General features: G+C 70.8%; 52 protein-coding genes and 1 tRNA gene (2 of these 53 running past the window's edge). 19 read left to right on the top strand and 34 right to left on the bottom strand.

Features of this window, described 5'->3' with window-relative positions; translation table 11 throughout:
• Positions 1 to 1,095, top strand: the 3' portion of a protein-coding gene (locus ON759_RS01110; RefSeq protein WP_271679002.1) for a phospholipase D-like domain-containing protein. Its footprint begins 171 nt before the window's first position; 1,095 of the gene's 1,266 nt are visible here — the last part of the coding sequence; its start codon lies beyond the left edge, outside the window; the stop codon is at positions 1,093 to 1,095.
• 22 nt (positions 1,096 to 1,117) lie between these two features.
• Here the strand turns inward: ON759_RS01110 and ON759_RS01105 are convergent, their stop codons facing one another.
• Together ON759_RS01105 and ON759_RS01100 are read right to left on the bottom strand one after the other, a co-directional pair.
• On the bottom strand, positions 1,118 to 1,513 hold the full coding sequence (locus ON759_RS01105; protein WP_271678512.1) for a hypothetical protein: 396 nt from the start codon (positions 1,511 to 1,513) through the stop codon (positions 1,118 to 1,120).
• The gene (locus tag ON759_RS01100; protein ID WP_271678511.1) at positions 1,510 to 3,048 is read right to left on the bottom strand and encodes a fumarate hydratase; all 1,539 of its coding nucleotides are present in this window, start codon (positions 3,046 to 3,048) and stop codon (positions 1,510 to 1,512) included. The genes ON759_RS01105 and ON759_RS01100 overlap by 4 nt, the downstream gene beginning before the upstream one ends.
• 89 nt (positions 3,049 to 3,137) lie before the next feature.
• Here ON759_RS01100 and ON759_RS01095 point away from each other — a divergent pair, with 89 nt between their 5' ends.
• The 4 genes from ON759_RS01095 (at position 3,138) to ON759_RS01080 (ending at position 7,508) form a co-directional block, all read left to right on the top strand.
• Entirely contained in the window at positions 3,138 to 4,991 is a 1,854-nt protein-coding gene (locus tag ON759_RS01095; protein WP_271678510.1) for an ABC transporter ATP-binding protein, read from the top strand.
• A 31-nt stretch (positions 4,992 to 5,022) separates the two neighbouring features.
• Positions 5,023 to 5,445, top strand: coding sequence for a hypothetical protein (locus tag ON759_RS01090; protein ID WP_271678509.1), 423 nt, complete (start codon positions 5,023 to 5,025; stop codon positions 5,443 to 5,445).
• Positions 5,445 to 6,629, top strand: coding sequence for a PQQ-dependent sugar dehydrogenase (locus ON759_RS01085; RefSeq protein ID WP_271678508.1), 1,185 nt, complete (start codon positions 5,445 to 5,447; stop codon positions 6,627 to 6,629). Before ON759_RS01090 ends, ON759_RS01085 begins: the two co-directional genes overlap by 1 nt.
• 84 nt (positions 6,630 to 6,713) lie before the next feature.
• The gene (locus ON759_RS01080) at positions 6,714 to 7,508 is read left to right on the top strand and encodes a ferredoxin--NADP reductase (RefSeq protein WP_271678507.1); all 795 of its coding nucleotides are present in this window, start codon (positions 6,714 to 6,716) and stop codon (positions 7,506 to 7,508) included.
• Between the two features lie 16 nt (positions 7,509 to 7,524).
• Here ON759_RS01080 and ON759_RS01075 read toward each other — a convergent pair whose 3' ends face one another.
• Both ON759_RS01075 and ON759_RS01070 read right to left on the bottom strand, forming a co-directional pair.
• Positions 7,525 to 7,917 (bottom strand): hypothetical protein, encoded by a 393-nt coding sequence (locus ON759_RS01075; protein WP_271678506.1) that lies wholly within the window; start codon positions 7,915 to 7,917, stop codon positions 7,525 to 7,527.
• Position 7,918: 1 nt separating this feature from the next.
• On the bottom strand, positions 7,919 to 8,407 hold the full coding sequence (locus ON759_RS01070) for a glutathione peroxidase (protein ID WP_271678505.1): 489 nt from the start codon (positions 8,405 to 8,407) through the stop codon (positions 7,919 to 7,921).
• Positions 8,408 to 8,588: 181 nt separating this feature from the next.
• Between ON759_RS01070 and ON759_RS01065 the strand changes: the two genes are divergently transcribed.
• Positions 8,589 to 10,748, top strand: coding sequence for a M3 family metallopeptidase (locus tag ON759_RS01065; protein WP_425608436.1), 2,160 nt, complete (start codon positions 8,589 to 8,591; stop codon positions 10,746 to 10,748).
• A 57-nt stretch (positions 10,749 to 10,805) separates the two neighbouring features.
• Here ON759_RS01065 and ON759_RS01060 read toward each other — a convergent pair whose 3' ends face one another.
• The 3 genes from ON759_RS01060 to ON759_RS01050 all read right to left on the bottom strand — a co-directional run bounded on the left by ON759_RS01060 (position 10,806) and on the right by ON759_RS01050 (position 14,648).
• Entirely contained in the window at positions 10,806 to 11,846 is a 1,041-nt protein-coding gene (locus tag ON759_RS01060; protein ID WP_271678503.1) for an amidohydrolase family protein, read from the bottom strand.
• 86 nt (positions 11,847 to 11,932) lie between these two features.
• Complete coding sequence (locus ON759_RS01055) at positions 11,933 to 13,375, bottom strand: UdgX family uracil-DNA binding protein (RefSeq protein WP_271678502.1); 1,443 nt, start codon at positions 13,373 to 13,375, stop codon at positions 11,933 to 11,935.
• Positions 13,376 to 13,385: 10 nt separating this feature from the next.
• A complete protein-coding gene (locus ON759_RS01050; RefSeq protein ID WP_271678501.1) occupies positions 13,386 to 14,648 on the bottom strand; it encodes a putative DNA modification/repair radical SAM protein in 1,263 nt (420 codons plus the stop codon).
• Between the two features lie 143 nt (positions 14,649 to 14,791).
• On the opposite strand from ON759_RS01050, the gene ON759_RS01045 reads away from it, so the two are divergent.
• The 4 genes from ON759_RS01045 to pdeM are packed head-to-tail and all read left to right on the top strand — an operon-like array spanning position 14,792 to position 20,505.
• Positions 14,792 to 15,793 carry a ligase-associated DNA damage response exonuclease gene (locus ON759_RS01045; protein ID WP_271678500.1) on the top strand — a complete coding sequence of 334 codons (1,002 nt, stop codon included), beginning with the start codon at positions 14,792 to 14,794 and terminating at the stop codon, positions 15,791 to 15,793.
• Positions 15,793 to 17,394, top strand: coding sequence for an ATP-dependent DNA ligase (locus ON759_RS01040; RefSeq protein ID WP_271678499.1), 1,602 nt, complete (start codon positions 15,793 to 15,795; stop codon positions 17,392 to 17,394). Before ON759_RS01045 ends, ON759_RS01040 begins: the two co-directional genes overlap by 1 nt.
• Positions 17,391 to 19,859 carry a ligase-associated DNA damage response DEXH box helicase gene (locus ON759_RS01035; protein WP_271678498.1) on the top strand — a complete coding sequence of 823 codons (2,469 nt, stop codon included), beginning with the start codon at positions 17,391 to 17,393 and terminating at the stop codon, positions 19,857 to 19,859. The genes ON759_RS01040 and ON759_RS01035 overlap by 4 nt, the downstream gene beginning before the upstream one ends.
• Complete coding sequence (pdeM, locus tag ON759_RS01030) at positions 19,852 to 20,505, top strand: ligase-associated DNA damage response endonuclease PdeM (protein WP_271678497.1); 654 nt, start codon at positions 19,852 to 19,854, stop codon at positions 20,503 to 20,505. The genes ON759_RS01035 and pdeM overlap by 8 nt, the downstream gene beginning before the upstream one ends.
• Here the strand turns inward: pdeM and ON759_RS01025 are convergent.
• From ON759_RS01025 to ON759_RS00990, 8 genes are all read right to left on the bottom strand, one after another.
• Positions 20,480 to 24,838: an Lhr family helicase gene (locus ON759_RS01025; protein ID WP_271679001.1), complete on the bottom strand. Its 4,359-nt coding sequence runs from the start codon at positions 24,836 to 24,838 to the stop codon at positions 20,480 to 20,482. The genes pdeM and ON759_RS01025 overlap by 26 nt on opposite strands.
• A gap of 130 nt (positions 24,839 to 24,968) precedes the next feature.
• Positions 24,969 to 25,775: a DUF3298 and DUF4163 domain-containing protein gene (locus ON759_RS01020; protein ID WP_271678496.1), complete on the bottom strand. Its 807-nt coding sequence runs from the start codon at positions 25,773 to 25,775 to the stop codon at positions 24,969 to 24,971.
• 129 nt (positions 25,776 to 25,904) lie between these two features.
• A complete protein-coding gene (locus ON759_RS01015) occupies positions 25,905 to 26,114 on the bottom strand; it encodes a cold-shock protein (RefSeq protein ID WP_139717747.1) in 210 nt (69 codons plus the stop codon).
• 231 nt (positions 26,115 to 26,345) lie between these two features.
• Positions 26,346 to 27,059 carry a pseudouridine synthase gene (locus ON759_RS01010; protein WP_271678495.1) on the bottom strand — a complete coding sequence of 238 codons (714 nt, stop codon included), beginning with the start codon at positions 27,057 to 27,059 and terminating at the stop codon, positions 26,346 to 26,348.
• Between the two features lie 28 nt (positions 27,060 to 27,087).
• Positions 27,088 to 27,360 (bottom strand): GNAT family N-acetyltransferase, encoded by a 273-nt coding sequence (locus ON759_RS01005; protein ID WP_271678494.1) that lies wholly within the window; start codon positions 27,358 to 27,360, stop codon positions 27,088 to 27,090.
• A 26-nt stretch (positions 27,361 to 27,386) separates the two neighbouring features.
• Positions 27,387 to 27,995 carry a rhomboid family intramembrane serine protease gene (locus ON759_RS01000; protein WP_271678493.1) on the bottom strand — a complete coding sequence of 203 codons (609 nt, stop codon included), beginning with the start codon at positions 27,993 to 27,995 and terminating at the stop codon, positions 27,387 to 27,389.
• 3 nt (positions 27,996 to 27,998) lie between these two features.
• Positions 27,999 to 29,612, bottom strand: a complete 1,614-nt coding sequence (locus ON759_RS00995) for a POT-type proton-dependent oligopeptide transporter (RefSeq protein ID WP_271678492.1) — start codon at positions 29,610 to 29,612, stop codon at positions 27,999 to 28,001.
• A gap of 46 nt (positions 29,613 to 29,658) precedes the next feature.
• Entirely contained in the window at positions 29,659 to 30,294 is a 636-nt protein-coding gene (locus ON759_RS00990) for a glutathione S-transferase family protein (protein WP_271678491.1), read from the bottom strand.
• Between the two features lie 128 nt (positions 30,295 to 30,422).
• Here ON759_RS00990 and ON759_RS00985 point away from each other — a divergent pair, with 128 nt between their 5' ends.
• On the top strand, positions 30,423 to 32,186 hold the full coding sequence (locus tag ON759_RS00985) for a M14 family metallopeptidase (protein ID WP_271678490.1): 1,764 nt from the start codon (positions 30,423 to 30,425) through the stop codon (positions 32,184 to 32,186).
• 4 nt (positions 32,187 to 32,190) lie between these two features.
• On the opposite strand, the gene ON759_RS00980 is transcribed toward ON759_RS00985, so the two are convergent.
• Entirely contained in the window at positions 32,191 to 32,787 is a 597-nt protein-coding gene (locus tag ON759_RS00980) for a YdeI/OmpD-associated family protein (RefSeq protein ID WP_271678489.1), read from the bottom strand.
• Positions 32,788 to 32,854: 67 nt separating this feature from the next.
• On the opposite strand from ON759_RS00980, the gene ON759_RS00975 reads away from it, so the two are divergent.
• From ON759_RS00975 to ON759_RS00965, 3 genes are read left to right on the top strand one after another with little or no spacing between them, the layout of a single operon-like run.
• Positions 32,855 to 33,103, top strand: a complete 249-nt coding sequence (locus ON759_RS00975; RefSeq protein WP_271678488.1) for a hypothetical protein — start codon at positions 32,855 to 32,857, stop codon at positions 33,101 to 33,103.
• A 2-nt stretch (positions 33,104 to 33,105) separates the two neighbouring features.
• Entirely contained in the window at positions 33,106 to 33,594 is a 489-nt protein-coding gene (locus tag ON759_RS00970; RefSeq protein ID WP_271678487.1) for a guanyl-specific ribonuclease, read from the top strand.
• A complete protein-coding gene (locus ON759_RS00965) occupies positions 33,591 to 34,025 on the top strand; it encodes a barstar family protein (protein ID WP_271678486.1) in 435 nt (144 codons plus the stop codon). Before ON759_RS00970 ends, ON759_RS00965 begins: the two co-directional genes overlap by 4 nt.
• 53 nt (positions 34,026 to 34,078) lie before the next feature.
• Here the strand turns inward: ON759_RS00965 and ON759_RS00960 are convergent.
• From ON759_RS00960 to tpiA, 3 genes are all read right to left on the bottom strand, one after another.
• Positions 34,079 to 34,163: transfer RNA gene (locus tag ON759_RS00960), tRNA-Leu, on the bottom strand.
• A 42-nt stretch (positions 34,164 to 34,205) separates the two neighbouring features.
• Positions 34,206 to 34,628, bottom strand: a complete 423-nt coding sequence (secG, locus tag ON759_RS00955; protein ID WP_271678485.1) for a preprotein translocase subunit SecG — start codon at positions 34,626 to 34,628, stop codon at positions 34,206 to 34,208.
• 37 nt (positions 34,629 to 34,665) lie between these two features.
• A complete protein-coding gene (gene tpiA, locus ON759_RS00950) occupies positions 34,666 to 35,418 on the bottom strand; it encodes a triose-phosphate isomerase (protein WP_271678484.1) in 753 nt (250 codons plus the stop codon).
• Between the two features lie 69 nt (positions 35,419 to 35,487).
• Here tpiA and ON759_RS00945 point away from each other — a divergent pair, with 69 nt between their 5' ends.
• Entirely contained in the window at positions 35,488 to 36,156 is a 669-nt protein-coding gene (locus ON759_RS00945; protein ID WP_271678483.1) for a DUF6445 family protein, read from the top strand.
• Between the two features lie 73 nt (positions 36,157 to 36,229).
• Here the strand turns inward: ON759_RS00945 and ON759_RS00940 are convergent, their stop codons facing one another.
• The 12 genes from ON759_RS00940 to prmB all read right to left on the bottom strand — a co-directional run bounded on the left by ON759_RS00940 (position 36,230) and on the right by prmB (position 49,092).
• A complete protein-coding gene (locus tag ON759_RS00940) occupies positions 36,230 to 37,168 on the bottom strand; it encodes an isopenicillin N synthase family dioxygenase (protein WP_271678482.1) in 939 nt (312 codons plus the stop codon).
• A 65-nt stretch (positions 37,169 to 37,233) separates the two neighbouring features.
• The gene (gene glmM, locus ON759_RS00935; protein ID WP_271678481.1) at positions 37,234 to 38,592 is read right to left on the bottom strand and encodes a phosphoglucosamine mutase; all 1,359 of its coding nucleotides are present in this window, start codon (positions 38,590 to 38,592) and stop codon (positions 37,234 to 37,236) included.
• The gene (accD, locus tag ON759_RS00930; RefSeq protein ID WP_271678480.1) at positions 38,589 to 39,476 is read right to left on the bottom strand and encodes an acetyl-CoA carboxylase, carboxyltransferase subunit beta; all 888 of its coding nucleotides are present in this window, start codon (positions 39,474 to 39,476) and stop codon (positions 38,589 to 38,591) included. Before accD ends, glmM begins: the two co-directional genes overlap by 4 nt.
• Positions 39,477 to 39,535: 59 nt before the next feature.
• A complete protein-coding gene (trpA, locus tag ON759_RS00925; protein WP_271678479.1) occupies positions 39,536 to 40,351 on the bottom strand; it encodes a tryptophan synthase subunit alpha in 816 nt (271 codons plus the stop codon).
• Positions 40,348 to 40,797 carry a DUF3144 domain-containing protein gene (locus ON759_RS00920; protein WP_271678478.1) on the bottom strand — a complete coding sequence of 150 codons (450 nt, stop codon included), beginning with the start codon at positions 40,795 to 40,797 and terminating at the stop codon, positions 40,348 to 40,350. Before ON759_RS00920 ends, trpA begins: the two co-directional genes overlap by 4 nt.
• Positions 40,798 to 40,870: 73 nt before the next feature.
• Positions 40,871 to 42,109 (bottom strand): tryptophan synthase subunit beta, encoded by a 1,239-nt coding sequence (gene trpB, locus ON759_RS00915; RefSeq protein ID WP_271678477.1) that lies wholly within the window; start codon positions 42,107 to 42,109, stop codon positions 40,871 to 40,873.
• A 185-nt stretch (positions 42,110 to 42,294) separates the two neighbouring features.
• Positions 42,295 to 42,993: a phosphoribosylanthranilate isomerase gene (locus ON759_RS00910; RefSeq protein WP_271678476.1), complete on the bottom strand. Its 699-nt coding sequence runs from the start codon at positions 42,991 to 42,993 to the stop codon at positions 42,295 to 42,297.
• A 3-nt stretch (positions 42,994 to 42,996) separates the two neighbouring features.
• Complete coding sequence (truA, locus tag ON759_RS00905; RefSeq protein ID WP_271678475.1) at positions 42,997 to 43,788, bottom strand: tRNA pseudouridine(38-40) synthase TruA; 792 nt, start codon at positions 43,786 to 43,788, stop codon at positions 42,997 to 42,999.
• An 18-nt stretch (positions 43,789 to 43,806) separates the two neighbouring features.
• On the bottom strand, positions 43,807 to 45,819 hold the full coding sequence (locus ON759_RS00900; protein ID WP_271678474.1) for a type IV pilus assembly protein FimV: 2,013 nt from the start codon (positions 45,817 to 45,819) through the stop codon (positions 43,807 to 43,809).
• Positions 45,820 to 45,848: 29 nt separating this feature from the next.
• Complete coding sequence (locus ON759_RS00895) at positions 45,849 to 46,904, bottom strand: aspartate-semialdehyde dehydrogenase (protein ID WP_271678473.1); 1,056 nt, start codon at positions 46,902 to 46,904, stop codon at positions 45,849 to 45,851.
• Between the two features lie 109 nt (positions 46,905 to 47,013).
• Positions 47,014 to 48,126: a chorismate synthase gene (gene aroC, locus ON759_RS00890; RefSeq protein ID WP_271678472.1), complete on the bottom strand. Its 1,113-nt coding sequence runs from the start codon at positions 48,124 to 48,126 to the stop codon at positions 47,014 to 47,016.
• 18 nt (positions 48,127 to 48,144) lie between these two features.
• On the bottom strand, positions 48,145 to 49,092 hold the full coding sequence (gene prmB, locus ON759_RS00885) for a 50S ribosomal protein L3 N(5)-glutamine methyltransferase (protein ID WP_271678471.1): 948 nt from the start codon (positions 49,090 to 49,092) through the stop codon (positions 48,145 to 48,147).
• A 92-nt stretch (positions 49,093 to 49,184) separates the two neighbouring features.
• Between prmB and ON759_RS00880 the strand changes: the two genes are divergently transcribed.
• Together ON759_RS00880 and asd are read left to right on the top strand one after the other, a co-directional pair.
• On the top strand, positions 49,185 to 49,838 hold the full coding sequence (locus ON759_RS00880; protein WP_271678470.1) for an SCO family protein: 654 nt from the start codon (positions 49,185 to 49,187) through the stop codon (positions 49,836 to 49,838).
• Positions 49,835 to 50,677 (top strand): archaetidylserine decarboxylase, encoded by an 843-nt coding sequence (gene asd, locus ON759_RS00875; protein ID WP_271678469.1) that lies wholly within the window; start codon positions 49,835 to 49,837, stop codon positions 50,675 to 50,677. Before ON759_RS00880 ends, asd begins: the two co-directional genes overlap by 4 nt.
• A 12-nt stretch (positions 50,678 to 50,689) precedes the next feature.
• Here the strand turns inward: asd and ON759_RS00870 are convergent, their stop codons facing one another.
• Complete coding sequence (locus tag ON759_RS00870) at positions 50,690 to 52,204, bottom strand: transglycosylase SLT domain-containing protein (protein ID WP_271678468.1); 1,515 nt, start codon at positions 52,202 to 52,204, stop codon at positions 50,690 to 50,692.
• A 134-nt stretch (positions 52,205 to 52,338) separates the two neighbouring features.
• Here ON759_RS00870 and ON759_RS00865 point away from each other — a divergent pair, with 134 nt between their 5' ends.
• Together ON759_RS00865 and greB are read left to right on the top strand one after the other, a co-directional pair.
• Positions 52,339 to 53,850, top strand: a complete 1,512-nt coding sequence (locus tag ON759_RS00865) for a helicase HerA-like domain-containing protein (RefSeq protein ID WP_271678467.1) — start codon at positions 52,339 to 52,341, stop codon at positions 53,848 to 53,850.
• Positions 53,851 to 53,860: 10 nt separating this feature from the next.
• Positions 53,861 to 54,367, top strand: a complete 507-nt coding sequence (gene greB / locus ON759_RS00860; protein ID WP_271678466.1) for a transcription elongation factor GreB — start codon at positions 53,861 to 53,863, stop codon at positions 54,365 to 54,367.
• Positions 54,368 to 54,382: 15 nt separating this feature from the next.
• On the opposite strand, the gene ON759_RS00855 is transcribed toward greB, so the two are convergent.
• Entirely contained in the window at positions 54,383 to 54,808 is a 426-nt protein-coding gene (locus ON759_RS00855; protein ID WP_271678465.1) for a low affinity iron permease family protein, read from the bottom strand.
• Between the two features lie 41 nt (positions 54,809 to 54,849).
• Positions 54,850 to 56,023 carry the 3' portion of a 30S ribosomal protein S12 methylthiotransferase RimO gene (rimO, locus tag ON759_RS00850; protein WP_271678464.1) on the bottom strand. 173 nt of this gene lie beyond the right edge of the window, so the window shows 1,174 of its 1,347 coding nt (coding positions 174–1,347); the start codon falls outside the window, past its right edge — the gene reads right to left on this strand; its stop codon occupies positions 54,850 to 54,852.

Here is a 56,023-nt window from a genome sequence, read left to right as displayed (position 1 = left end):
CACGGCAACGTGGTGACCGACCTCGAGAACGGCGACGAGATCTTCCCGGCGATGCTCGCGGCGATCCGCGGCGCCCAGCGCACCATCACCTTCGAGACGTACATCTACTGGTCCGGCGACATCGGCACCCAGTTCGCCGACGCCCTCGCCGAGCGCGCGCGCGCCGGGGTCAAGGTCCATGTGATGCTGGACTGGGCCGGCAGCATCAAGATGGAGGACGACCTGCTCGAGCGCATGCGCGGCGCCGGCGTCGACATCCAGCAGTACCGGCCGCTCAAGTGGTACAACGTCGGCCGCCTCAACAACCGCACCCATCGCAAGCTGCTGGTGGTCGACGGCACGGTGGCCTTCACCGGCGGCGTCGGCATCGCCGACCAGTGGGAAGGCCATGCGCAGGACGCCGACCACTGGCGCGACCTGCACTTCCGCATCGAGGGCCCGGTGGTGGCGCAGGTGCAGGCCGCCTTCAACGACAACTGGATCAAGACCACCGGCGTGGTCCTCAACGGCCCGGACTATTTCCCCGCGGTGCAGCCCGCCGGCGACATGGATGCGCACATGTTCATCGCCTCGCCGGCCGGCGGCAGCGAGAGCATGCACCTGATGTACCTGATGGCGATCGCCGCGGCCGAGCGCTCGATCGACCTGGAGGCCGCGTACTTCGTCCCCGATGCCCTGATCATCAAGGCCCTGCAGGCGGCCCGGCACCGCGGCGTGCGCGTGCGCGTCATCGTCCCCGGCAAGCACATCGATTCGGAAACCTTGCGCCTGGCCTCGAAGGCGCACTGGGGCGAACTCCTGCTGGCGGGCGTCGAGATCTACGAATACCAGCCCACGATGATGCACAACAAGCTGCTGGTGGTGGACGGACTGCTGACCTCGGTGGGCTCCACCAACTTCGACGTGCGCAGCTTCCGGCTCAACGACGAGGCCAGCCTCAATGTCTACGATGCCGCCTTCGCCGCGCGCATGACGGAGGTGTTCGAGGCCGACCTCAAGCCGACGGTGCGCTACACCCACGCCATGTGGCAGCAGCGCCCGCTGAAGGAAAAGCTGTTCGAGAAGTTCGTGCTGCCGCTCAAGTCGCAGCTGTAGCCCGCCACGGCGGGCTGCCGCCTCAGTCGCCGTAGACCAGCCAGCGACGCGCCTCGGTTTCGTCGGAGAACACGCGGATCGCCATCCCGCGCTCGCGGCACAGGATCTCGCCGAACTCGTTGCCCGCAATGTCGTCGCGCAATTCGACGAAGGCCGTGCGGATGCGGGCGAAGCCGGCCTCCTCCATGGCCTGGGCCAGGCGCTCCAGCTCGCCGGTCTCGACGGTCGCCGCGAGGTCCTCGACCACCAGCAGGCGATCGACGCCCTGCGACGCGCATTCCGCCCCCAGCATCCGCCACATCGCGATCGACACGTCGATCGAGTCGACGCCATCGAAGACATGGGCCCGGAGGTAGCCCGGGCCTGGCAGGTACTGGATGCGGAAGCCCGGGCCGTCGACGGTCCGGGCCGCGGTCACGCGACCACCACCGGGATCTTGCCGATCCGCGCCTGCCATTCCTTCGGCCCGGTCTGGTGCACCGAGGTGCCCTGCGCGTCGACCGCCACGGTCACCGGCATGTCGCGGACCTCGAATTCGTAGATCGCCTCCATGCCGAGGTCGGCGAACCCGACCACGCGCGCGGCCTTGATCGCCTTCGACACCAGGTAGGCCGCGCCGCCCACCGCCATCAGGTAGGCGGACTGGTGCTTGCGGATCGCCTCGATCGCCGCCGGGCCGCGCTCGGCCTTGCCGACCATGCCCATCAGCCCGGTCTGCGCCAGCACCTGCTCGGTGAACTTGTCCATGCGCGTGGCGGTGGTCGGGCCGGCCGGGCCGACGACCTCGTCGCGCACCGGGTCGACCGGGCCGACGTAGTAGATGAACTTGCCGCGCAGGTCGACCGGCAACGCCTCGCCCCTGTCGAGCATCTCGACCATGCGCTTGTGCGCGGCGTCGCGGCCCGTGAGCAGCTTGCCATTCAGCAGCAGCACCTCGCCCGGCTTCCACGACGCGACGTCTTCCCGGGTCACCGTGTCCAGATCGACGCGACGCCCCTTGGACGCGTCATAGGTGAGCTGCGGCCAGTCCTCCAGCGAGGGCGGGTCGAGCATCACCGGCCCGCTGCCGTCGAGGGTGAAGTGCGCATGCCGGGTGGCCGCGCAGTTCGGGATCATCGCGACCGGCAGGTTCGCGGCGTGGGTGGGATAGTCCTTGACCTTGACGTCGAGCACGGTGGCCAGGCCGCCCAGGCCCTGTGCGCCGATGCCGAGCGCGTTGACCTTTTCGTACAGCTCCAGCCGCAGCTCCTCGGCGCGGTTGGACGGGCCGCGGGCCTGCAGCTCGGTGATGTCGATCGGCTCCATCAGCGCTTCCTTGGCCAGCAGCATGGCCTTCTCAGCGGTGCCGCCGATGCCGATGCCAAGCATGCCCGGCGGGCACCAGCCGGCGCCCATGGTCGGCACCGTCTTCAGCACCCAGTCGACGATGGAGTCGGAGGGATTGAGCATCGCGAACTTCGACTTGGCCTCGCTGCCGCCACCCTTCGCCGCGACGATCACGTCGACCTTCGCGCCCGGCACGATCTTCACGTTGACCACCGCCGGGGTGTTGTCGCGGGTGTTGCTGCGCTTGCCGGCGGGATCGGCCAGCACGCTGGCGCGCAGCCGGTTGTCAGGATGGTTGTATGCGCGGCGCACGCCCTCGTTGACGGCGTCCTCCAGCGAACCGGTGAAACCCGCCCAGCGCACGTCCATGCCGACTTCGAGGAACACGGTGACGATGCCGGTGTCCTGGCAGATCGGCCGGTGGCCTTCCGCGCACATCCGCGAGTTGATCAGGATCTGCGCGATGGCATCGCGCGCGGCCGGCGATTGCTCGCGCTCGTAGGCGGCGGCGAGGCTCTTGATGTAATCGACCGGGTGGTAGTAGCTGATGTACTGCAAGGCGTCGGCGATCGACTGGACCAGGTCGTCCTGGCGGATCGGCGCGGGCGCGGCGGAATCGGGGGACATGCGCATCCGGGTGGGCGGGGGGATGCCGCCATTTTACGCCGGTTCGCCGTTTCACCCCGGCCTCGTCCCGAACCGGGCACACTGGCCGGATGCCGCCACCGCTCCCCGCCCAGCAGCTCAATTTCCGCCAGCGCCTCGGGGCGATGCGCAACATCCCGCCCTTCCTCCGCGGCATCTGGGAGACCAGCCGCCCGCTCACGCTGGCCACCATCGGCCTGCGCCTGGTTCGCGCCTTCCTGCCGATCGCGACCCTGTACGTCGGCAAGCTCATCATCGACGAGGCCCTGCGGCTGGTCGGCGCGGGCGTGGCCGGCGACGTCGCCGAGGCCTGGCAGCGCGGCCAGCTCGACCACCTGATGGTCCTGCTGGGGCTGGAATTCGGCCTGGCGATCGGCTCCGACTTGCTGGGGCGGATGACCAGCTATGTGGACACGCTGCTGTCGGAGCGCTTCACCAACGCCACCAGCATCCGCCTGATGGAGCACGCGGCTGAGCTGGACCTCGAGGATTTCGAGGATGCCGACCTGCAGGACAAGCTGGATCGCGCGCGGCGCCAGACCATGGGCCGGATGAGCCTGATGGGCCAGCTGTTCGGCCAGGCCCAGGACGCCATCACCGTGCTCAGCTTCGCCGCCGGCCTGCTCGCCTATGCGCCTTGGCTGATGGTGCTGCTGGCGGTGGCGCTGGTACCCGCCTTCATCGGCGAATCCCACTTCAACGCGTTGAATTACTCGCTGAATTTCCAGTGGACGCCGGAACGCCGCCAGCTGGAATACCTGCGGCAGATGGGCGCGAGCGTCGAGACCGCGAAAGAGGTCAAGATCTTCAACCTCAACCGCTTCTTCATCGAACGGTTCCGCACGCTCTCCGACAAGTTCTACCAGGCGAACCGGCGCTTGGCCGCGCGCCGCGCGGCCTGGGGCACCGTGCTGGCGGCGCTGGGCACGCTGGGCTACTACGTGGCCTACGCCTACATCGCCTGGCGCACCGTGCGCGGCGACTTCAGCATCGGCGACCTGACCTTCCTCGCCGGCAGCTTCCGCCGCCTGCGCCAGTTGCTGGAGAGCCTGCTGACCGGGTTCTCGCAGGTCGCCGGGCAGGCCCTGTACCTCGACGACCTGTATTCCTTCTTCGAGATCGAACCGGAGATCCGCAGCAAGCCGGGGGCGCTGCCGGTGCCGGCGCCGATCCGCCGCGGCTTCGTGTTCGAGGGCGTCGGCTTCCGCTACGAGGGCAGCGAGCGCTGGGCGCTGCGCGGGCTGAGCTTCGAGCTGCATGCCGGCGAGGTGCTGGCCCTGGTCGGCGAGAACGGCGCCGGCAAGACCACGCTGGTGAAGCTGCTCGCCCGCCTGTACGACCCCGACGAAGGCCGCATCCTGCTGGACGGGCGTGACCTGCGCGACTACGACCTCGACGACCTGCGCGCCAACATCGGGGTAATCTTCCAGGACTTCGTGCGCTACCACCTGACCGCGGCGGAGAACATCGGCGTGGGCCAGATCGACGCGATGGGCGACCGCGCGCGGATCGAACGCTCCGCGCGCAAGGGCATGGCCGACGAGGTCGTCGCCGGCCTGCCGCGGGGCTACGACCAGGTGATCGGCCGCCGCTTCAAGGACGGCGTGGACCTGTCCGGCGGGCAGTGGCAGAAGATCGCGATCGCCCGCGCCTACATGCGCGATGCGCAGGTGATGATCCTCGACGAGCCCACCGCGGCGCTCGACGCACGCAGCGAGTACGAGGTGTTCGAGCGCTTCAAGGAATTGTCGGACAACAAGACCGCTGTGCTGATCAGCCACCGCTTCAGCAGCGTGCGCATGGCCGACCGCATCCTGGTCCTCGCCGACGGCAAGGTCGAAGCCAGCGGGACTCACGCCGAATTGATGGCGCAGGGCGGACGCTACGCCGAGTTGTTCGAGCTGCAGGCCGCGGGGTACCGTTGAGCGCACATCCACGCCTTGGGAGGGGAAGTCGATGAACGCAGCGCCGAAGTGGTTCATGCCGGTGGCCGTGCTGGCCGTGTTGTGGAACCTGATGGGATGCATCGCCTTCGCCGGCGACCTGATGCTCACCGCGGACGACGTGGCCCGCCTGCCGCCCGAGCAGCAGGCGATGTACGCGGCCCGCCCGGCCTGGGCGGTGCTTGCGACCGGCGCGGCGGTGGTCGGCGGCTTGCTGGGCAGCCTCGGCCTGGCCTTGCGCAAGCGTTGGGCGCGGCCGCTGCTGGTGGTGTCGCTGGTCGGCCTGGTCGCGCAGGACATCGGCATGTTCGGGCTTACCGATGCCGTGCGCAGCGCCGGACCCGCGCCGCTGATCATGCAGGGGCTGGTGCTGGTGATCGCGATCGGGCTGGTGCTGTTGGCGCGCAAGGCCGTGCATCGCGGCTGGATCGCCTGATGCGGGCCGGGCTGCGCTGGCTCGGCCTTGTCATCCTCGCGCTGGCGCTGGATGCCTGCGCGAAGACGGAGGCACCGATCGCCGGCGTGCCCGCGCCCGCCAGCCCGCCAGCCGCGAGCGTGGCCACCGCGACTGCCCCCGGGGTGCGGGTGATCGCCACCGGACTTGCCCACCCGTGGGCGGTGGCGATCCTGCCCGGCGATGCCGGCTTCCTGGTCACCGAGCGCCCCGGGCGCCTGCGCCGCATCGCGCCGAACGGCACGGTCTCGGCACCGCTGGCCGGCGTGCCCGCGGTGTTCGCGCAGGGTCAGGGCGGGTTGCTGGACGTGGTCCTCGACCCGGGCTTCGCCGACAACCGCCGGATCTGGCTCAGCTTCGCGGAACCCGGGGAAGACGGCACCGCCGGCACCGCGGTGGCCACCGCTACGCTTGGTGAGGACGCGCTCAACGATGTCCACGTGCTCTACCGCCAGGTGCCCAAGCTGGCCGGCGGCGCGCACTTCGGGTCGCGGATCGCGTTCGATGGCAAGGGCCATGTCTTCATCAGCCAGGGCGAGCGCAACCAGAAGGCGATGGCGCAGGACCTGGACGTGCTGCAAGGCAAGCTGGTGCGCCTCAATCTCGACGGCACGATGCCGGCGGACAACCCGTGGGCCGGCGCGCCCGGGGTGCGCAGGGTGGTCTGGAGCTACGGCCACCGCAACATGCAGGGGCTGGCGGTCGACCCGCGCAGCGGCCGCCTGTGGCAAAGCGAACACGGCCCGCGCGGCGGCGATGAGCTGAACCTCCCCGAGCCAGGCAAGAACTACGGCTGGCCGGTGATCAGCAACGGCATGGACTACGCCACCGGCCGCCCCTATCCGGAGACACGCGGTCGCGAAGCCCCCGGCATGGAGCAGCCTTACCACGCCTGGGAACAGTCGCCGGGACTGTCCGGCATGGCGTTCCTGACCGGCCACCCCGGCAGTCCCTGGAACGACAGCCTGTTCCTCGGCGCACTCGCCCAGCAGGCGCTGATCCGCCTGCAACTCGATGGCGACCGCATCGTCGGCGAGGAACGGCTGCTGGCCGACCGCGGCGAGCGCATCCGCGACGTGCGGGTGGCCCCGGATGGCACCGTGTACGTGCTGACCGATGCCGACAATGGCCGCCTGCTCGCGCTGATCCCGCCCACTGGCGGCTGATACCCCCGGTCGTTTGCGCGGAATCAAACGCGAGGCCGCCGCGCCGCGTAAAATGCGCGCCGACACCGCTGCAATCCCCTGCGCATGGCCTCCCCATACGGCACCGAAACGGTGCTCGACGTCCGCCACTGGACGGACGCGTACTTCAGCTTCACCACCAGCCGCGACGACGGCTTCCGCTTCGACAACGGCCAGTTCGTGATGATCGGGCTGGAGGTCGAGGGCAAGCCGCTGATGCGCGCGTACTCGATCGCCAGCGCGAACTGGGAAGAGGAACTCGAGTTCTTCAGCATCAAGGTGCAGGACGGCCCGCTGACCTCGCGCCTGCAGCACATCAAGCCCGGCGACACGATCCTGATCGGCCGCAAGCCGACCGGCACCCTGCTCATCTCGGACCTGCACCCCGGCCGCAACCTATACCTGCTGTCCACTGGCACCGGCCTGGCGCCGTGGCTGGCGGTGATCAAGGACCCGGCGACCTACGAACGCTTCGAGAAGGTGATCGTGGTGCACGGCGTGCGCGGCGAGCCCGACCTCGCCTACCGCGACTACATCAGCCGCGGCCTGCAGTGCCACGAGTACCTCGGCGAGGACGTGCGCAAGAAGCTCCTGTACTACCCGGCGGTCAGCCGCGAGGACTTCTTCTGGCACGGGCGCCTGCAGCGCGGGCGGGTCACCGACCTGCTGGACGGCGGCCGGGTGGCCGCGGACCTCGGCCTGCCGCCGCTGGACCCCGCGCACGACCGCGCCATGATCTGCGGCAGCCCGCAGATGCTCGCGGACTTCCGCGCGATCCTCGACCGCCGCGGCTTCACCGCCTCGCCGCGGATCGGCACCGCCGGCGAATACGTGTTCGAGCGCGCCTTCGTCGAGAAGTGAGGCCGGTGGCCGCGGCTCAGCGCATGCCGTGGCGCAGCCAGAGCCGGGCCGCGCGCTCGTCGCCGAACACGCGCACGTCGTAGCCGCGCTCGCGCGCCAGGATCTCGCCGACCTCGACCTGCGCGATCTGGTTGGCGTGGCCCTCCACGTAGGCCACGCGGATGCCCTCGAAGCCCATCCCCACCATCGCGTGGACGAAAAGCTCGAGTTGCTCCGGCGGCGGTGGCTCGCCCTCCATGTCGTCGACCACCAGCAACGCGGCGGGGGCCACGCGGCGCACCTCGCCGGCCAACGCCATCCAGTAATCCAGCGTGGTTTCGAGGGTGCCGTTGACCCCGGTCACGTGCGCGCGCAGCAGCCCGCCGTCGCGCTGGTACTCGATGCGGAACGGGGGATCGGGCGCGTGCATCTCAGGCCGCCAGCGCCGCCTCGATGTCGCGGGCCAAGGATTCCGGCTTGTCGGTCGGGGCATAGCGCTTGATCACGCGGCCATCGCGGCCGACCAGGAACTTCGTGAAGTTCCACTTGATCGCGTCGAAGCCGAGCAGCCCGCCCTTCTCGTCCTTCAACCACTGCCACAACGGATGGGCATTGGCGCCGTTCACCTCGACCTTGGCGAACATCGGGAAGCTGACGTCGTAGGTCAGCGAACAGAAATTGCGGATCTCGTCGGCATCGCCCGGCTCCTGGTGGCCGAACTGATCGCAGGGAAAACCGAGCACCACCAGTCCGCGCGGGCCGTAGTCGCGCCACAGCTGCTCCAGCCCGGCGTACTGCGGGGTGAAGCCGCACTTGCTGGCCACGTTCACCACCAGCAGGACCTTGCCGCGGTAGTCCGACAGCGGCTGCGGCGAGCCGTCGAGGGCGGCGGCATCGAAATCGTAGGCGGTCTTGGCCATGGGCGTCCTGCGGATTGGGGGATGGACGATTCTCGCCCGGATCGATGCCGCGTGCCTGCCCCGGCGAACGCCCCCGGATCCGCACGCCGGCCATGCCCTTCGTCACGCGCCCGCTCCGGCGGCCTGAGCTACCCTTGCGGTTTGCCCAGCCCACGCCGACGAGGCTTACATGAACCAACCGATCGCCGCCGCCCTGGCCCTCGCCATCGCCACCGCGCTGGCCGGCTGCGCCACCTCCCCCACCCCGGCCACCAAGACGGAGGCCCCGATGCCCGCCACCGCCTACAGCGGCGTGTTCGCCACCCCGAGCACGCTGGACCTGAACTACCCGCGCTTCGACCAGATCAAGGACAGCGACTTCGCCCCGGCGTTCGATGCCGGCATGGCCGAACAGCTGCGCGAGATCGACGCGATCGCCAACAATCCCGAGCCCCCGACCTTCCAGAACACCATCGTGGCGATGGAGAAGAGCGGGCAACTGCTGGACCGCGCCAGCAACGTGTTCTTCAACCTGGTCGGCACCGACAAGAACGACGCCCGCGACAAGCTGCAATCCGACTACGCGCCGAAGTTCTCCGCCCACCGCGACGCGATCACCCTCAACCCGAAGCTGTTCGCGCGGATCAAGGCGCTGCACGACGCCCGCGCGACCCTGGGGCTGGACGCGGTCGACCAGCGCCTGCTGGAACGCCGCTACGAGGACTTCGTGCGCGGCGGCGCGGCGCTCACCGATGCGCAGAAGGCGCGCATCCGCGAGATCAATACCGAGATGTCCAAGCTCGGCACCCTGTTCAGCCAGAACGTGCTGGCGGAGGTGAACGACTCGGCGGTGGTCGTGGACGACCGCGCGCAGCTCAAGGGCATGAGCGAGGAGCAGATCGCCGCCGCCGCGGAGGCCGCCAAGGCCCGCGGCCTGGCCGGCAAGTACGTGATCGCCCTGCTCAACACCACCGGCCAGCCGGCCGAGGCCCAGCTCGAGGATCGCAGCCTGCGCGAACGCCTGCACAAGGCCTCGGTCGCGCGCGGCAGCCGCGGCAACCAGTGGGACAACACCGCGATCGTGTCGCAGGTGCTGAAGCTGCGCGCCGAGCGCGCACGCATGCTCGGCTACGACACCTCCGCGAACTTCGTCCTCGCCGACGAAACCGCCGCCAACCAGGACAACGTCAACCGCATGTTGCGTGCGCTGGCGCCGAAGGCGGTCGGCAACGCGCGCCGCGAGGGCGCCGAGCTGCAGGCGATGATCGACGCCGAGCAGAAGGCCAAGGGCCAGCCCGGCTTCCAGCTGGCGCCTTGGGACTGGGCCTACTACAGCGAGAAGGTCCGCGCCGCCAAGTTCAGCTTCGACGAATCGCAGCTCAAGCCCTACTTCGAGATGCGCAACGTGCTGGAGAACGGCGTGTTCCATGCCGCGACCCAGCTGTACGGCATCACCTTCAAGGAACGCACCGACCTGCCGAAGTACCACCCGGACACCTGGATCTACGACGTGTTCGACAAGGACGGCAGCCGCCTCGCCATCTTCATCTGGGACCCGTACGCGCGCGCGTCCAAGCGCGGCGGGGCGTGGATGAACACCTACGTGGCGCAGTCCGGCCTGACCGGCGAGAAGCCGGTGGTGGCCAACCACCTCAACATCCCCAAGCCGTCGGAAGGCAAGCCCACGCTGATGACCTGGGACGAGGTGACCACCGCGTTCCACGAGTTCGGGCATGCGCTCCACGGCTTCTTCCAGGACGTGCGCTACCCGTACTACTCGATGAACGTGCCGCGCGACTTCGTCGAGTACCCCTCGCAGGTCAACGAGATGTGGGCCGACTGGCCGAGCGTGCTGGCGAACTACGCCAAGCATTACCAGACCGGCGCGCCGATGCCGAAGGCGCTGCTGGACAAGGTGATCGCCGCGTCTAAGTTCAACCAGGGCTTCGCGACCACCGAATACCTGGCCGCGGCGATGCTGGACCAGCGCTGGCACCAGCTGCCACTGGAGCAGATCCCCGACAAGGGCGGCGTGATGCCGTTCGAGGCCGAGGCGCTGCGCCTCGACGGCTTCGACTACGCGCCGGTGCCGCCGCGCTACAAGACGCCCTACTTCAGCCACATCATGGGCGGCTACGCGGCCGGCTACTACGCCTACATCTGGTCCGAGGTCCTCGGCGCCAACACCGAGCAGTGGATCCGCCAGCACGGCGGGCTCACCCTCGCCAACGGCGACCGCCTGCGCAAGTACGTGCTGGCGCCTGGCGGCGAGATCGAAGCTGGCAAGCTGTTCCCGAACTTCGCCGGCTACGAGGCCAGGATCGAGCCGCTGCTGGAAAAGCGCGGGCTCAGCACGAAGTAAGCGCGCCGCGCCCCGATGCGAAAACGCCGCCCTCGGGCGGCGTTTTCGTTGCTGCGGTCACAAGCCGTGGTGCCGCTCGATGGTCGCCTGGTCGAGGCGCAGGAAGCGCGCGGCGTTGTCGTAGAGGATGTCGCGCTTCTGCTGTTCGCTCAGGAACGGCGCCTGCCGGATCACCTCGATCGAGCGACCGATGGTCTCCGGCCACACCATGTTGTCGGAACCGAACATCACCCGCTTGCCGAAGCCGGCGTCGACGATCGCCTGCAGGTAGCGGTAGAACGCCGGCCGCGGCTGCGTGTACACGATCACGCCGACGTCCACGTACACCTGCGGGTGCGTGTACAGCACCGCCAGCAGGTCGTCGATCATCGGGTAGCCGGCATGCATCAGGTAGACCCGCAGCTTCGGGTGCCTGGCCAGCACCTCCTCGATCACCAGCGCGCTGTGCAGGCGCGCCCGGTAGTCCTTCAGCGGCGGCGCGAGGTAGGGCGTGCCCGGAGGACCGGTGCCGATGTGGATGCCGACCGGCAAGTCCAGGTCCTCGGCCATCTGCCAGAAGGGTTCAAGCCGGGGATCCGTCGGCGCGATGCCCTGGTACTGGGGCGCGATTTCCGCGAGCACGACGAGGTCGCCGCGGTCCTTCATCGCCTTGGCACGCGCCACCGCGGCGGCATCCACGTGCAGGATGTCGATGCCATCGCCCAGTCCGGGCAGGATCCGGTCCGGCGCCGCCTTGCGCCACGTGGCGATGTCTTGGTCGCTGTCGCCGCTGAGGACGCCGATGACGTCGTGTTTCTCGAGTTCTGCCAGCGTGCGCCGGCGCATCTCGTCGACCGTTTCCGGCGACCACACCGGGTCCTTGCAGGCGGGGCGCTTGAAGAGGCCCATGAACACGTCGGCATACGCCCCCTGGCCGGGATCCCACGCCGGGAACTCGGCGATCGGCGTGCACATGGCCAACGGTGGCGGCCCCTGGGCATCCGGGGCGAGCACATGCAGGTGCATGTCGAGGATGGGTTGGCGCTTGGCGACGGGCGCTTGGGCGGTGGCGAGGGGACTCGCGGCGAGCAGGCAGAGCAGCAACAGGCGCAGGAGCATGGGACCAACCTTGGTGGCGTTGCCATAGCGTACGCAGAAAGCAGGCCGGGGGTGCCAGCTCGGCCGACCGCTGGCGCGACGCGGGATCAGGCGTCGCGGGACTGCCTCTGCAGGACTTCGTCCAGCCCGCGGAGGTCGTCGAGCCAATGGCGATAGGCTTCCTCGTGCAGGTGCGGCGGCTGCCGCAGGATCCAGGCCGGATGCACCGTCGCCAGCGCCCAGGTGCCGTCGTGCAGGCGCTCCCAGGCGCCGCGGCGCTCCATCAGGCGGAAGCCCGCGCCGAACACGGCAAGCGCGGCGGTGGCGCCGAGGCAGACGATCGCCTGCGGCCGCACCCGCTCGATCTCGGCGGCCAGCCAGCTGCGGCAGGCCTGCACATGCGAAGGCTCCGGGTTGCGGTGCAGGCGCAGCTTGCCGCGCCGCTCGAAGCGGAAATGCTTCACCGCATTCGTCAGGTACAGCTGCGCGCGGTCGATGCCCAGTTCGGCCAGCGCGCGATCGAGCAGCTTGCCCGCCGGTCCGACGAAGGGACGCCCGGACAGGTCTTCCATGTCGCCGGGCTGCTCGCCGAGCACCAGCACGCGCGCATCCACCGGCCCCTCGCCGAACACGGCCTGCGTCGCCGGTTCCCACAGCGGGCACGCCCGGCATCCCTGCGCGGCCCTGCGTAAGGCGGCCAACGACGGGTTGCGCGAGGTGTCGGTCGCCGGTGGCTGCACCGCTGGCACGGGGATGCGACGCCGCGGCGCGACAGGCGCGCGTTCGGCCATGGCGCGCACGCGGGCACCGGCCCCCTGGATGAGCGTCGGCAGCAACTGCGCCTCGGGGAGGTGCCTCCAGTAACGACTGGGCATCTCCTGCCGCATCATCCGGGGATTGAGCCGCGCCGGGTTGAAGATGTGCGCGTAGTAAGTGCGCCACAGGTCTTCGCCGGCGTCCTCCGCGGGTGCGTCGCCGGGCGCGCCGCCGGGGCCGAAGCGCAGCACCTCGCCATCCCACAGCGCGCTCGCCTCGGGCGTGAGGATCGCCCAGCGCATGCCGGCGAACCGCCGCGCGAAGAACGGCGCGACCCGCTCGAGGATGTGATGCGCCGGTTCGAACCAGGCGATGAAGCGGTCGCGCTCGCCGGGCACCTCGCGGAAGCGCACGAAGGCCTTCATCTTGTGGCTGTCGCGGCGCACGTCCTGCGCCCATTGCATGGCCTGGCGCACGTCGGCGTCGGTCGGCACCGAGAGCAGGTGGCGCTCGCCGTTCGCCAATCGCCACAGCAGGCGGTAGAGCAGCGCATGTCGCGCCGGATCGCGGTGGCACAGCACGCACCCGGCCAACCCCACGAACGCGGCGGGCACCCGCGGCGCTTCGCGCACGGCGGGCGCGGCCTGGACGTCCGGCGCCGCCAGCAACCCGCCCTGCCCGCCTGCCTGCCAGTCCAGGTGCTCCGGCGCGATATCGGCGCGCAGCGCCGCGCGCGCGACGTCGCGGAAGGCGTCGAACGACCAGCCCGGCGCCACCGCCGCAGACCACCTCATCGCCACCCAATCATCCGAACAGGTCGGCCTGGCGCGGCTTCGGCGCGAGTTGCGCGCGCAATGCGCCCGGATCGTCGAGGCGCTGCCGCGGGTGGTGGTCGAGGGTCGCGATGAAGGGCAGCAGCTTCGCCATCGGCGCACGCAGGCGGGCCAGGTCGGCCAGCCGCAGGCGTGCATGCCGACGGGCCATCAGCACGCGCTTGACGTTGCGCACGCCCAGCCCCGGCACCCGCAACAAGGCTTCCTTGGGCGCGGTATTGAGGTCCACCGGGAATGCCTGCGGATGCCGCAGCGCCCAGGCCAGCTTGGGGTCGATGTCGAGGTCCAGCATGCCGCTGGCCGCGTCGGGCGCGATCTCCTCCACCTGGAATGCGTAGAAGCGCAACAGCCAGTCGGCCTGGTACAGCCGATGCTCGCGCTGCAGCGGCGGCGCGACCGGCGGCAATGCCTTGGACGCGTCCGGGATCGGACTGAAGGCGGAGTAATAGACCCGGCGCATGCGGTAGTCGCCGTACAGGCGATCCGACGCGAGCAGGATGTCGCGGTCGTTGGCCCCGTCCGCGCCGACGATCATTTGCGTGCTCTGGCCGGCGGGCGCGAAGCGCGGCGGGCGCGCCTTGCGAATGGGCGTGGCGATGCCGGCACTCGACGGCTTGCGCGCCTCCTTCGCCTCCTCGATGCGCCAGCGCAGCTGGCCCATCGCGCTGCGGATGCCGGCCTGCGACTTCTCCGGGGCGAACCGCTTCAGTCCGCCCTCGGTCGGCAGTTCCACATTGATCGACAGCCGGTCGGCGTATCGCCCAGCGGCCGCCAGCAGTTCGGGTGAGGCGTCCGGGATGGTCTTAAGGTGGATGTAGCCGGCGAAGGCGTGGTCTTCGCGCAGGCTGCGCGCGACCTCCACCAGCTGCTCCATCGTGTAGTCGCCGTTGCGGATGATCCCGCTGGACAGGAACAGGCCCTCGATGTAGTTGCGCTTGTAGAAATCGAGGGTGAGCCGCACCACCTCCTCGGTCGCGAAGCGCGCGCGCGGCACGTTGCTCGAGACGCGGTTGACGCAGTACGCGCAGTCGAACACGCAGAAGTTGGTGAGCAGGATCTTCAGCAACGACACGCAGCGGCCATCGGGCGTGTAGCTGTGGCAGATGCCCATGCCCTCGGTGCTGCCGATGCCGCCGGACTTGCTGGAATTGCGCTTGTTGGCGCCGCTGGACGCGCAGGAAGCGTCGTACTTGGCGGCGTCGGCCAGGATGGCCAGCTTGGTGCGGATGTCCACCCCCGCATTGTCCGGCCCGCGCATCGCAACGGGTGAGACCAGGGGCCGCGAACCTGTGCTGCCACGGCCGTCACGCTGAATCGTTCATCCTGTCCGCCTTGCGAACCCGTGGCGCGGCATCCATCCCCTTGCCACGCGCGTACATGCATCCGCCGATGACCGACCTGATCGTCCTGCGCCCGGAAGGCCTGTATTGCCCCGCCGGCGACTTCCATATCGACCCATGGCGTCCGGTGCCGCGGGCGGTCATCACCCACGGCCACGGCGACCATGCGCGCAGCGGTATGGGCGACTACCACGCGGCCGCGCCCGGGCTGCCGATCCTGCAATGGCGGCTGGGGGCGCAGGCCTACCACCCGCACGCCTACGGCGACGCCTTCGCGCTCGGCGATGCGCGGGTGTCGCTGCATCCCGCGGGCCACGTGCTGGGCAGCGCGCAGGTGCGGATCGAGGTCGATGGCGTGGTCTGGGTGGCGTCCGGCGACTACAAGCGCCAGCACGACCCGACCTGCGCGCCGTTCGAGGTCGTGCCCTGCGACGTGTTCATCACCGAGGCCACCTTCGGCCTGCCGATCTACCGCTGGCCGGACACCGCGGAGGTGGCGCGCGACATCGTGGCCTGGCGCGAGGAATGCGCCGCGCGCGGCGAAACCGCGATCCTGTACTGCTACGCGCTGGGCAAGGCGCAGCGCCTGCTCGCCGAGCTCGCCGCGCATACCGACCGCCCGGCCTTCCTGCACGGCGCGATCGACACCGGCACCGCGATCTACCGCGATGCCGGCATCCCCATGCTCGGGACGCGTCGCGTGGCCGACGAGGCGCGTGGCGGCGATTTCGCCGGCGAACTGGTGCTGGCCCCGCCCTCCGCCGCCGGCAGCCCGTGGATCCGCCGCTTCCGCAAGGCGCAGCAGGGCTTCGCCTCGGGCTGGATGCGAATCCGCGGCAACCGCCGCCGACGCAACTACGACCGTGGCTTCGTGGTCTCCGACCATGCCGATTGGCCGGCGCTGCTGCGCACCGTCCGCGAGACCGGCGCGCGCCGCGTCATCGCCACCCACGGCGCCACCGACGCGTTGGTCCGCGCCCTGAACGACGCCGGCATCGCCACGGGCGTGTTCCGCACCGACTACGGCGGCGACGACTGATGCGCCGCTTCGCCGACCTGTTCACCCGCCTGGATCGCAGCACCGGCACCGGCGACAAGCGCGCCGCGCTGGTCGCGTATTTCCGCGACGCGCCGCCCGCGGACGCTGCGTGGGCGCTCTGGCTGCTGTCCGGCGGCAAGATCGGCGGAAGCCGCGCGCGGATCGCGTCCAGCGGCGAACTGCGTGCCTGGATCGCGGAGGAGAGCGCGACCCCGTCGTGGCTGGTCGACGACAGCTACGACGCGGTGGGCGACCTCGCCGAGACCCTCGCCCTGCTGCTGGACGATCCCGCCACGCCGGCGCCCGACCTGCCCCTGCATGCCTGGATCGAGCAGCGCCTGCTGCCGGTCGCGAATGCCGACGCGGCATCGCGCCGCGAGGTGGTCGTCGCGGCATGGCGCAGCCTGCCGTTCGCCGAGCGCTTCCTGTTCAACAAGCTGTTGACCGGCGCATTGCGGGTCGGTGTGTCGCGCGGGCTGGTGCAGCAGGCGCTGGCCGAAGCCTCGTGTGTCGACATCGCGCTGATCGCGCAACGCATGCTGGGCGAGTGGAGCCCGAGCGCGGCGTTCCTGCAGCGGCTCACCTCGCGCGAGGCGCAGCCGGGCGATGCGGCGTCGCCCTACCCGTTCTTCCTCGCGTCGCCGCTCGAAGGCGAACCGGACGGGCTGGGCCCGATCGCGGACTGGCTGCTCGAATGGAAGTGGGACGGCATCCGCCTGCAGCTGATCCGCCGTGCCGGCGACATCGCGATGTGGTCGCGCGGCGAGGAACGCCTCGACGGCCGATTCCCCGAGATCGAAGCCGCGCTCGCCACGCTGCCGCGGGATGCCGTGCTCGATGGCGAGCTGCTGGGCTGGCGCGATGGCGATGCCCCGCTGCCGTTCACCGCGCTGCAGACCCGCATCCAGCGCCGCAAGCCCGGCGCGAAGACCCTCGCCGACACGCCGGTGCGCGTGCTCGCCTACGACCTCCTCGAGCTCGATGGCGACGACCTGCGCGCGCATCCGCTGGAGGCGCGCCGCGCCCTGCTGGAAGACCTGCTCGATCGCCATGGCGATCCGCGCATCGCGGTGTCGCCGCGGGTGGAGGCCGCCACCTGGGCGGATGCCGCCGGGTTGCGCGCGGGCAGCCGCGCACGCGGCGTCGAAGGACTGATGCTCAAGCGCCGGGCCGCGCCGTACCAACACGGGCGCAAGCGCGGCGACTGGTGGAAGTGGAAGATCGATCCGCTGACCATCGACGCGGTGCTGCTGTATGCGCAGGCCGGCCACGGGCGGCGCAGCACGCTCTATACCGACTACACCTTCGGCCTGTGGGATGGCGACGCGCTGGTGCCGGTCGCCAAGGCCTATTCCGGGCTGGACGACCGCGAGATCCTCAAGCTCGACGCCTGGATCCGGGCGCACACCACCGAGCGTTTCGGGCCGGTACGGGCGGTCACCCACCAGCAGGTGTTCGAGCTCGGTTTCGAAGCCGTCAACCGTTCGTCCCGCCACAAGTCGGGCGTCGCGGTGCGCTTCCCGCGCATCCTGCGCTGGCGCCACGACAAGCCCATGCAGGAGGCGGACCGCCTCGACGCCTTGAAGGCGCTGGCGCGATGACCGGCACGCCGCGCGCCCGCATCGATGCGCCCCTCGCCGAGTGGTTCGCACGCCAGGGCTGGACGCCCGCCCCGTTCCAGCGCAAGGCCTGGTCGCATTACCTCGCCGGCCGCGACGGCCTGCTGGTCACGCCGACCGGCAGCGGCAAGACCCTGGCCGCGTTCGGCGGTCCCTTGCTGCAGGCCCTGCGCGAACCCCCGCAGCCCAAGGCGAAGCGCGGCCAGCCGGCGGCACCGCGCACCCGTGTCCTGTGGATCACGCCCCTGCGTGCGCTGGCCAGCGACACCGCGCGCGCCCTGCGCGAACCGCTGGCCGCACTGGGGCTGCCGTGGACGGTGGCGATGCGCACCGGCGATGCCTCGGCGCGCGACAAACGCCTGGCGCGCAACGGGCAAGCCGAGGTGCTGGTCACCACGCCGGAGTCGCTGGCCCTGCTCCTGTCCTATCCCGAGACCGCGCCGCAACTCCACGGCCTGCGCGCGATCGTCGTCGACGAGTGGCATGAATTGCTCGACAGCAAGCGCGGGGTGCTGCTGCAACTGTGCCTGGCCCGCCTGCGCGCGTTGTCGCCGCGGGTGCGCACCTGGGGCCTGTCGGCGACGCTGGGCAACCTCGCCGAGGCGCGCGACGTGCTGCTGCCGCATGCACCCGATGCGCCGATCCTGGATGCCGCCCGGCCACGTTCGCTGACCCTCGACACCCTGTTGCCCGACGCCGGCGAACGCTTTCCCTGGGCCGGCCACCTGGGCCTGTCCCAGTTGCAGCGGGTGGTCGCCCGGCTTGCCGGCGTGCGCAGCACCCTGCTGTTCGCCAACACGCGCTCGCAGGCGGAGCTGTGGCACAAGGCCCTGCAGTCGGTTTGGCTGGACGATCCCGCCACGCTGGCGCTGCACCACGGTTCGATCGATCCCGCGCTGCGCCAGGCCGCCGAGCAGGGCCTGCGCGACGGCAGCGTGCGTTGCGTGGTGGCGACCTCCAGCCTCGACCTGGGCGTGGATTTCCCGGCTGTCGACCAGGTCATCCAGCTGGGCAGCCCGAAGGGCCTGTCGCGCCTGCTGCAGCGCGCCGGGCGCGCGCGCCACCGCCCGGGCGAAGCCGGCCACGTCCTCTGCGTCCCCACCCATGCCCTGGAACTGGTCGAGTACGCCGCCGCGCGCAAGGCCTTGCAGGCGGGCCGCGTGGAGGCGAGGACGCCGCCGCGCCTGTCGCTGGACGTGCTCGCCCAGCATTGCGTCACCCTCGCGCTGGGCGGCGGCTTCGATCGCGATGCGCTGTTCGCCGAGGTCCGCGGCACGCATGCCTTCGCCGGCCTGGACCCGGCCGACTGGCAGGCGGTGCTCGACTTCATCGTGCAGGGCGGCGCCGCGCTGGCGCATTACCCCGACTACCACCGCGTGGTGATCGGCGATGACGGCCTGTACCGCGTGATCGACCCCAAGGTCGCGTTCCGCCACCGGTTGTCGATCGGCACCATCGCCAGCGATGGCCATGTCTCGGTGCAATTCGCCAAGGGCGGGCGGCTCGGCGCGGTGGAGGAAAGCTTCATCGGCAGGCTGCGGCCGCGCGACCGCTTCCAGTTCGCCGGCAAGACCCTGGAGCTGGTCCAGCTGAAGGACATGACCGCCTACGTGCGCCTCGCCAAGCGGCCGGACGGCATCGTCCCGCGTTGGCAGGGCAGCCGGATGCCCCTGTCGAGCATGCTGGGCGCGGCGGTCGAGGCCGCGCTGTCCGGACCGCGCGACACCCCCGAGTTGCGTGCGGTGGCCCCGCTGCTGGACACCCAGTCCCGGATGTCCGCCCTGCCCGCGCCGGGCACGCTGCTGGTCGAGCAACTCGCCACCCGCGAAGGCTGGCACCTGTTCCTCTACCCGTTCGCGGGCCGCGCCGTGCATGAAGGGCTGGCCGCCCTGCTCGCCCTGCGCTGGGGACGCCTGCAGCCGAACACCTTCGGCTTCGCGGTGAACGATTACGGCCTCGCGCTCACCGCGCAGGCCCCACATGCGCTGGACGCGCTCCAGCTCCGCCGGTTGCTGGACGAAGCCGACCTGCTCGACGACCTGCAGGCGGCGTTGAACATGGCCGAACTGGCGCGCAGGCAATTCCGCGACATCGCCCGCGTCGCCGGCCTGCTGCCGCCCTCGCTGCCCGGTCGCGCGCCACGCTCGATGCGCCAGCTGCAGGCCTCCAGCGGCCTGCTGTTCGACGTGCTGGCCCGATTCGATCCGGGCCACCTGCTGCTGGCCCAGGCCCGGCGCGAAGTGCTGGACGCGCAACTGGACGTCCAGGCGCTGCGCACGACCCTGCGCGACCTCGGCGACCGTCGCTTGGCGATGCAGGCGCCGGCCGCGCTGACGCCGCTCGCCTTCCCGCTGTGGGCGGAAGCGATGCGCGGCAGCCTGAGCACGGAGGACTGGAGCACGCGCATGCGCCGCGCCGCGGACGCGCTGGAGCGCCGGCATGGATGACGGACTCGCGCTCGCGCTGGCCGGCGAACCGATGCGGCTGCTGGCGGATCGCGCGCTGTACTGGCCCGCGCGTCGGCGCTTGCTGGTCGCCGACCTGCACCTGGGCAAGGCCGACACCTTCCGCGCCGCGGGGATCGCGTTGCCCAGCGGCGGCACCGCGCTCGACCTTGGGCGGCTGGCGACACTGGCCCGATCCACCGGTGCGACCTCGGCGTGGATCCTCGGCGACGTCCTCCACGGACGATCCGACCTGCGCGCCTGGCGTCGCGCCTGGCATGGCTTCCGCGAGGCCACCCCGGCGCTGCAGATCGCGGTGGTCGGCGGCAACCACGACCGCGCGCTGGCCGGCGCCGGCCTCGACCTGGCGTTGCTGGGCGATGCCGTCGAGGAGGGGCCCTTCCTGCTGCGCCATGCGCCGGCCCGCGATCCGCACCGGCATGTGCTGTGCGGACACCTCCACCCCGTCCTGAAGCTGCCCGGGCTCGCGCGTGCACCGGCGTTCTGGCTGCGGCGCGACTGCACCGTGCTGCCCGCGTTCTCCGCGTTCACCGGCGGGACGCCGATCCGGCTCGCCGCCGGCGAGGCGGCGGTGGCCTGCAATGGCGAGGCGCTGGTCGAGGTCAGGCGAGCGACGTCGCCGGGTTGAGGTCCGCCGGCACCGGCGCCCAGCCCTGCGGCAGCCGCCTGGGATCGCGCAACAGCCGCTGCCGCGCCTCGTCAGCCTCCTGCTGCGCCAGCGGCACCAGCAGTTCCACCTGCTGGCCCAGCCTGCGCGCCACTGCCACGCCATCGCGCAGCAGCAGGCGCGCGCCGGACTGCCGCGGCAGCTTCTCGCCGGGCAGCAGGGTCCCGACCAGGTTCAGCGGATCGCTGGCGGCAACCACGATCCATTCGCCATCCACTGGGCGCTTGCGGATGGCACGCAGGGCCGCGACCGCTTCCGGCAATGCGTACTGCTCGCCGGCGAGGCCCGCCACGAAGCGGCCGCCGCGCAGTTCGCCCGAGGCCTCCATGCGCCGGTACACGCGCACGAGGTCGCGCCAGGGCGGCAACCAGTCGGCTTCGCGCTCGAGCAGGCGCCAGCACACCAGGCCATGGCGCCGCAGCAGGACGCGCGCCACGTGCTCGAGCGCCGCATCGTCGGTGCCGTCCTGCATGCCTGCGGGCGACGCCGGCCGCGCCAGCGCCCAGCGCCCGGCATCGCGGATGCCCGAGAACTGGCCGCGGCGCAGGCGCCGGCTCCCGGCGGGCGGGCGCTTGGCCTGCGGCAGCAGCAGCGCGCGCAACCCGCCGAAGCTGTCGCTGGTGACCTGGCCGCGCGCGACCAGTTCGGCCAGCGCGTCCTCCAGTTCCGGCTGCAACAGGCGGCAGCGCGCTTCCAGCTCATCGAAGAATTGCGCGCCATGCGCTTGGATGGCATCGCGCACCTTCAGCGCGCGCGAGGACAGCGGCGCGTCGTCGCGCCCGCCGCCGGCGAGCCGCGTCCAGCGCGCCAGTTCGCGCCGCGGCAGCAGCACCAGCGGGGTCGCGCGCACCGGCCCGCGCCCGCCCTTGCGGGTGTCCGCCGCGGGCGCGCGCAGGCGCGTCCAGGCGATGCGCCCGGCGCTGCATTGCGCATCCAGCCAGTCGATCGCGTAATCGGCGAGGCGCGTCGGCAGGAGTTCGGCTTCCCAGCTCGCCGCCGGCGCTTCCCAGCCTTCCAGCTGCGCCAGCACGCTGGCCAGCGCATCCGGACCGCGGAGGCGCGAACGCGCGCTCGCATGCTGCCAGTCGCACAGGAAGCGCATCGCATCCGCCGGCGAGACCGGTTCGATCTCGCGGCGCAGCCGGCCCAGGGTATTGCGATGGATGCGCGCGAGCAGGTGGCGTTCGCACCACTGCTCGCCAGCCAGCGCCGGATCGAACGACCCGCGCATCGCGGTGCCCTCGACTTCCAGCGCGGCGGCGGCCAACGCGACATCCCCCTCGCCCACGCCGAGCAAGGCCGCCAGCGTGGCCGCTCGCAGCGGGCCGCTTGCGCCCAGGCGGCCGCGCACCAGTTCGCGCAGCGCCTCCTCGCGCGACCACGCAACCGCGAACGCCGCCGGCACCCGCACCTCGGGATGGCGGGCCGCGCCGGCATGCACCGCCTCGACCTGATGCAGCCGCTCGGTCGCCACCCACAGGCCTTCGCCCACCTGCACGCGGGTCGCGCGACCGGCGGCGGCCAGCGCCTGTAGCCACGCCAGCCAGCCATCGCGCGCGGCTTCCGCCTGCGTCGCCACGCCGAGCTGCATCAGCGCCTCGTGCATCTCGTCCGGGTTGCGCGGCACCGGCCACGCGTCCTCACGCACGCCGGCGATCGCCTCGGCATCCAGCGCGCCGAGGTCGCGCGCCGCGGCACCGCCGAGGCCGCGGCCCTGCACCGCCTGGGTGCGACGCTCCTCCAGCGGCGCGTCGTCGAGGAAGGCGTAGGGCGCGGCGTTCAGCGCCTCCGCGGCGAACACGCTCGGCGCGGTGAGGTCGCGGGCGACGATGTCGATCGCGCCGGACTCGATGCCGCGCAGCACCGCCAGCCAGCCCTCGGCATCCATCGCCTCCTGCAGGCAGTCGTCGAGGGTCTGCCGCACCAGCGGGTGGTCCGGGACTTCGCGGTCGCCGACGATGTTCTCCAGGCAGGCCACCTGGTCCGGGAACACCGTGGCCAGCAGGTCCTCCGACTTCATCCGCTGCAATTGCGGCGCCACCTTCCTGCCCGACGAGAAGCGCGGCAACGCCAGCGCCGTCACGGCATTCCAGCGGAACCGGGTCGGGAACAGCGGCGCATCCAGCAACGCCTGCACCAGGATGTCGCGGGCGGTGTTCGAATGCAGGAAGCCGGCGACGTCGACCAGCGGGAAGCTGTGGCTGGTGGACAGCGACAGCACGATGGCGTTTTCGGTGGCCGCCGCCTGCAGCTCGAAGTTGAAGCTGCGGCAGAAACGCTTGCGCAAGGCCAGGCCCCAGGCCTTGTTGATGCGGCTGCCGAACGGCGCGTGGATCACCAGGTGGGTGGAGCCGGCCTCGTCGAAGAAGCGCTCCATCGCCAGTTGCCGCTGCGTCGGCAGCAGCCCGAACCCGGCCACCTGCTCCGCGCAGTACGCGAGCAACTGCCCGGACGCGGCGTCGCCCAGGCCCACGTCGTCACGCAGCCAGGCTCCGGCAATCTCCACGCCCTGCGCCAGCCGCTGCTGCAGTTCCTCGCGCAGGCGCGAGACCGCATACGACAGCGCGTCGCTGCGCCCGGGCGCTTCGCCCAGCCAGAACGGGATCGACGGCGGCGCGCCCTGCGCATCCTCGACCCGCAACCTGCCGGGCTCGATCTTGCGGATGCGGTAGCTGGCATTGCCGAGCTGGAAGATGTCGCCCGCCAGGCTCTCGATCGCGAAATCTTCGTTGACGGTGCCGATCGACACCGCCTGCGGCTCCAGCAACACGGTGTAGTCGCCGACGTCGGGGATCGTGCCGCCGCATTGGGTCGCCACCTGGCGCGCGCCCTTGCGCCCGCGCAGCTGGCGGTTCACCGCATCCCGGTGCACCCACGCGCCGCGCGTCCCGAAGCGGCTCGCGTAGCCCTCGGCCAGCATGCCCAGCACCGCATCGAAGTCGGTGCGCGGCAGGGCGCGGTAGGGCCAGGCCCGGCGCACCAGCGCGAACAGCTCGTCCTCGTCGCAGTCGCGGTTGGCGACCTCGGCGACGAGGCTCTGCGCCAGCACGTCCAGCGGCGCCTCCGGCATCCGCAGCTGGTCGAGCTCGCCGCGGCGGATCGCATCCAGCATCGCGGCGCATTCGAGCAGGTCGTCGCGGGTGGACGGGAACAGGCGTCCCTTCGGCACCCCGCCGACGTGGTGGCCGGCGCGACCCACCCGCTGCAGGAAGGCGGCGATGCTGCGCGGGCTGCCGAGCTGGCAGACCAGGTCGACGTCGCCGATGTCGATGCCCAGTTCCAGCGATGCGGTCGCCACCAGGACGGTCAGCTCGCCGCGCTTGAGGCGTTGCTCCGCGTCCAGCCGCAGCTCGCGCGACAGCGAACCGTGGTGCGCGGCCACGTGTTCCTTGCCCAGCCGTTCCGACAGGTGGCGTGCGGCGCGCTCGGCCATCCGTCGCGTGTTGACGAACACCAGGGTGGTGCGATGGGTCGCCGCCAGCGCCTGCAGGCGGTCGTAGACCTGCTCCCACTGCTCGTTGCTGGCGACCGCCGCCAGCGGCGTCGGCGGCAGCTCCAGCGCGAGGTCGCGGCGCTTGCCATGGCCGATGTCGACGATCGCGCAATCCGGCGTGCCGGCGGCATCCACGCGCCCGCTGCCGACCAGGTAGCGCGCGGCGGCGACGATCGGTTCCTGCGTCGCGGACAGGCCGATGCGGTTGATGCGGTGCGCGCACAAGGCCTGCAGGCGCTCCAGCGACAGCATCAGGTGGCTGCCGCGCTTGTTCGGCACCAGCGCGTGGATTTCGTCCACGATCACCGTGCGCACGCCCGCCAGCATCGCCCGTCCGGAGGCCGACCCGAGCAGCACGTACAGCGATTCCGGGGTGGTCGCGAGCAGGTGCGGCGGCCGTCGCCGCTGCAACGCGCGCTCGTTCTGCGGGGTGTCGCCGGTGCGCACCGCGGTGCGGATCTCGACGTCCGGCAGCTGCAGCGCGGCCAGCTCCTCGCGGATGCCCTGCAAGGGCAGCTCGAGGTTGACGTGGATGTCGTTCGACAGCGCCTTCAACGGCGACACGTACAGCACCAGGGTGGCGTCCGGCAGCCCGCTCGCCAGTCCTTCGCGCACCAGCGCATCGATGCCGGCGAGGAAGGCGGTGAGCGTCTTGCCCGAACCGGTGGGCGCGGCGACCAGCACGTCGCGGCCGCCGACGATCGCCGGCCATGCGGCTTGCTGGGCCTCGGTGGGGGCCGGGAAGCGGCGCGCGAACCAACCGGCGACCGCCGGATGGAACGCCTCGAGCGCGGGATGCACGGCCATGGCCGGATTATCGGCCGCGCTGGCCGGGCCGGCCTGAACGGGCGTCAGGAAGTCGATGCGCAGTTGGGCATTCACGCCCGCAGGCTGCGCGCCCGCCGTCTCTGATCCTGAGACGCGGGCGGCCTCAGCCGCCGCGGAACAGCCGGCGGTACTCCGGGGCAAGCACCGGCAACAGCACCGCCGCGGGGACGTCCGCCGTGCGCGTGCCATCGGAATACGGCCCGACCTGGTACGGCGGGAACACGAAGCGCAGCGCGCGGATGCGGCCGTCGGCATCCACCACCGGCTCGAAGCGGGCGAAGTTCGCGGCCTTGGGCGCGGTGCCGTCGGCGATCATCCTGCTGCCGTTCTCCAGCATCGCGGCGCGGTCCGGGCCTTCCACCGCATCGGCGTCGAGGCGCTGGGCGAGCCCGGTCATCAACTGCTCGCGGGCGGCATCGGCGACCACCTGCCAGCCGTCCGGCGCCACCACCAGCTTCTCGGCGGTGAGCCGCTCGTTGCGGTCCGGCAGCCAGGTGAAGCGCTCGACCAGCGGATTGCCGTGCGCACCGCCGGTGTAGCTGCTGCCGTCGGCGGCGACCACCACGATGCCGGGCGTGTCGACCAGGCCGGTGAACTGCAGGCTGAGGTCGTAGGGCGCCGTGGGTTTCTGCCCGCCCAGGCCCTGCACCGCCTGCATCAACTCGCCGCGGGCGGCATCGGCGTAGGCCTGCAGCGCGCGCGCCAGCTCGGGGTACTTCGCCGCCGACTTCGGATAGCTGATGCCGACGATGTAGTTCGGCGTGGTTTCGACCACGTCCGCCAGTACGACCGGGGCCGCGGCGGGCGGGGTCGACGTGGCGGCATCCTGCGCGGGCGGCGCGCGGCCACGGTCGCAGGCGGACGCCAGCACGGCGAGGAGGACGGCGGCGGCGAGTCTGGCGCGGGGCATGGCGGGAGCGGTTCGAAGCGTGGGGGAACGGTGCACAGGATAGCCAAGGCGCGGGTGAAGGGCTTGCGTCCGCGCAAACAAAAAGCCCGGCCGGAGCCGGGCTTTCCTTGGCGCGAGGCGCCAGGCGAATTACATCGCCTGCACTTCGTCGGCCTGCAGGCCCTTCTGGCCCTGCACGACCTTGAAGGAGACCTTCTGGCCTTCCTGCAGGGACTTGAAGCCGGTGCCCTGGATCGAGCGGAAGTGGACGAAGACGTCCGGGCCGCTTTCCGGGGTGATGAAGCCGAAGCCCTTGGCGTCGTTGAACCACTTGACGGTACCAGTCTGACGATCCGACATGTTTGCTACTCCTGGTGAACAGTTGGGATGGACACACGCCCCGCTTGGGGCGCGACTGTCGAGCAAGGGGTAACGCACACGATGTAGCGGATCGCGATGGATCTACCGCATCGGGTCACGATGTACCGTGATCCCGCTTGAAACAGTGGGCGCACCATACCCTGTTTTCGTGCACATGTGTGAATGGCGGGCAAGAAATTTTCCACCCGCCCGCGCCCCGGGCCGGGTGGTTCACCAGTCGGCCTGTTCCGGCAGCAGGCCGCGCAGCTCGGCGTCGGTCAGGTTGCGCCACTGCCCCGGCTTCAGGCGGCCCAGCTTCACGTTGCCGATCCGCACCCGCAGCAGCTGCTTCACCCGGTAGCCGAAGTGCGCCGCCATCAGGCGGATCTGCCGGTTCAGGCCCTGGGTCAGCACGATCCGGAAGCCCTGGCTGCCCAGCTTGCCGGTCTTGCACGGCAGGGTCGTCTGCCCGTGCACCGGCACGCCGCGGCTCATCCCGCGCAGGAACTCCGGGGTCACCGGGTGGTTCACCGCAACTAGGTATTCCTTCTCCAGCTTGTTCTCGGCGCGCAGGATGCGGTTGACGATGTCGCCGTTGCTGGTGAGCAGGATCAGGCCCTCGGAGTCCTTGTCGAGCCGGCCGATCGGGAAGATCCGTTGCTCGTGGCCGACGAAGTCGACGATGTTGCCCTTCACATCGGCTTCGGTGGTGGAGGTGATCCCGACCGGCTTGTTCAGCGCGATGTAGACATGCCGGCGCTTGCCCTTGGCCGCGGTGCGCGCGGCCAGTGAATTGCCGTCCAACCGCACCTCGTCGCCATCGGCCAGTTCGGCGCCGATGCGTGCGCGCACGCCGTTCACCGTCACCCGGCCTTCGGCGATCAGGCGGTCGGCCTCGCGGCGGGAGCAGGCGCCGGTGTCGGCGATGTAGCGGTTCAGGCGCATGGGGGGCGCATTCTACGCCCCGCGGGCTTCAGGCGCGCAGGGCGTCGAATTCGGGGTGCCGGCGCATCCACGCATCGGCATAGGAACACTGCGGATCCACCCGCAAGCCCTCGTTGCGGGCATGCAGCATCGCCGCCCGCACTAGGTCGCCGGCGATGCCGCGGCCTGCGATCGGCGGCGGCACGATGGTATGGGTGATCGCGATCGCGCTGTCCCCGCGCACGTAGTCCAGCACCGCCATGTGCCCGTCCACCGTCACGCTGAAGCGCTGGTGCGCCGCGTCGTGCCTGACCTCTTCCATGCGCTGCCTCCGGTGGGATGGAGCGGCTATCCCAGCAGGCTCTGCGTGAAATGGGCGAGAACCTTGGGTTCCAGCAGCACCGTAAACAGGACGCCATAGGCGGCGCCCCACAGGTGCGCGCTGTGGTTCACGTTGTCGCGGCCGCGGCGGTCCATCCACACGCTGTAGCCCACGTACAGGAGCGCGAACAGGAACGCGGGGATCGGCACCGGGATCGGGAAGATGATCAACTTCGACCAGGGGTCGAACAGGATGAAGGCGAACAGCACCGCCGCCACCCCGCCGGAGGCGCCCAGACTGCGGTAATGCGGGTCGTGGCGATGCGTCATGTAGGTCGGCAGGATCGAGACCACGATCGCCGACAGGTAGAACAGCACGTAGCCCAGCGGCCCCAGCCATTGCGTGAACACCTGCTCCACCGCGGTGCCGAAGGACCACAGCGCCAGCATGTTGAACAGCAGGTGCATCCAGTCGGCGTGGACGAAGCCGTAGGTGAGCAGGCGGTCGTACTGCCTGCCCCGCTCCACCGCCGGCGGCCACAGGATCAGGCGCTCCAGCAGGCGGCGGTCGCCGAACGCGCGCCACGACACCAGCACGGTGATGGCGACGATGGCCAGGGTGATGGAGATGCGCATGGCTCAGGCCGCCCGGTAATTGTCTTGCATCGGATAGGTGCGTGCATACGCGGCGAACGCCAATGCGGCAACGAACGCGAACACGGCGAAGAAGAACATCAGGAAGGCGTTCTCGCTGTAGCCGGTGGCGGCGATGCGCGCGGTGACCGCCTCGTTGCGCACCGCGACATTGGTGAGCAGCACCCACAGGCTGCCGAACGTGCTGGTGAGGTACCAGAACGCCATGATCACGCCCTTCATCGAGGCGGTGGCCTGGCTGTAGGCGAATTCCAGCGCGGTCGCCGACACCAGAACTTCGCCGAAGGTGAGCAGCAGGTAGGGCCAGGTCTGCAGCGCCAGGGACGCCTGCGCGCCGCCGTCGATCTCCAACTGGATCAAGCCAGCGAGTACCCACGCGATGCCGGCGAAGGCGATGCCCCAGCCCATGCGGCGCAGCGGGGTGGGGTCGTAGCCCATCCGCCGCAAGGCCGGGTACAGCAGCAGGTTGTTGAACGGGATCAGCAGCATGATCAGCAGCGGGTTCAAGGCCTGCATCTGCCCTGCCTCCTTGACCAGCCAGCTCGGCCACCACCAGCTGTCGTGCGGCACCGCCATGGCCTTGCCCTGGATCACCCAGGTGCTCGCCTTCTGGTCGAACAGCGACCAGAACGGGGTAGTCAGCGCGAACACGATCAGGATCCGCAGCACCGCGCGAACGCCATCCACCGCCGCATCCGGGTGGGCACCGCGCGCGCGCTCCAGCTGCATGGACACGCCGATGCCGCCGAACGCGATCAGCGCGCCCAATGCGAGGCAGGCGGTGATCACGAAGTGGAAGCCCTCCGGCCAGAACGCGGGCCCGGTCGCCCAGCAGGCCAGCATGAAGACCGCGAGCGCGGCGCCGGAAGCGGCCACCAGCAAGCCCGGCCTGCCCTGCCCGGCGACCCGCGAGGTCAATGCGGTACGTGCCACGTTGAAGAACGAATGCGGGTCTTCGCCGCGGGTCGGCGGCACGCGGACGTACTGCTTGCGACCCAGCCAGAAGATCAGCGTCGCGATGAACATCAGGATGCCGGGGATCCCGAATGCCACCGCCGGGCCGAAGTTGCGAAGGAACAACGGCATCAGCAGCGAGGCGAAGAAGCTGCCGAAGTTGATCGTCCAGTAGAACGCGTCGAACACGATCTTCGCGAGGTGCTTGTTCGCGGTGGTGAACTGGTCCCCGCAGAAGCTGACCACCAGCGGCTTGATCCCGCCGCTGCCCAGCGCGATCAGGAACAGGCCGGTGTAGAAGCCGGTGCGGTGGCCCTCGAACAGCGCCAGGCAAGCGTGGCCGGCGCAGTAGATGAGCGAGAACCAGAGGACGGTGTTGTACTTGCCGAAGTAGCGGTCCGACAGCCAGCCGCCGAGCAGCGGGAAGAAGTACACGCCGATCACGAAGCTGTGGAACACGTCCTTGGCGACCGACTGCCGCTCCGCTTCCGGCACGTAGGCCAGGATCACGCTGCTGACCAGGAACTGCACCAGGATGTTGCGCATCCCGTAGAAGCTGAAGCGCTCGCAGGCCTCGTTGCCGATGATGTAGGGGATCTGGCGCGGCAGGCGCGCGCTGGGGTCGGCCGCGATCGGCTGGTTCATGCGTGGGTCTCGGGTCGGGTTGCGGGCAGCCTACCGGATGCGGCGGTCAGGCCCACTCGGTCAGGCCCTCGCGCGCATACAGCGTCGTGAAGGACGGCCGCACCTTCAGCCGTGCCGCGAGCGCGGCCAGCTGCGGCCATTCGGTGGCGGGGCGCGGCATGTTGCGCGACCAGCGCATCAGCATCACCAAGTAGAAATCGGCGACCGTGGGCGCGTCGCCGAGCAGGAAGGGGCCGCCGGCGGCGAGGTGCGCGTCGATCCGCTGCCACTGCGCATCGATGCGCGGCGCGCAATGCGCGCGCACCGCGTCGGCCTGCGTTTCGCCCGCCGGTTCGCCGGGGTACCACCACTGGCGGAACAGCGGCTGCACCATGTTCGCGAGGTTGAACATCCACTGCAGGTAATCGGCGCGCCGCGGATCGCCGGCGGCCGGGGACAGGCCGGCATCCGGATGCCGTTCCGCCAACAGCATCGCCAGCGCCGCCGCCTCGTATTGGGGCTTGCCGTCCAGGACCAGGGTCGGGACCACGCCATTCGGGTTCAGCGCGAGGTATTCCGGGGTCTTCTGTGCCTTCGCCGCGGTATCCACCAGCCGCAGTTCGTGCGGCAGGTCGAGCTCGATGAGCAACCAGTGCACGAGGAAGCTGGCGGCGCCGGGGGCGTAGTACAGGGTGGTGGTCATCGAAGGATCCACGATGGGCAAGGCGCGAGTTTCGCATGCACGCCCGGCTGCGTCGGCATGACCTCGGGCACGCGGCCGCCCCGGGACGCTGGGCTACCATCGCCTGCCCTGCCATCGGGAACCCGACCATGCGCCCTGCCCTGCTCGCCGTCGCGCTGCTTGCCTGCGGCCTGCCCGCCATCGCGGCCTCGCCGACGTTGCTGACCGTCGCCGAACGCAGCGGCTACCGCGAGACCGGTCGCTACGACGAAGTGGTCGCGCTCTGCGAGGCGTTCCAGCGCGCGTACCCGGCGTCGGTACGCTGCTTCGACTTCGGCACCACGCCCGAAGGCCGGCCGATGAAGGCGATGGCGGTCTCCACCAGCGGGGCGCTGGAGCCGAGGACGGCGCAGGCGCGCGGCCTGCCGGTCGTCCTCGTGCAGGGCGGCATCCACGCCGGCGAAATCGACGGCAAGGACGCGGGCTTCAAGCTGGTCCGCGACCTGTTGCAGGGCAAGGCCGGCGCCGGCCTGCTCGACCGCCAGGTGCTCCTGTTCGTGCCGGTGTTCAACGTCGATGGCCACGAGAACTTCCGCGCCTGGAACCGGCCGAACCAGCGTGGGCCGGCGGAAATGGGCTTCCGCGTCACCGCGCAACGCTACAACCTCAACCGCGACTACGTGAAGGCCGACAGCCCCGAGATGCAGGCGATGCTGGGACTGGTGAACGCCTGGGACCCGCTGGCGATGCTCGACCTGCACGTCACCGACGGCGCCAAGTTCCAGCACGACATCTCGATCACCGGCGAACCCACCAATTCCGGCGATGAAGGCCTGCGCGAAGCCGGCCACGCGCTGAAGGACGGCATCATCGCCAGACTCGTGGCGCAGGGCTCGAAGCCGGTCGGGTTCTACCCGAGCTTCGTCGAGGACGACAACCCGGCGTCGGGCTTCGTGCACGGGGTCAGCACGCCACGCTTCTCCAACGGCTATTTCCCGCTGCGCAACCGCATCGGCATCCTGGTCGAGACCCACTCCTGGCGCACCTACCCGGAGCGCGTGCGCGCCACCTACGACACCGTGCTGGACGCATTGGAACTCGTCGCGGAGAACGGCCCACGCTGGCAGCAGCTCGCGCGCGATGCCGACGCACGCGCGGCGACGCTCGGCGGCACGTCGCTGCCGCTCGACTACAAGGCCACCGACAAGGTCCGCACCATCGACTTCCTCGGCTATGCCTACACGCGCACGCCTTCGGAGGTGTCGGGGGCGTTGATGACGCGCTACGACGAGTCGAAGCCGGAGGTGTGGAAGCTCCCGCTGCGGGACGAGCTCGTGCCGGGCACCACGATCACCCTGCCGCGCGGCGGCTACCTCGTCCCGCAGGCGCATGCGGTGGCGGTGGCCAGGCACCTGCTTGCCCACGGCCTCCAGTTCCGCGTGCTGACCTCGCCGTTGCGCGACGACCAGGCGCAGGCCTTCGTCGCGGATCGCGTGCAGTTCTCGCCGGGCTCGGTCGAAGGCCACCAGCGCACGAGCCTCACCGGCGCATGGACGCCGCAGCCCGCGCGGATCGCCGCGGGCGGCCTGTACGTGCCGATCGCGCAACCCAAGGCGCGGCTGCTGGCGAACATCCTGGAGCCGCAGGCGCCGGATTCGATGGCCGCATGGGGCGACTTCAACAATGCGTTCGAGCAGAAGGAATACATGGAAGGCTACGTCGCGGAGGAAGAAGCGCGGAAGATGCTCGCCGGCGACCCCGCGTTGAAGGCCGAGTTCGAGCGCAGGCTGAAAGGCGACCCGGCATTCGCCGGCAGTCCCGGCGCCCGCCTCGACTTCTTCTACCGGCAGCATCCGGCCTGGGACCCCGGCACGAATCGTTATCCGGTCATGCGCACGGACCGCGTCTACTGAACGATCAGCAGTTTTCGTACTTCCAGTTGCGGCGCTTGCCCTCGGCCATCCACGCGACCGCCTCCGACACCCGCCGGGCCCGCGTCTCCGGGCGCTTGGCCCCGGTGATCCACTCGATGTACTCGCGCCGGCACCCCGGCGGGAAGGCGTCGAATGCCGCCTTCGCGGCCGGCGACTGCGCGAGTGCGGCCGCCAATTCGGGTGTCGTCTCTGGCGGCGGCTTCGGGGCCGACTTGCGCGCCGGCGACTTCACCCCGGCCTCGTTCAACGCCACCGCCTTGCGCAGGTGCGCCAGCAGGGTGCGTTTCGGCGGCAGGTCGTCCAGCGACACCAGCTTGCCGTAGCTGCCCATGCCGTCGCGCGGCTCGCCCTCGCCGACCACCAACGCATGTTTCCAGAAACCGAACGACGCATGCTGCCTGAATGCCGCCATTCCGCACAGGATGGCGCCTGCGTGGACGAAGGTCGGCATGCCCCATTTGATCGTCTCCTCCACCGCTGGGCAGGCCTCATGTACCAGGACGCGCACGTGTTGGAGGATCGGCTGCGCGAAGGGGGCTGCGCGTTCGATGTAGGCGTCGATGCGGGGGTCGCGGGCCATGCACTTGCACCGTGGCGGTGACGGGGCCATTCTGCCTGCGGATGCCGACCACGGACAGGGGACGCGCATGGCCCAGGCCGAACGCAGGACAGGCGCGCACAAGTCGGGGCGCGCGTTGCGCGCGGAACTCAGCGAAGCACAACTGGACACCCTGGCCGAACTCGAACGCTATGGCTGGGAGCTCAAGTTCATCCGCCATCCGCTGTTCCAGGATCCGGTCGCGGTCCTGATGGATCCGGATCGCAAGGACTGCGCGGTGCTCGCCCGGGACGGCGTGCTGCAGGCCCAGCATCGGCTTCGCCTGCGGGGTCATTGACGTTGCGCGGAGCCTCCTCCCGTCGCGCTGCACCGTGGCTGTGGTTGGCCGCGTTGCTGATCGTTGCGTGGCTGCTGTGGCCCCGGTCGCCGGGCGTCGAGGCGCCGGCCATTCGGACCGCGCCTGCCGCGGGTGCCGCCGATCCCGGCCCGGCCCCCAGCCCGCCCGTCGCCGACGCCTCGCCCGCGCCATCGGCGGACACCGGGACGATGGCCGGGCTGCCCGCCGAGGCACGCCGCACGGTGCGCCTGATCCACTCCGGCGGCCCCTTCCCGCATGCGCAGGATGGCAGCGTGTTCGGCAACCGCGAAGGCCACCTGCCCCGCCAACCGCGGGGCTGGTACCGCGAGTACACCGTGGAAACCCCGGGGCTGAGGCATCGCGGTGCGCGCCGGATCGTCACCGGCGGCGATCCGCCGCAGGCCTGGTACTACACCGACGACCACTACGAGACCTTCCGCCGCTTCGACCCCGGTGCCCCCCGTCCATGAGCGCCTCCGGCTTCGACCTCGGCCTTTCCGATCCCGCCCGCAGCGGGGTGTTCTTCGTCGGCAGCGGCGACATCGCCACCCTCGACGCCGCCAGCCGGGATGCCGGCCTGCTCGCGCGGCGCATCGACCTGGCGGGCTGCACCGGCAAGCCGATGCTGATGCTGCGCATGGCGACCGCCCTCGACTTCCCGGCCGGCAGCGGCCGCAACTGGGATGCCCTGGCTGATCGCCTGCGCGACCTGTCGTGGTTGCCCGCCGCGGGTTACGCGCTGTTGTTCGAGGGGGCGGCCGATGTCCGGGATGCGGACGAAACCAGCTTCGAGACCCTGCTCGACCTGCTCGACGAAGCCAGTTCGGGCTGGCGCGCGCGCGGCATCGCGTTCTGGGCCTTCCTCGCGCTCCCCGACGAGGACTTCGTCGACGCGGATTGACGCACCACGCATACGATAAACCCCGCCTTGGCGGGGTTCGTCGTTGCTGCGATTGGTGCCCAAGAGGGGACTCGAACCCCTACGACCTAAGTCGCTACCACCTCAAGGTAGTGCGTCTACCAATTCCGCCACCTGGGCTGAAACGTTCCGGGCTGCGCCGGCCGCCTATTGTAGGCGGGATCACTGCGCCTGCGCAGGGGCCGGCTGCTGCGGCGCGGCCGGTGCGGGTGCCGGCACCGCGGCCGGAGCCGTGGCCGCCGGCTGGGCCGGGGCGGTCGGGATGGCGGCAGCGGGCGCGGCGGGCGCCGGGGCCAGCGGCTGTCCCATCACGCCGAGGTCGGGCTTGGCGTCCACGGTGCCCTGGCGCGCGGTCTTGCTGGCATAGACCGCCATGCCCAGGCTGATCGCGAAGAACGCGATGGCCAGCCACTTGGTGCTCTTGCTGAGGAAGTTCGACGCCCCGCGGGAGCCGAACACGGTGGCGGACGCGCCGCCGCCGAAGCCGGAGCCGGCCTGCGCGCCAGCGCCGCGCTGCATCAGGATGAGGGCGATCATCGCGATCGCGATGAGCACGTACAGCACGGTGATCAGTTGCAACAGCATCGTTCGTCTTCTCTCACGCGCGCGCCGTGGCGCGCAGTCAGGCCGCCGCGGCTGCCGCGATGGCCAGGAAATCGGTCGCGACCAGCGAAGCCCCGCCGATCAGCCCGCCGTCGACGTCGGCCTGGGCAAACAGGCTGGCCGCGTTGTCCGGCTTCACGCTGCCGCCGTACAGCAGGGGCAGCGAATCCGCGATTGTAGCATCGCGGCGCGCCACTTCGCCACGCAGGAACGCGTGCACGGCCTGCGCCTGTTCCGGGCTGGCGGTGCGCCCGGTGCCGATCGCCCACACCGGTTCGTAAGCCAGCACCGCGTCGGCCATCGCGCCCGCGCCCCCCGCTTCGAACACGGCGTCGAGCTGCTCGCGCAGGCGGTCCTCGGTGGCGCCGGACTCGCGTTCGTCCAGGGTCTCGCCCACGCACAGGATCGGCACCAGCCCGGCGGCCTTCGCGGCGACGAACTTGCGCGCGACCACGGCGCTGGACTCTGCGTGGTACTGGCGGCGCTCGGAATGCCCGACCAGGGTGTAGCGCGCGCCGACGTCGGCCAGCATCCCCGCCGCGACCTCGCCGGTGTACGCGCCCTTCGCGTGCTCGCTGACATCCTGCGCACCGAAGGCCAGGCCATGCCTGGCGTACTGCCAGGCCAGTTCGCCGAGGTACGGGAACGGCGGCAGGATGATGCACTGCACCCCGGCCGGCGCCGGGGCGGCGACCACCGCGTCGAGCAGCGTGCGCGCGAACGCGCGGTCGCCCTGCAGTTTCCAGTTCCCGGCGACGATCCTGCGGCGCATGCGCGGCTCCTGCGAAGAAAGGCGCAAGTCTAGCAACCGCCCCGGGCCGACGGCGCTATAGTCCGCGCGATGAACCGACCGCCCGCGCCCCGCGTCCTGCCCTATCGCAAGCCCACCGAGGGTCGCGATTACTGGGTCATCGACGACATCCTGCCCGACGCGGAGGCGATCCGTGCCCGCTGCCTGGCCAAGCCCGACTGGAGCCTGGGCTTCCCGCATACCACCGAGACCTGGCCGGGCCGTCGCGCGATCCCGGCGCTCGAACCTGGCGAGCTCGCCGAAGTCGAGGCCCGCGTCATGCACGCGACCGGAAGCCGCAAGCTGTGGGTCGAAGCCGCGCCTGATGGCAAGACGCTGAACCACAACTGCGTGCAGGCGGTCGGCGCGCGCGAGGCCGCCGCACGCCCGCACACCGACTCGCGCGCCCTGTGCCGGTATGCCGGCGTGCTGTACCTGAATCCATCGGCGCCGGCCGACAGCGGCACCAGCTTCTACCGCCAGCGCCTGCCGGGCGGCCAGCTCGGCGGCAATACGGTCGGCAAGCCGCACGACAACTTGGTGCAGGCGCTCGGCACCCGCTTCGTGCCACCCGATGCCTTCGTCGAGGACGTCCGCATCCCCAATCGCTTCAACCGGCTGCTGGTCTACAGCGCGGCCATGATCCACAGCGCCACCGCCTACTGCGGCGAACTGCTCGCCGACCAGCGGATGGCCGCGGTGTTCTTCTGGATGGCGTGAGCCACAGCGCGCCATCACGGCGCGCGACGGTCCAACCCGAAAAAGCAAGGCCGCCCTGCGGCGGCCTTGGCGCTCACTTCAGCTTGATCTCGCGCAGGCGCTCGTCGAGGTACCCCTGCGCCGTGATCGGCTCGGGGTAGCGGCTCGGGTTGTCGGCGCTCACGCAGTTCGGCAGCACGTCGATCAGGAAATCCGGGTTCGGGTGCAGGAAGAACGGCGTCGAATAACGCGGCTGGCGCGCCTTTTCGCCGGGCGGGTTGACCACGCGATGGGTGGTCGACGGCAGCACGTGGTTGGTCAGGCGCTGCAGCATGTCGCCGATGTTGACCACGATGGTGTCGGCGTCGGCCGTGTACGGCACCCACTCGCCCTTGCGCGACAGCACCTGCAGGCCTTCGGCGCTGGCGCCCACCAGCAGGGTGATCAGGTTGATGTCCTCGTGCGCGCCGGCGCGCACGTTGGGCACGTCGTCGGTGGTGATCGGCGGGTAATGGATGGGCCGCAGGATCGAGTTGCCGTTGTTGGTCTTGTCGGCGAAGTAGTCCTCCGGCAGGTCCAGGCCCAGCGCGAGCGCGGACAGCATCCGCGAGCCGAGCCCGTCCAGCGCGTCGTACAGCGCCAGCGCGCGCGCGCGGAACTCCGGGACCTCCGACGGCCACACGTTCGCCGGCATCGCCTCGGCGTACTTCTCGTCGCGCACCTCGCGGCCGACGTGCCAGAACTCCTTGAGGTCGAAGTACTTGGAATCCTTGGCGGTCTCCACGCCGAACGGGGTGTAGCCGCGCGCGCCCCCGCCGCCTGGCACGTGGTATTGCTTCTTCACGTCCTCCGGCAGCGCGAAGAACGCGGTGAACGCGTCGTACGCGCCATCGATGACGTCCTGCGGGATGCCGTGGCCGCGGATGCCGGCGAAGCCCCACTCGCGGTAGGCGGCGCCCAGTTCGGCCACGAACGCGGCGCGGTCGGTCTCGAAGCGGCGGATGTCGAGGGTCGGGATGTAGGGCTCGCTCATGGCTGGGGTTCGCTCGAAGGAGGCGGCAGTCTGCAACCGCCGCGATGGATCGGGATTGATCCGGATCAGGCCGCGGCGCGCACGGCGTCGGACAGGGCCTGCAGGGTGGCATCGACCAGGGCGGGGTCGTCGGCTTCCACGGTCACCCGCACCACCGGCTCGGTGCCGGAGGGACGCAGGAACGCGCGCCCGCGCCCGGCCACCGCCGCCTCGGCGGCCTGCAGCGCGGCGCGGACGCTGTCGGCCTCGGCCGGCCTGCGCCCCGCCTCGTAGCGCACGTTCACCGTCTTCTGCGGCACCTTGCCCAGGTCGGCCAACGCCACCTCCAGGCGGATGCCGCGGCGCCCCAGCACCTCCAGCACCTGCAACGCGCTGACGATGCCGTCGCCGGTGCTGGCACGGTCCAGGCACAGGATGTGGCCGCTCGCCTCGCCGCCGAGCACGCCCTCGTGCGCGAGCAGTTGCTGGTGCACGTGGCGGTCGCCGACCTTGGCGCGCACGAAGCCGATGCCGCGCTGGCCCAGCGCGCGCTCGAACCCGTAGTTGGTCATCAGCGTGCCCACCACCGGGCCGCGCAGGCGGCCGCTGTCCTGCCAGTCGCAGGCCAGCACGTACAGCAGGTCGTCGCCGTCGCGGACGCGGCCCAGCCCGTCCACGAACAGCACGCGGTCGCCGTCGCCATCGAAAGCGATGCCGAGGTCGGCGCCGGACGCCAGCACGCGTTCAGCCAACGCCTCGGGATGGGTGGAGCCCACGCCATCGTTGATGTTGAGGCCGTTGGGGTCGACCCCGATCGCCTCCACGCGCGCACCGAGCTCGCGCAGGACCAGCGGCCCCAGCTGGTAGGTCGCGCCATTGGCGCAATCGACCACGATGCGCATGCCGTCGAGGTTGAAGCCGCGCGGCACCGAGTTCTTGCAAGCCTCGACGTAGCGGCCGATGGTGTCGCGGGTGCGCACCGCCTTGCCCAGCCGCTCGGAGGCCACGGTGCGGAATGGCGCGTCCAGCGCGGCCTCGATCGCCAGTTCGGTGGCATCGTCGAGCTTCTCGCCCTGTGCCGAGAAGAACTTGATGCCGTTGTCGTGGTGCGGGTTGTGCGAGGCCGAGATCACGATGCCGCCATCGGCGCGCATCGAATGCGTCAGGTGGGCGACGGCCGGGGTCGGCATCGGGCCCATCAGCTGCACGTCCACGCCGGCGGCCACCAGTCCCGCTTCCAGCGCGGCCTCGAACATGTAGTTCGAGATCCGGGTGTCCTTGCCGATCAGCACCATCGGCTTGCGCCACTCGCGCTCCTTGCGCGCGGCGGCGACCAGCACGTGCCCGTAGGCATTGCCGAGGCGCAGCACGAAATCGGCCGAGATCGGCCCCTCGCCCACCCGCCCGCGGATCCCGTCGGTGCCGAAGTAGCGGCGTGCGCTCACGCGGCCTCCGCGTCGTCCGCCGGGGCCGGCCGCTTCATCAGCAGGGCCAGCAGGTGCGCGAGGCGGTCGCGCATCTCGCGGCGGTCGACGATCTGGTCGATGGCGCCGTGCTCGAGCAGGAATTCGCTGCGCTGGAAGCCTTCCGGCAGCTTCTCGCGCACGGTCTGTTCGATCACCCGCGGCCCGGCGAAGCCGATCAGCGCGCCCGGCTCGGCGATGTTGAGGTCGCCGAGCATCGCGAAACTGGCGGAGACGCCACCGGTGGTCGGATGGGTCAGCACCGAGACATAGGGCAGTCCCGCCGCGCGCAGGCGGCCCAGCGCAGCCGAGGTCTTGGCCATCTGCATCAGCGAGAACAGGCTCTCGTGCATGCGCGCGCCGCCGCTGGCGGAGAAGCAGACGTACGGGCAGCGCAGTTCCAAGGCGCGCTCGGCGGCCAGCGCGAAGCGCTCGCCGACCACGGAGCCCATCGAGCCGCCCATGAACGCGAAGTCGAAGGCCGAGGCGACCAGGTCATGGCCCTTCAGCTTGCCTTCCATCGCCACCAGCGCATCGCGCTCGCCGGTCGACTTCTGCGCGGCCTTGATGCGGTCGGCGTACTTCTTCTGGTCCTTGAACCGAAGCACGTCGACCGGCCCCAGTTCGGCGCCGATCTCGTGGCCCATGCCCTCGTCGAGCAGGCTGGCCAGGCGCACGCGGGCGCGGATCGCCATGTGGAAGCCGCACTTCGGGCAGACCTCCAGGTGTTCCTCGAGCTCCGGGCGATACAGCACCGCGCCGCAGCGGTCGCACTTTTCCCACAAGCCTTCCGGCACGCTCCGCTTGCGCTCCGCGCCGGTCTCGGTGCGGATGGTGGCGGGCATCAGTTTCTTGAGCCAGGACATCGGGTCGGGTCTGCTCCAGCCAGGCGCGGACCGGGGCCGCGCGGATCGGCAAGTCTAGCTCAGGCGCCGGCCGGCAAGCCGTCGAGCGCCCCGCGCAGCGGACGCAGGAAGTCGCCCGCGCGCCGGGCCGCATCGGCCTCGTCGGCGCTCCCTTCCAAGGTGGCGACCAGCGCACTGCCGACCACCACCCCATCGGCATGCGCCGCCATCGCCGCGGCGCTTGCGGCATCGCGGATGCCGAAGCCGGCGAACACCGGGATCCGGGCCATCGCGCGGATCGCCTGCAGGTGGCCGGCGGCATCGCCGGCGTCGAGGCGGTCGGCCCCGGTCACCCCGGCGAAACTGACGTAATACAGGTAACCCACGGCCTGGGTGCACAGGCGCTCAAGGCGGGCCTGTGGCGTGGTCGGCGAGGCCAGCGAAATCAGCGCCAGGCCGTGCCGGTCGAAGGCCGCGCGGTACTCGTCGGCCTCCTCCGGAGGCAGGTCGACCAGCAGCACGCCGTCCACGCCCGCCTCCGCCGCTGCGGCCGCGAACGTCGCCACGCCGCGGATCTCGACGGGATTGAGATAACCCATCAACACCACGGGCGTGGCCGCATCGGTCTCGCGGAATGCCTCGACCAGCGCCAGCACCCGCTTCAGGCCGACGCCACGCGCCAGCGCACGCTCGGAGCTGCGCTGGATCACCGGGCCGTCGGCCATCGGGTCCGAGAACGGCACGCCGAGCTCGATGACGTCCGCGCCGGCCTGGACCAGTGCGTGCATGACCGGCACCGTGGCCGCCAACGCGGGATCGCCGGCGGTCACGAACGGCACCAGGGCCTTGCGCCCCAAGGCGCGCAGGTCCTCGAGCCGGTGCTGCAGCCGGGTCATTCGTTCGAGGCTGCCGGCGGCACCGCGCCGGCCGAGGCGACGTAGTCACCCGCCGGCGTCGGTCCCACGCGACCGACCTGGACGCCCGCCGCGGCGTATTCGGCCGCCAGCTCGGATTCGCCGACGTCGATGCCGCGCTCCTGGCCCATGCCGTCCAGATGCTCGTTCAGCATCCGGCGGTACATGGTGGTCATGTAGTCGAGGAAATCCTTGCGCTCGCCGGCGGCATGGATCGGCTTCACGCTGACCAGGTAAACGTGGGCATTGAAGCGCGCCGCCGCGTAAAGGCTGGCCATGCTGATGCGACGCACGCCCTGCTGCTGCGACTGCTTGTTGGTCAGCTCGAGGTATTCGTTGACGCAATCGAAGAACGCCGGATCCAGCTGGTTCGGGTTCTGCGCGTTCTGCGGGTCGGCCGCGGTCGGGGCCTGCTGTTCGTCGGCCATGGCCGCACTCCTGGGGTGGTGACTGAACCCGGCATTGTCGCGCAACCAGCCCGGCGAGGCCAGTCGCGCCGTTTCAGAGCGTCATGCCCTCGCGCCCGGCGATGGTGTGGACGTCCTTGTCGCCGCGCCCGGACAGGTTGCACAGGACCAGCGCGTCCTTCGGCAGGTCGCGGGCCAGCTTGATTGCCTGGGCGATGGCGTGGCTGGACTCCAGCGCCGGCAGGATGCCCTCGGTGCGGGCGAGCAGGTGGAAGGCGGCCAGCGCCTCGTCGTCGGTGACGCCCACGTAGTCGGCGCGCCCGCTGTCCTTCAGGAAGGCGTGTTCGGGGCCGACGCCGGGGTAGTCGAGGCCGGCGGAGACCGAATGCGTCTCGATGATCTGGCCATCGTCGTCGCAGATCACGTAGGTGCGGTTGCCATGCAGGACGCCCGGCCGGCCGGCGGCCAGGGACGCCGCATGATGGCCGGTGGCGATGCCCTCGCCCGCCGCTTCCGCGCCGACCAGGCGCACGCCCGGATCGTTCAGGAACGCGTGGAAGACGCCGATCGCGTTGCTGCCGCCGCCCACGCAGGCGGTCACGGCGTCCGGGAGGCGGCCGTATTCCGCCAGCATCTGCGCGCGCGCCTCGCGCCCGACCACCGCGTTGAAGTCGCGCACCATCCGCGGGTACGGATCCGGGCCGGCGACGGTGCCGATGATGTAGAACGTGTCGCGGACGTTGGTGACCCAGTCGCGCATCGCCTCGTTGAGCGCATCCTTCAGGGTCGCCGAACCGCTGGTCACCGGCACCACCGTCGCACCGAGCAGCTTCATGCGGTAGACGTTGATCTTCTGCCGCTCGATGTCGGTGGCGCCCATGTAGACCACGCATTCCAGCCCGAGGCGGGCGGCGACCGTGGCCGAGGCCACGCCGTGCTGGCCCGCGCCGGTCTCGGCGATGATCCGGGTCTTGCCCATCCGGCTGGCCAGCAGCGCCTGGCCGATGGTGTTGTTGATCTTGTGTGCGCCGGTGTGGTTCAGGTCCTCGCGCTTGAGCAGGATCTGCGCGCCGCCGGCCTCGCGGCTCAGCCGTTCGGCGTGGTAGATCGGGCTGGGCCGGCCGACGTAGTGCGCCAGGTCGGCCTCGAATTCGGCGATGAAGGCGGGATCGACGCGGGCGGCATCGTAGGCGGCGGCCAGTTCCTGCAGCGGGCCGATGAGGGTCTCGGCGACGAAGCGCCCGCCGTAACGGCCGAAGTGGCCCGAGGCATTGGGATAACGAAAGTAGTCGATGGCCGCGGCGGGGGCGGGATCGATCGAGGTGGAGGGCATGCTGAGTCTTCCGGGAGCGTGGGCAGCCGATCAGGCGGCGGACAAGTGGCGCTTCGCTGCCGGACGCGTCACCTGACCATCGCGGCCGGCACCCGGCGCCAGCGCCGCAAGGAGCGGCCGAACGGGGCGGGTTTGCGGCGCACGGAATTCATGCCGGGTAGCCTACACGAGCCCTGCCCGCGCCGTCAGCGGCCACAGGCGTTGCACGACTTGAACGCATCGTCTTCGCCGAGTTCGACGCAGTCCGCGCGCCGGACCTCCTCGACGAAGCGGCGCATCAGCGCGCCATCCTTGACCCCGGGCTGCGCCTCGATCCCGCTGGAGACGTCCACGCCCCAGGGCGAGGCCCGGCGCACCGCGGCGAACACATTGTCCGGCTCCAGCCCACCCGCCAGCACCCACGGCTTGGTCATGTCCGGCGGGATCGCGGACAGGTCGAGGCGCTGGCCGCTGCCACCGGCCGCACCGGCCTCATGGCCGTCCAGCACGAAGCCGGCCGCGTTCGGGTAGCGCGCATGCAACATGCGCCCGCTGAGGGCGGCCTCGTGCCCGCGCATGCCGATTCCCTTGAGGTACGGCAGGCCGAAGCGGCGGCAGAAGGCATCGTCCTCGCTGCCATGGAACTGCAGCAGGGACGGCCGCACCTGCGCGATCGCCTCGCGCACTTCGTCCACCGGGTTGTCCATGAACAGGGCGACGACGTCGACCAGCGGCGCCATCGCATCGCGCAGCGCGCGCGCGGACGCGGGCTCGACCCTGCGCTTGCTGTGCCGGGCGAACACCAGGCCGACGGCATCCACGCCCAACTCGCCGGCCAGGCGGATGTCGCCGGCGCGGGTCAGGCCGCAGAACTTGATGCGGGTGCGGAACAGGGCGCGCTGCATAGCTCACTCGTCGCCGGTGACTTCCGCCGGCAGTCCCCATTGTCGCGGATAGCGCGGCCCGATGAACAGCAGCCCCTGCGCCGGCGCGGTCGGCCCGGCGACGGTCCGGTCGCGGCCGGCCAGCAGGTCGGCGATCCAGCCGATGGGCCGCTCCCCGCGGCCCACCACCAGCAGCGACCCGACGATGTTGCGGACCATGTGGTGCAGGAACGCATTCGCCTGCACCTCCACCACCACGTCGTCGCCATCGCGGCGGACCGAGATCGCCTGCAGGTTGCGGCGCGCGTGGGTCGCCTGGCATTGCACGCTGCGGAAGGCCGAGAAATCCTGCTCCCCGAGCAGCGCCTGCGCGCCGGCGTGCATCGCGTCGGCATCCAGCGGCATGCGTTCCCAGCCGAGGTACTGCCGCCCCAGGCCGGGGCGCGCGCTGCGGTTCAGGAGGCGATAGCGATAGCGCCGCGCACGCGCGGAGAAACGCGCATTGAAGTCGTCGGCCACCGGCACGCACCAGCGCACCGCCATGGTGGGCGGCAGGTTGGCGGTGGTCCCGAGGATCCAGCCACGCGCGTCGCGGCGTGCGTCGGTGTCGAAATGGACGACCTGGCATTGGCCGTGCACGCCGGCATCGGTGCGCCCCGCGCATACGGTGTCGATGCGCGCATCGGCGACCCGGGACAGGGCGTTCTCCAGCGCGGTCTGCAAACTGCCATCGGCGGCTTGCGTGCCGGCCGCGCTCAGGCGCTGCCAGCCGGAAAACCCGCTGCCGTCGTACTCGACCCCCAGCGCCAGGCGCATGCGATTCGCGGCGCGCCCTCAGCCGAGCTCACGCAGCATGCGCGCCGCCTCATCCCGTGCGGCGGGATCGACGTCGTCCATGATCTCGCGCAGGAGCTGCTTCGCCGAATGGTCGTCGCCGATGTCGAGGAAGGCGCGCGCCAGCTTCATCCGGTGTTCGACCGAAGCCTTGGCCTGCGCGATCGCCGGTGCCTGGGGCCCCCGTTCGGGCGCCTCCGGTTGGGCTGGGACAACCGGCTCCGGCGCGACGAAGCGCGGTGGCGGCGCCACCGGTTGCGGCGGCGACGGAGGCTCGGTCTGCACCCAACCGGAATGCCAGGTGGGCGTTTCGTTGCGCGCCGGGGGCGGTGCCGCAGCGGCAGGCGCCGCCTCGTCCTGCGCCACGCCGGGAGCGCCTGCCTCTTCCGTCACGGCGACATCCGCGGTATCGGCGGGTTCGGGGTCCGATGCGGCGAGGCTGGGGGCGCGCAAGCTCGCCGCAAGCGCATCCGCATCGAACGTCCGCTGGCGCACGGGCGGCCTGGATGCGGGGCGTGCACCGCGACGCATCACCAGCCACGCCAGCACCGCCATGCCCAGCACGGCCAAGCCGCCCCACAACCATGGCGTGGTCGACGATGCACTGCCCTCCTCTGGCACGGGTTGGCGCACTTCCGCGGCGGGCTTCGCCGCAACCGCAGCCGGCTGCGGGGTGGCGACCGTGGCGCCCGGCTTGGCATTGGCCTCCGCCAATCGCTGCTGTGCGGCCGCCAATTCGCTGTCCTTCAGCGCGATCATCGCCTGCTGGTCCTGGCGCAACTTCTCCAGTTCCGCGACGCGCTCCTTGAGCTCGCCGATCTCCGCGGCCTTGGCCGCGATGTCTTCGTCTTTCTGGCGCAGTTGTTGCTGGAGCATGCTGCCCTCGCCGCCGGCGCTGGCGCCGGTTCGTGTCGCGGTGGCCTTGCCGGGGCCGGTGGGTGGGACGATCTGCAAGCGTGCTTCGCTGCGCCCTGGCGATTGCGCCACCGCCTTGGGGGACGCGGCCTTGGGCACCGATGGCTGCGGTGCCGCCTGGCGCGTGGGTGCCGGCGTCGGTGCAGACGCCATCGGTACCGGGGGCTTCGGCGATGCCGCCTGGGTGGCCGCCGGGGGGGCGGCGTCGACCTGGCTCGGTTGGGCGACCGGGCGACGGGCCTGCCGCCACTGGCGCATCTGTTCGCGCACCACCATCGCCGCTTCGTCGGGCTCGATCGCCCGCAGCTCGCCACTGCCGGGCACGCGCAACACCGCGCCGCGCTTCAACCGGTTGATGTCGCCGCCGAGGAAGGCATCGGGATTGGCCCGCAGCAGGGCCAGCATGGCCTGGTCGAGGCTGGTGCCCCCGGGCAGGTCCAGCTTGCCGACGATGCTGGACAAGGCTTCGCCGCGCTTGACCGGGCCGTACTCGCCCGGCGTCGCCGCTGGTGCCGCACTCGCCAGCGGGGCGGCCGGCAGCGGGATGGCGTTGGCCGGCGCTGGGACCGGTTCGGCTGCGACCGGGGTCGCCGGACTTGGCGGCTCCGCAGGCGGAGGCGTCGGCGCGGGCGGACGCTGGACGACGTTGGGCGCCTCGACCCGCGGCGCCTCGATCGCGGGCTGCACGGCGGCACTGGTGGTGCGCGGTGCATCGACCAGCGCGGTGTATTCGCGGACCAGTCGGCCCTGCCCCCAATCGACCTCGATCAGGAAATTCAGCACCGACTGGTCGACCGGCTTCAGCGTGGTGACGCGGATCACCGGGCGGCCGCGGGCGTCGCTGCCGAGGCTGAACTGCAGGTCGGCAGCGGCGCCGGTGGGCGGTGCCAGGCCGACCCGGCGGAAGGTCTCGGGCGAGGCCAGGCGCGCCTGCAGGGCTTCCAGCTCGCCAGGCGTGGTCGAGATGATCGGGATCTCGGCGAGCAGCGGCTGGTTGCGCTGCGACTTCACCTGGATCTGCCCAAGCCCCAGCGCCGCCACGTTGCCGGCGGCCAGCAGCAACGCCGCGGCGACCGCGATTCGCAATTGACCGAGCACGTGCATTCCCCGAACGACCCGCGTGGACTCTAGCCGCGCGCGGCCTTCGCCGGCAAGCCGTCGGCGACCAGCACCTCCGCGATCTGCACGGCATTCAGCGCCGCGCCCTTGCGGATGTTGTCGGCGACCACCCACAGGTTGAGACCGCGCGGGTGCGAGAGATCCTCGCGGATGCGGCCGACGTACACCGGGTCGTTGCCCGAGGCATGCGTCACCGGGGTCGGGTAGCCGCCCGGCTTGCGCTCGTCCACCACTTCCACGCCGGGCGCGCCTTCCAGCAGCGCGCGCGCCTCGCCGGCGGTGACCTTGCGCCGGGTCTCGATGTTGACGGCCTCCGAGTGGCCGTAGAACACCGGCACGCGCACCGCGGTCGGATTCACCTGGATGCTGTCGTCGCCGAGGATCTTGCGGGTTTCCCACACCAGCTTCATTTCTTCCTTGGTGTAGCCGTTGTCCTGGAAGTCGTCGATGTGCGGGATCAGGTTGAACGCGATCTGCACAGGGAAGCGCGACGGGGTGATGCCCTGGAAGCTGAGCAATTCGGCCGTCTGCCGCCCCAGTTCCTCCAGCGCGGAACGCCCGCCGCCGGAGACCGACTGGTAGGTGGCCACGTTGATCCGCTCGATGCCGTATTCGCGGTGGATCGGGGCGAGGACCGGCATCAGCTGCATGGTCGAGCAATTGGGGTTGGCGATGATCCCGCGCGGCCGCTCGCGCGTCGCCTCCGGGTTCACCTCGCTGACCACCAGCGGCACGTCGTCGTCGTAGCGGAAGGTCGAGGAGTTGTCGATGACCACCGCACCGGCGGCGGCGAACTTCGGTGCGTATGCCTTGCTCACCGAGCCGCCCGCGGAGAACAGGGCGATGTCGACGCCGGCCGGATCGAAGGTCGCGAGGTCGCGCACCAGCACCTCGTCGTCCATGAAGTCGACGTAGCCGCCCGCGGAGCGCTCGCTGGCCAGCGCGACCAGTTCCCCGACCGGGAACCGGCGCTCAGCCAGGATCGCGAGCATCGCCTCGCCGACGGCGCCCGTCGCGCCGACCACCGCCACCGTGTACCGCCTGCCTGCCGTTGCCTCTGCCATGGGATCGTCTCTCGTGTGGCACGGCCCTTCGCGGGCCGCGCGGGATGGGGGAGTCGCTGTTGCGGGTGCGGCGCGCTGCTGCCCGGAGGGGCCCGCCGGCGGCGCGCCGCTAGCGTTTGTCGCCGAAGTCCGCGAGGCCGGCCGGGACCCGCGGCGACACATCGCCGACGTCGCCACACTGCGCGCGGTGGCGCAGGGCCTGGTCCATCAGCACCAGCGCCAGCATCGCCTCGCAGATCGGGGTCGCGCGGATGCCGACGCAGGGGTCGTGGCGACCGGTGGTGACGATGTCGACCACGTTGCCGTCCACGTCCACGCCCGCGACCGGCAGGCGCAGGCTGGAGGTGGGCTTGAACGCGACCGAGACGAGCACCTGCTGCCCGGTGGAGATGCCGCCGAGGATGCCGCCGGCGTGGTTGGACTGGAATCCGGCCGGCGTCATCACGTCGCGGTGCAGGCTCCCGTGCTGCGCCACGCTGGCGAAGCCGTCGCCGATCTCCACGCCCTTGACCGCGTTGATCGACATCATCGCCGCGGCGAGCTCGCCATCGAGCTTGCCGTAGATCGGCTCGCCCCAGCCCGGCGGCACCCCGTCGGCGACCACGGTCACCCGCGCGCCGACCGAATCGCCGGACTTGCGCAGCGCATCCATGTAGCGTTCAAGCGCGTCGACCTGCGGCGCATGCGGCCAGAAGAACGGATTGGTGTCGACGACGCCGGCATCGAAACCGGCCGGCACGACGTCGCCGAGTTGCGACAGCCAGCCACGCACGCGCACGCCGTGCCGATCGGCCAGCCACTTCTTCGCGATCACCCCGGCGGCCACGCGCATCGTGGTTTCGCGCGCGCTGCTGCGCCCGCCGCCGCGCGGATCGCGGGTGCCGTACTTTTGCCAGTAGGTGTAGTCCGCATGGCCCGGGCGGAACTGGCGGGCGATGGCGTCGTAATCCTTGCTGCGCTGGTCGGTGTTGCGGATCAGCAGCGCGACCGGCGCGCCGGTGGTCACGCCTTCGTACACGCCGCTGAGGATCTCGACCTCGTCGGCCTCGTGGCGCTGGGAGACGTGGCGGGAATTGCCGGTGGCGCGGCGCTTGAGGTCGTGCGCGAAGTCCGCCGGCGCGATCGCGATGCCGGGCGGGCAGCCGTCGACCACGCAGCCGATGGCCGGCCCGTGCGATTCGCCGAAGGTGGTGACCCGCAGCAGGTGGCCGAAGGTGTTCACGGCATCACCAGCGCGGGCTCAGAACAGGTCGCCGGGCGGCGCGCGGCGCGGCTCGCGGGCCGCGGCCAGGCGCGCGATCGACGCATGGTGCGCGACCAGGTCGGCGCATTCGGCGACGAAGATGCCCATCTGCCCCACCTTGAACTCCACCCAGGCCAGCGGCAGCTCGGGCAGCAGGCGCACCAGCGCCTGCTCGGCCTCGCCGACCTCGCAGACCAGCAGGCCGTCCTGCGACAGGTGCAGCGGGGCGTCGCGCATGATCCGCAGGGCGATGTCCAGGCCGTCGTCGCCGGCGCGCAGGCCGAGTTCCGGCTCGTGCGCATACTCGCGCGGCAGGGCATCGGTCTCGTCGTTGGTGACGTAGGGCGGGTTGGTGACGATCAGGTCGTAGTGCTCGCCCTGCAGGCCGGAGAACAGGTCCGACTTCACGAAGCGGACGTTGCCCACGTGCAGGCGCGCCTCGTTCTCCGCGGCCAGCGCGAGCGCATCGTCGCTGATGTCGGCGCCGTCCACGTGCCAGTCCGGGTTGTGGTGGGCCATGGCGATGGCGATGCAGCCCGAGCCCGTGCACAGGTCCAGCGCGCGGCGCACCTCGCGGTCGCCCAGCCACGGCTGGAAGCCGGCCTCGATCATCTCCGCGATCGGCGAGCGCGGCACCAACGCGCGCGGGTCCGACTTGAAGCTGAGCCCGGCGAACCAGGCCTCGCCGGTGAGGTAGGCGGCGGGGATGCGTTCCTCGATCCGGCGCAGGAACAGGCCGAGCACGTCTTCCTTCTCGGCCTCGGTCACCCGCGCGTTGCCGTAGGCCGGCGGCAGGTCGTGGGGAAGGTGCAGGGCATGCAGGGTCAGCTGGGTGGCCTCGTCCAGCGCGTTGTCGTAGCTGTGCCCGAACGTCAGCCCGGCCGCGTTGAACCGGCTCGCGCCGTAGCGGATCAGGTCGATGATCGTCTGCAGTTCCTGGGACATGTGGGCACGTGGGCACGGGTCGGCGCCGAAGTATAGCGGCGGCGGGCCGGTATCATGGCGCGCTGCCCACCCCCGCCCCATCGCCGAACGCCATGTCGAAATCCGCTTCCCGTCGCCCCGCGTGGCTCGCCGTCGTCGTCCTGGCTGCGGCCGGGCTGGGCCTGTGGGCCTCGCAGCGCTACCACGCCACCCCGGCCGCGCCCGTCCTGCCCGCGGTGAAGAGCGCCACCCTGCTGCCCAATCCGCGCGAGCTCCCGGCGTTCGCCCTACGGCAGTCGGACGGCACCCCGCTCACCGCCGACGAGCTCAAGGGGCACTGGACGCTGGTCTTCATCGGCTTCACCCACTGCCCGGACGTCTGCCCGACCACCCTGGCCGAGCTGTCCGGCGCGCAGAAGCAGTGGGCGTCGATCCCGGAGGCCACCCGTCCGCGCGTGCTGTTCGTGTCCGCCGACCCGGAACGCGACACCCCGGAGTTGGTGGGCCAGTACGCGCATGCCTTCCATCCCGATTCGCTGGCGGCCACCGCGCCATTGCCGCAGATGGAAGCCTTCGCGCGGTCGCTCTCGCTGGTATTCATGAAGGTGCCCGGCAAGAGCGGCCAGGCCGACGACTACACCCTCGACCACTCCGCCGCCGTGGTCCTGCTCGACCCGCAGGCGCGGATGGCCGGCGTGATCCAGCCGCCGTTCGACGTCAAGGCGATCGCCGCCGACCTGCAGGCGCTGGCCAAGGCTGCGCCATGAGCCTGCTCACCACCCTCACCTACGCCCTGCCGCATCGCGCGCTGTCCTCCGCCGCGCGGCGGCTGGCCTACTCGACCCATCCCGCGGTCAAGCAGTGGCTGATCGACACGGTGACACGCAAGTTCGGCGTCGACCTCGGCGAAGCCGCGCAGCCGGACCCCACCGCCTATCCCAGCTTCAACGCCTTCTTCACCCGCGCGCTGAAGCCCGGCGCGCGCACGCCCGACCCGGACCCGCGCGCGCTGCTGATGCCGGCCGACGGCCACGTCAGCCAGTGCGGGCCGATCGTCGACGGGCGCATCTTCCAGGCCAAGGGCCAGGGCTTCACCGCCGCCGAGTTGCTGGGCAGCGACGTGGATGCCGCGCCCTTCGCCGACGGCTTGTTCGCGACCATCTATCTCTCCCCGCGCGACTACCACCGCGTGCACATGCCGTGGACCGGGACCCTGCGCGAGACCGTGCACGTGCCCGGCCGGCTGTTCTCGGTGGGCACCGACGCGGTCGCCAACGTGCCGCGCCTGTTCGCCCGCAACGAGCGCCTGGTGTGCCATTTCGACACCGACTTCGGGCCGATGGTGCAGGTGATGGTCGGCGCCCTGCTGGTGTCAGGCGTGGAAACGGTGTGGAGCGGCGAGGAAATCCCGGCCTACGCCGATGCCATCACCCGCAAGGACTATCGCGGCCGCGGGATCGTGCTGGAACGCTTCGCCGAGATGGCCCGCTTCAACTACGGCAGCACGGTGATCGTGCTGCTGCCGAAGGGCGCCGCGACGCTCGCCGCATCGCTGGTCGCCGAGGCCCCGGTGCGGCTGGGGCAGCGGCTCGCCACGCGCGGCTGAGGCCGGGCCGCCTCAGCCGTCGCAGCCCTGCAGGGTGATGCTCTGCCCGGGCTTCACCGCGAACTTGGGCGCCTTGAGCTTGTTGGCCTTGGCCAGGTCGCCGAGGTCGCACCTGTACCTGCGCGCGATGGCGGTGAGGTTCTCGCCACGCACCACGCGATGGGTCTTCGGCTTGGCCGGCTTCGGCGGCGGCGGAGGCGCGACCGCGGCGGAGGCCGTCGCCGCGTCGCCGTTCGCCGGCGTCACCGGCCCGATCCGCACCAGCGCCGCCTGCACGTTGCTGGCGACCAGTTGCTCCGCCAGCTGCAGGCGCTGGCCGCGCGTGCAATGGCGCTCGTACAGGCGCGCGATCCAGGTGGTCGCGCCGAGCACGGTGCCGGCCGGCATGGTGCTGTCGGGGTCCCAGCGCGGGTTGAGGTTGCGCAGGGCGCGCATGTAGCCGTCGCGCGAGCCGGCATTGCCCAGGCAGATGGTCAGCTCGTAGAGCGACGCGGGCTGCGCCAGGCGGATGCTGGCCTGGCGGGTGTACACCCGCGGCCAGGTGATCCCGTAGTCGCGCGGATGCAGGTACAGCCACGCCGCCGCGATCACCATCGGCACGTAGTCCTTGGTTTCCGCGGGGAACTGGTTGTAGACGTCGATGTCCCAGAAGCTGCGCCCGCCACTGGACTGGTACACGCGCAGCGCGCGTCCCTCGCCGCCGTTGTAGCCGGCCAGCGAGAGCTCGATGCTGTTGCCGAGCTGGGCCATGCGCTCGGTCAGGTACTGCGCGGCGGCATCGGCGGAGGCGCGCGGGTCGTAGCGGGTATCGAAGCCGGTGCCGTCGTTGCCCAGGCCGAAACGGCGCCCGGTGGCCGGCATGAACTGCAGCGGGCCGACCGCGCCCGCGCGCGAGCCCACGTGCACCTTGCCGTTGGATTCCTTGGCCATGATCCCGAACAGCAGCGCCTCGGGCAGGCCGTGGCGGCGGAAGGCCGGCGACATCTGCTGCTGCAGGTAGCGGTAGTTCTCGTAGCTGTCCATCAGCGACGGACGCATGTCGGTCAGCCAGCGGCGGATGCCGGCCTGCACCGCCGGGTTGAACTGGACCATCTTCACGAAGCGCTGGCCTTCCTCGCTCAGCAGCGAGGCGGCGTCCGCATTCGCCGGCACCTCGGCGTCGGCGAGGTCGCGTTCGTCGATCGGGTCTTCGCCATCCTCGCCCTCGCCGGTGTCCTGCGGCGTCGCCTGCAGCAGGCGTTCGTAGGTGGCCAGCATCGGCGCCAGGGTGCAGCCCTTCTGCTTCGCGCAGGCCTCGACCACCGCCTTGATCTCGGCCAGCGCGGCACTGCCCGCCGCGGCGCCTGCTTCCGGGTCCTCGGCCAGTTGCGCATCGCGATAGCGCTTCTCGGCGGCATCGAGGCGTTTTTGCAACGCCTTCACCGCGGCCTCCTCGCGACGCGACAGCGCTTGCGCGTCGGGCGCGGCCAGCGCCGCGGACAGGACCAGGACGAACGCGGCGACGGCCGGCAACGGACGGAGAGGCATCAAGGCTCGCGGGGACGGCGTGGGAAGCCCGCAGGGTAGCCGCCTGCCGCGCCCCGCGGCAACCCGCGCGCGCGCCACAGGCGGCGGTGCGCGTTCGCATAGAATCGCAACCACGCATTCATTTCGGGACGCCCATGGACCCCCTCTTCGTCGGCAAGGCCATCACCACCGAAACCAGCGGCAACGTGGTGCTGCTCCCGAAGTACGGCAACCGACACGGCCTGGTCGCGGGCGCCACCGGCACCGGCAAGACGGTGACCCTGATGACCCTGGCCGAAGGGTTCAGCCGGATCGGCGTGCCGGTGTTCCTGGCCGACGTGAAGGGCGACGTCTCCGGCCTGGCCGTGCCGGGCGCGCCCAGCGAGAAACTGCAGGCGCGGATCGCCCAGCTGGGCATGGCCGACTACCGCAACGAAGCCGCGCCGGTGGTGTTCTGGGATCTGTGGGGCAAGTCCGGGCACCCGGTGCGCACCACCGTCAGCGAAATGGGCCCCACCCTGCTCGGCCGCATCCTCGAGCTCAACGACACCCAGTCCGGCGTGCTCGACATCGTGTTCAAGCTGGCCGACGACCGCGGCCTGCTGCTGCTCGACCTCGAGGACCTGCGCGCCCTGCTCGGCCTGATCGCGGAGGAACGCAAGGACATCAGCACCTCCTACGGCCTGGTCAGCACGCAGTCGATCGGCGCGATCCAGCGCGCCCTGCTGCGGCTGGAGCAGGAAGGCGCCGACCTGTTCTTCGGCGAACCCGCGCTCGAGCTGTCCGACCTGATGCGCACCACCACCGACGGCCGCGGCGTGGTCAACATCCTCGCCGCCGACCAGCTGATCCTGAAGCCGAAGCTGTACTCCAGCTTCCTGCTGTGGCTGCTGTCGGAGCTGTTCGAAACCCTGCCGGAAGTCGGCGACATGGACAAGCCGAAGCTGGTGTTCGTGTTCGACGAGGCCCACCTGCTGTTCGACGACGCCCCGCCGGCGCTGCGCCAGCGCATCGAACAGGTGGTCCGCATCATCCGCTCCAAGGGCGTGGGCGTGTACTTCTGCTCGCAGTTCCCGGACGACGTGCCGGACGAGATCCTCGGCCAGCTCGGCAACCGCTTCCAGCACGCGCTGCGCGCCTTCACCCCGCGCGACCAGAAGGCGGTGAAGACCGCCGCCGAGACCTTCGTCGCCAATCCCGCGCTGGACGTGGCCAAGGCCATCGGCCAGCTCGGCGTGGGCGAAGCGCTGGTATCCACCCTGCAGGACAAGGGCGTGCCGATGCCGGTGGAGCACACGCTGATCGCGCCGCCGCGTTGCCGGATGGGCGCGATCACCGATGCCGAGCGCCAGCAGGTGCGCGCCGGCAGCCCGGTCGGGATGAAGTACGACACCCGCGTCGACCGCGATTCTGCGGCGGAGATGCTGGCGAAGAAGGCCGAAGCCAAGGCCGGGCAGGCGCAGGCGCCGGAGGCCAAGGCGGGTCCCGAGGACGCCGGCGGTGGCGGCATCGGCGGGGCGCTGCACGACTTCCTGTTCGGCTCGACCGGCCCGCGCGGCGGCAAGCGCGACGGCGTGGTCCAGCAGGTCGCGCGCAACGAGGCGCGGCGGCTCGGCACCCGCGTGCTGCGTGGCGTGCTGGGCGGGATCTTCGGCGGCAAGCGCTGAGCAGGACCCGATGGGACGCTGGCGCCCGCCCGCGGAGCGCAGCACCGCGCTGATCACCCGCGCCGGCCACGACCGCCTGAAGGCCGAGCTGGACGACCTGTGGCGGGTGCGCCGGCCGGAGGTGGTCAAGGCATTGGCCGCCGCCGCCGCCGAGGGCGACCGCTCGGAGAACGCCGAGTACACCTATCGCAAGAAGCAGCTCGGCGAGATCGACCGCCGCGTGCGCTACCTCAGCAAGCGGCTGGAGTCGCTGAAGGTGGTCGATGCCGCGCCGTCGGACCGGGACGCGGTGTTCTTCGGCGCCGAGGTCGAGCTGGAGGACGTCGCCAGCGGCGCACTCGTGCGCTACCGCATCGTCGGTCCCGACGAAACCGACCCGAAGCTGGGCTGGATCAGCATCGACGCCCCGCTCGCCCGCGCGATGCTGAAGAAGCGCGTGGATGACGAATTCGAGGCGCCGCTGCCGGGCGGCAGCGTGCGCTACGCGATCGTCGAGGTTGCGTACCCCGGCGCGTGAACGGCGCCGCGGCGATCAGCCGAGGTCGTTGACTTCCGGCGTGCCGGCGGCGGCCTCGTCGTCCGGCGGCGCCTGCCGCGCCACCTTGGCCAGCGCGATGTAGCGCTTGCGGAACGCGTCGAGTTCGCGCTCCTCCAGTTCCTCGAGGTCCAGCAAGGCGTTGTGCGCGCCGCGGGTGCTGCGGATCAGCTCGTCCAGCTTGAGCTGGATCGCCTCGGTGTCGCGGTTCTGCGAGTTCTGGATCAGGAACACCATCAGGAAGGTGACGATGGTGGTGCCGGTGTTGATCACCAGCTGCCAGGTATCGCTGAACCCGAACAACGGCCCGGTGACGATCCAGGCCAGCACGACCAGCAAGGCGAGCACGAAGCCCAGCGGGCGCCCGGTGGCGCGCGAGGCCCATTTGGCGAGTCGGTTGATCGCGTGCGATGCGGAGGGCATGGCGGGTTCCTGTTCGACCGCCCGCAGTATGCGCGCGCCGCTCAGGCGTTGTACTCGACTTCGCCGTAGAGGTCGTGTTCGTCGCTGCCCATGATCCGCACCATCGCGAATTCGCCCGGTACCAGGCCGGCCTCGCGGCCGTCCTGCACCTGCACCAGGCCGTCGATCTCCGGCGCATCGGCCATCGAGCGGGCGATGGCGAGTTCGCCGTCGATCGCATCCACCAGCACCTGCTGCACGGTCCCCACCTTGGCCGCGAGCCGCGCCTCGGAAATCGCCGCCTGCCGATCCATGAAACGGGCCAGGCGCTCCTGCTTGACCTCCTCGGCCACCGGGTCCGGCAGCTCGTTCGCCTTCGCCCCGTCCACCGGCGAGTACGCGAACGCACCGACGCGGTCCAGCTGCGCTTCGTCGAGGAAATCGAGCAGGTCCTCGAACTCGGCGTCGGTCTCGCCGGGGAACCCGACGATGAAGGTGCTGCGGATGGTGAGCTCAGGGCACATGGCGCGCCAGCGCTGGATGCGCTCCAGGGTCTTGTCCACCGCGCCAGGCCGCTTCATCAGCTTGAGCACGCGCGGGCTGGCGTGCTGGAACGGGATGTCCAGGTATGGCAGCAACTTGCCGTCGGCCATCAGCGGGATCACATCGTCCACGTGCGGGTACGGATAGACGTAGTGCAGGCGCGTCCACGCGCCGAGCTCGGACAGGCCCTCGCACAGCGCCTTCATCCGGGTTTCGTACATCCCGGTGCGCCAGAGCCTGGGCGCGTACTTCAGGTCCACGCCGTAGGCGCTGGTGTCCTGCGAGACCACCAGCAGTTCCTTGACCCCGCCGCGCACCAGCTTCTCGGCTTCGCGCAGGACGTCGTCGACCGGGCGCGACACCAGGTCGCCGCGCATCGACGGGATGATGCAGAAGCTGCAACGGTGGTTGCAGCCCTCGGAAATCTTCAGGTACGCGTAGTGCTTCGGCGTCAGCTTCAGGCCGTAATCCGGCAACAGGTTGACGAAGGGGTCGTGCGTCGGCGGCAGCGCCGCGTGCACCGCATCCATCACGCTGGCGTAGTCCTGCGGGCCGCTGATCGACAGCACGTCCGGGTAGGCCTCGCGGATGACCTCGCTGCGCTTGCCCAGGCAGCCGGTGACGATCACCTTGCCGTTCTCCGCCATCGCCTCGCCGATCGCGTCCAGCGACTCGGCCACCGCGGAATCGATA

The organism is Thermomonas mangrovi (assembly GCF_028201335.1).
Classification (GTDB): Bacteria; Pseudomonadota; Gammaproteobacteria; order Xanthomonadales; family Xanthomonadaceae; genus Thermomonas; species Thermomonas mangrovi.
Note: the sequence above shows the minus strand (reverse complement) of the source record. Positions and strands in the feature narration are given on the sequence as shown.

Bases quoted from the DNA above. Each gene is read 5' to 3' on its own strand.
- ON759_RS01100 (WP_271678511.1), bottom strand. From the start codon at position 3,048: ATGTCCCCCGATTCCGCCGCGCCCGCGCCGATCCGCCAGGACGACCTG.
- ON759_RS01095 (WP_271678510.1), top strand. From the start codon at position 3,138: ATGCCGCCACCGCTCCCCGCCCAGCAGCTCAATTTCCGCCAGCGCCTC.
- ON759_RS01090 (WP_271678509.1), top strand. From the start codon at position 5,023: ATGAACGCAGCGCCGAAGTGGTTCATGCCGGTGGCCGTGCTGGCCGTG.
- ON759_RS01085 (WP_271678508.1), top strand. From the start codon at position 5,445: ATGCGGGCCGGGCTGCGCTGGCTCGGCCTTGTCATCCTCGCGCTGGCG.
- ON759_RS01080 (WP_271678507.1), top strand. From the start codon at position 6,714: ATGGCCTCCCCATACGGCACCGAAACGGTGCTCGACGTCCGCCACTGG.
- ON759_RS01075 (WP_271678506.1), bottom strand. From the start codon at position 7,917: ATGCACGCGCCCGATCCCCCGTTCCGCATCGAGTACCAGCGCGACGGC.
- ON759_RS01070 (WP_271678505.1), bottom strand. From the start codon at position 8,407: ATGGCCAAGACCGCCTACGATTTCGATGCCGCCGCCCTCGACGGCTCG.
- ON759_RS01060 (WP_271678503.1), bottom strand. From the start codon at position 11,846: ATGCTCCTGCGCCTGTTGCTGCTCTGCCTGCTCGCCGCGAGTCCCCTC.
- ON759_RS01055 (WP_271678502.1), bottom strand. From the start codon at position 13,375: ATGAGGTGGTCTGCGGCGGTGGCGCCGGGCTGGTCGTTCGACGCCTTC.
- ON759_RS01045 (WP_271678500.1), top strand. From the start codon at position 14,792: ATGCATCCGCCGATGACCGACCTGATCGTCCTGCGCCCGGAAGGCCTG.
- ON759_RS01040 (WP_271678499.1), top strand. From the start codon at position 15,793: ATGCGCCGCTTCGCCGACCTGTTCACCCGCCTGGATCGCAGCACCGGC.
- ON759_RS01035 (WP_271678498.1), top strand. From the start codon at position 17,391: ATGACCGGCACGCCGCGCGCCCGCATCGATGCGCCCCTCGCCGAGTGG.
- pdeM (WP_271678497.1), top strand. From the start codon at position 19,852: ATGGATGACGGACTCGCGCTCGCGCTGGCCGGCGAACCGATGCGGCTG.
- ON759_RS01020 (WP_271678496.1), bottom strand. From the start codon at position 25,775: ATGCCCCGCGCCAGACTCGCCGCCGCCGTCCTCCTCGCCGTGCTGGCG.
- ON759_RS01015 (WP_139717747.1), bottom strand. From the start codon at position 26,114: ATGTCGGATCGTCAGACTGGTACCGTCAAGTGGTTCAACGACGCCAAG.
- ON759_RS01010 (WP_271678495.1), bottom strand. From the start codon at position 27,059: ATGCGCCTGAACCGCTACATCGCCGACACCGGCGCCTGCTCCCGCCGC.
- ON759_RS01005 (WP_271678494.1), bottom strand. From the start codon at position 27,360: ATGGAAGAGGTCAGGCACGACGCGGCGCACCAGCGCTTCAGCGTGACG.
- ON759_RS01000 (WP_271678493.1), bottom strand. From the start codon at position 27,995: ATGCGCATCTCCATCACCCTGGCCATCGTCGCCATCACCGTGCTGGTG.
- ON759_RS00995 (WP_271678492.1), bottom strand. From the start codon at position 29,612: ATGAACCAGCCGATCGCGGCCGACCCCAGCGCGCGCCTGCCGCGCCAG.
- ON759_RS00990 (WP_271678491.1), bottom strand. From the start codon at position 30,294: ATGACCACCACCCTGTACTACGCCCCCGGCGCCGCCAGCTTCCTCGTG.
- ON759_RS00985 (WP_271678490.1), top strand. From the start codon at position 30,423: ATGCGCCCTGCCCTGCTCGCCGTCGCGCTGCTTGCCTGCGGCCTGCCC.
- ON759_RS00980 (WP_271678489.1), bottom strand. From the start codon at position 32,787: ATGGCCCGCGACCCCCGCATCGACGCCTACATCGAACGCGCAGCCCCC.
- ON759_RS00975 (WP_271678488.1), top strand. From the start codon at position 32,855: ATGGCCCAGGCCGAACGCAGGACAGGCGCGCACAAGTCGGGGCGCGCG.
- ON759_RS00965 (WP_271678486.1), top strand. From the start codon at position 33,591: ATGAGCGCCTCCGGCTTCGACCTCGGCCTTTCCGATCCCGCCCGCAGC.
- secG (WP_271678485.1), bottom strand. From the start codon at position 34,628: ATGCTGTTGCAACTGATCACCGTGCTGTACGTGCTCATCGCGATCGCG.
- tpiA (WP_271678484.1), bottom strand. From the start codon at position 35,418: ATGCGCCGCAGGATCGTCGCCGGGAACTGGAAACTGCAGGGCGACCGC.
- ON759_RS00945 (WP_271678483.1), top strand. From the start codon at position 35,488: ATGAACCGACCGCCCGCGCCCCGCGTCCTGCCCTATCGCAAGCCCACC.
- ON759_RS00940 (WP_271678482.1), bottom strand. From the start codon at position 37,168: ATGAGCGAGCCCTACATCCCGACCCTCGACATCCGCCGCTTCGAGACC.
- accD (WP_271678480.1), bottom strand. From the start codon at position 39,476: ATGTCCTGGCTCAAGAAACTGATGCCCGCCACCATCCGCACCGAGACC.
- trpA (WP_271678479.1), bottom strand. From the start codon at position 40,351: ATGACCCGGCTGCAGCACCGGCTCGAGGACCTGCGCGCCTTGGGGCGC.
- ON759_RS00920 (WP_271678478.1), bottom strand. From the start codon at position 40,797: ATGGCCGACGAACAGCAGGCCCCGACCGCGGCCGACCCGCAGAACGCG.
- trpB (WP_271678477.1), bottom strand. From the start codon at position 42,109: ATGCCCTCCACCTCGATCGATCCCGCCCCCGCCGCGGCCATCGACTAC.
- ON759_RS00910 (WP_271678476.1), bottom strand. From the start codon at position 42,993: ATGCAGCGCGCCCTGTTCCGCACCCGCATCAAGTTCTGCGGCCTGACC.
- truA (WP_271678475.1), bottom strand. From the start codon at position 43,788: ATGCGCCTGGCGCTGGGGGTCGAGTACGACGGCAGCGGGTTTTCCGGC.
- ON759_RS00895 (WP_271678473.1), bottom strand. From the start codon at position 46,904: ATGGCAGAGGCAACGGCAGGCAGGCGGTACACGGTGGCGGTGGTCGGC.
- prmB (WP_271678471.1), bottom strand. From the start codon at position 49,092: ATGTCCCAGGAACTGCAGACGATCATCGACCTGATCCGCTACGGCGCG.
- ON759_RS00880 (WP_271678470.1), top strand. From the start codon at position 49,185: ATGTCGAAATCCGCTTCCCGTCGCCCCGCGTGGCTCGCCGTCGTCGTC.
- asd (WP_271678469.1), top strand. From the start codon at position 49,835: ATGAGCCTGCTCACCACCCTCACCTACGCCCTGCCGCATCGCGCGCTG.
- ON759_RS00870 (WP_271678468.1), bottom strand. From the start codon at position 52,204: ATGCCTCTCCGTCCGTTGCCGGCCGTCGCCGCGTTCGTCCTGGTCCTG.
- ON759_RS00865 (WP_271678467.1), top strand. From the start codon at position 52,339: ATGGACCCCCTCTTCGTCGGCAAGGCCATCACCACCGAAACCAGCGGC.
- greB (WP_271678466.1), top strand. From the start codon at position 53,861: ATGGGACGCTGGCGCCCGCCCGCGGAGCGCAGCACCGCGCTGATCACC.
- ON759_RS00855 (WP_271678465.1), bottom strand. From the start codon at position 54,808: ATGCCCTCCGCATCGCACGCGATCAACCGACTCGCCAAATGGGCCTCG.